The following is a 57,671-nucleotide window of genomic DNA, read 5'->3' as shown; positions in this document are numbered from 1 at the left end:
ACAAGCCCCTGCTTTTTAGCAGAGGCCTCTATCTCAAACGGTTTGTACCTTGAAAACTGAACTGGAAGTAACTATGCGTTAGGAATTCCTTAAAATTTGGGTTAAGCCCTCGACCGATTAGTATTCGTCAGCTCCATGCGTTGCCACACTTCTACCCCGAACCTATCTACCTCATCATCTATAAGGGGTCTTACCAGCTTATGCTGTGGGAAATCTCATCTTGAGGGGGGCTTCACGCTTAGATGCTTTCAGCGCTTATCCCGGCCGCACATAGCTACCCAGCGATGCTCCTGGCGGAACAACTGGTGCACCAGCGGTGCGTCCATCCCGGTCCTCTCGTACTAAGGACAGCTCCTCTCAAATTTCCTGCGCCCACGACAGATAGGGACCGAACTGTCTCACGACGTTCTGAACCCAGCTCGCGTACCGCTTTAATGGGCGAACAGCCCAACCCTTGGGACCTACTTCAGCCCCAGGATGCGATGAGCCGACATCGAGGTGCCAAACCTCCCCGTCGATGTGGACTCTTGGGGGAGATAAGCCTGTTATCCCCAGGGTAGCTTTTATCCGTTGAGCGATGGCCCTTCCATGCGGAACCACCGGATCACTAAGCCCGACTTTCGTCCCTGCTCGACTTGTAGGTCTCGCAGTCAAGCTCCCTTGTGCCTTTACACTCTGCGAATGATTTCCAACCATTCTGAGGGAACCTTTGGGCGCCTCCGTTACACTTTAGGAGGCGACCGCCCCAGTCAAACTGCCCACCTGACACGGTCCTCCATCCCGATAAGGGATGCGAGTGAGAAGGCCGGCATAATCAGGGTGGTATCCCAAGGATGCCTCCACCGAACCTGGCGGTCCGGGTTCAAAGGCTCCCACCTATCCTGTACAAATCATACCAGCATTCAATATCAAGCTGCAGTAAAGCTCCATGGGGTCTTTCCGTCTTGTCGCGGGTAACCTGCATCTTCACAGGTAGTATGATTTCACCGAGTCTCTTGCCGAGACAGTGCCCAAGTCGTTACGCCTTTCGTGCGGGTCGGAACTTACCCGACAAGGAATTTCGCTACCTTAGGACCGTTATAGTTACGGCCGCCGTTTACTGGGGCTTCGGTTCACAGCTTCGCGCTTGCGCGCTAACCGCTCCCCTTAACCTTCCAGCACCGGGCAGGCGTCAGCCCCTATACTTCGCCTTGCGGCTTCGCAGAGACCTGTGTTTTTGCTAAACAGTCGCTTGGGCCTTTTCACTGCGGCCCCCTCACGCTTATCACGCTAGCGGGGCACCCCTTCTCCCGAAGTTACGGGGTCATTTTGCCGAGTTCCTTAGCAAGAGTTTTCTCGCGCGCCTTAGGATTCTCTCCTCGCCTACCTGTGTCGGTTTGCGGTACGGGTACCTTACTTCTCGCTAGAAGCTTTTCTTGGCAGTGTGAGATCAGGAACTTCGGTACTTAAATTTCCCTCGCCATCACAACCCGGCGTTACAGTGTACGGATTTGCCTATACACACGCCTCATTGCTTGGACAGACATAACCAGCAGTCTGCTTGCCTTACCCTCCTGCGTCCCTCCGTTGCTCAAACGAAGTAGAGGTAGTACAGGAATTTCCACCTGTTGTCCATCGCCTACGCCTTTCGGCCTCGGCTTAGGTCCCGACTAACCCTGAGAGGACGAGCCTTCCTCAGGAACCCTTAGGCTTTCGGCGGAAGGGATTCTCACCCTTCTTTTCGCTACTTACACCGGCATTCTCACTTCCTGCCGCTCCACCCGTCCTTCCGGTCGAGCTTCACCGCTGCAGGAACGCTCCCCTACCCCTGACACCTACGGTGTCAAGCCACAGCTTCGGTACTTCACTTAGCCCCGTTACATTTTCCGCGCAGAGTCACTCGACCAGTGAGCTATTACGCACTCTTTAAATGGTGGCTGCTTCTAAGCCAACATCCTGGTTGTCTGGGCAACTCCACATCGTTTCCCACTTAGTGAAGATTTAGGGACCTTAGCTGGTGGTCTGGGCTGTTTCCCTTTTGACTACGGATCTTAGCACTCGCAGTCTGACTCCCGGATATCTGTAGCCGGCATTCGGAGTTTGACTGAATTTGGTACCCCGCGAGGGGCCCGCATCCAATCAGTGCTCTACCTCCGGTACAGTAAATCCGAGGCTAGCCCTAAAGCTATTTCGGGGAGAACCAGCTATCTCCGAGTTCGATTGGAATTTCTCCGCTACCCACACCTCATCCCCGCACTTTTCAACGTGCGTGGGTTCGGGCCTCCAGTGCGTGTTACCGCACCTTCACCCTGGACATGGGTAGATCACACGGTTTCGGGTCTACGGCTGCGTACTGAATCGCCCTGTTCAGACTCGCTTTCGCTGCGGCTCCGGCTTCTCACCTTAACCTCGCACGCAACCGTAACTCGCCGGTTCATTCTACAAAAGGCACGCCGTCACACAGTTAATTTGCTCCGACTAGTTGTAGGCACACGGTTTCAGGTTCTCTTTCACTCCCCTCCCGGGGTGCTTTTCACCTTTCCCTCACGGTACTGGTTCACTATCGGTCGCCAGGTAGTATTTAGCCTTGGGAGATGGTCCTCCCAGCTTCCCACGAGGTTTCACGTGTCTCGCGGTACTCAGGGTACGTCTCGGAGAGACGGCCATTTCGATTACAGGGTTGTTACCTTCTGTGACGGGCCTTTCCAGGCCGCTTCATCTATGACCGTCTTTTGTAACTCCATGTGAGACGCCCTACAACCCCGGAAGGCGAACCTTCCGGTTTGGGCTTCTCCGCGTTCGCTCGCCGCTACTTACGGAATCACTATTGTTTTCTGTTCCTCAGGGTACTTAGATGTTTCAGTTCCCCTGGTCTGCCTCTACCTGCCCTATGGATTCAGGCAGGAGTACGATCCCATTACGAATCGTGGGTTTCCCCATTCGGACATCTCCGGATTAACGCTTGCTTACAGCTCCCCGGAGCATTTCGCAGTTCGCCACGTCCTTCTTCGGCTCCTGGCGCCTAGGCATCCACCGTGTGCCCTTTATAGCTTAACCTCTGGTTTCCAATCAAGCGTCCTGATCAACGTCGATCTTCTGCGTTGCGTTGTCCCTGCGCTGCTCACGTATCAAAATCATACGCTCCGCTGCTCGGTCCTGCCTGAATCTCTCGTTTCTCATGCCGCTTTCTTTCATGGAAATCCGGTTTCACCTAAAAGGTTTTTACAATTGGATTTTCCTATTGCGCATTGTTTCTTCCATGATTCAGTTTTCAAAGTGCAATGTGACAGCAACCGTTAGGTTGCCGGCCTGGCAATGTCCTACTCTCCCAGGGCGTTGCCGCCCAAGTACCATCGGCGCTGAAGGACTTAACTTCTGTGTTCGGGATGGGAACAGGTGTGACCCCTTCGCCATAACTGCCAGACCTACAGGATGTAGGTCGTTCTGCGTTAGCCACAGGACGTGGCTGCATTTAGCAGAACTTCCACCCTAAAACCTCGCGGTTTATTTAGTTTTCCCAGTGTTCCTGGAAAACTGAACAGTGAAAGTGCCAGTGTGCCGATTCTCCATAGAAAGGAGGTGATCCATCCGCACCTTCCGGTACGGATACCTTGTTACGACTTCACCCCAATCATCTGCCCCACCTTCGGCGGCTGGCTCCTTACGGTTACCTCACCGACTTCGGGTGTTGCAAACTCTCGTGGTGTGACGGGCGGTGTGTACAAGACCCGGGAACGTATTCACCGCGGCATGCTGATCCGCGATTACTAGCGATTCCGGCTTCATGCAGGCGAGTTGCAGCCTGCAATCCGAACTGAGAATGGTTTTTAGGGATTGGCATACTCTCGCGAGTTAGCAGCCCGTTGTACCATCCATTGTAGCACGTGTGTAGCCCAGGACATAAGGGGCATGATGATTTGACGTCATCCCCACCTTCCTCCGTCTTGTCGACGGCAGTCTCCCTAGAGTGCCCAACTGAATGCTGGCAACTAAGGACAAGGGTTGCGCTCGTTGCGGGACTTAACCCAACATCTCACGACACGAGCTGACGACAACCATGCACCACCTGTCACCGCTGTCCCGAAGGAAGCCTCTGTCTCCAGAGGGGTCAGCGGGATGTCAAGCCCTGGTAAGGTTCTTCGCGTTGCTTCGAATTAAACCACATGCTCCACCGCTTGTGCGGGTCCCCGTCAATTCCTTTGAGTTTCAGCCTTGCGGCCGTACTCCCCAGGCGGAGTGCTTATTGCGTTAGCTGCGGCACTGAGGATTGGAGTCCCCAACACCTAGCACTCATCGTTTACGGCGTGGACTACCAGGGTATCTAATCCTGTTTGCTCCCCACGCTTTCGCGCCTCAGCGTCAGTTACAGACCAGAGAGTCGCCTTCGCCACTGGTGTTCCTCCACATCTCTACGCATTTCACCGCTACACGTGGAATTCCACTCTCCTCTTCTGCACTCAAGCCTCCCAGTTTCAGGTGGCCCTCCACGGTTGAGCCGTGGGCTTTCACACCTGACTTAAGAAACCGCCTGCGCGCGCTTTACGCCCAATAATTCCGGACAACGCTTGCCCCCTACGTATTACCGCGGCTGCTGGCACGTAGTTAGCCGGGGCTTTCTCGTCAGGTACCGTCAGACCGGGAGGTCTTCCCGGCGGTTCTTCCCTGACAACAGAGCTTTACGATCCGAAAACCTTCATCGCTCACGCGGCGTTGCTCCGTCAGACTTTCGTCCATTGCGGAAGATTCCCTACTGCTGCCTCCCGTAGGAGTCTGGGCCGTGTCTCAGTCCCAGTGTGGCCGATCACCCTCTCAGGTCGGCTACGCATCGTCGCCTTGGTAGGCCACTACCCCACCAACTAGCTAATGCGCCGCGGGCCCATCTGTAAGTGTCCGAAAACTTTCCATCCAGAACCATGCGGTTCTGCATCCTATCCGGTATTAGCTTCGGTTTCCCGAAGTTATCCCAGGCTTACAGGCAGGTTGCCCACGTGTTACTCACCCGTCCGCCGCTAACTTTGAAAAGCAAGCTTCTCAAAGTCCGCTCGACTTGCATGTATTAGGCACGCCGCCAGCGTTCGTCCTGAGCCAGGATCAAACTCTCCAAAAAGGTTCGATGCTGTTCGCTCATACGAGCTGGTCTTACTTTAAAATCCAGAATTGAATTCTGGGTCAATCGCACATTTGGCATTTCACTGTTCAGTTTTCAAGGAACTCTATCAGTCAGCCACTCTATCAATCAGTTATCAGCGGCGACTTAACTATCTTATAACAATTTACTTTATCAATCAACAACTTATTTTTTCCAGTAAAAGTGGTTTTTATAAAAGAGCAAATCGATCTTTAAAAGATAGATTTATATCATATCACGTTTTAGAAGTAATTACAATTGAATTATTCCGTTTAAATCGGTTGTTTATCACCGTACAAATCCATCGCAATTGCACTTCTAAAAAGATAGTAGTTGTAAAAGCAACCCATTTATAATTGGATACACATCTCTGCACCATTCATATATAGAAAGATTAAAAGGCGTGAATGGTAAACCTTGATTACAGGGATAAGTACAATTTGGCAAATATAACGAGAAGTTTAATGGAGAAAATACATGATATAGACCGTAAATAAAGCATGATAAAACCAAGTAAATGACTGTTTATCGATACACTTAGTGACTTGCATAAACTGAAGCCCTCATTTCTTGATGAGAGCTTCAGTTGAGACTTTTAAAAATCAATAATAGGGATATCCATATCCGCCGTCTGGGTAACCATATCCATATCCGTACGGATAACCGTAACCGCCATATGCACCTAAAAGTAACGGAGTAGCTAATAGAAAGGGAAGGGCAACGGTAGCCGCAAACCCAAGACCCCCATGAAACCCGTGTCCATGAAACGGTCGATGTCCAAATCCAAATACACGTTCTCCGGAGCTGTGGGCGACAGGTACAATACTATCTGTCCATGCAAATGGTGGGCTTTGGTTATAAGACTCCTGTGTATCCATGTTTTTCATCCTCGCATTCTAAATTTACTTTGATAACAACATAATACGAAATGAATAGGTAAATGCCTTTGCCTGCACTTAAAATGTGCTTTTGCCTATTTGCTGCTTTTAGGAATCCTTCTTTTTTGCCCTTTATTAAATACCCACAGTCGGCTTCCTATATAATTCACAGCTACACCGCCTACACAGGCTGCGATCTTACTAAACAAAATATTGATTTGGCCAATATCACGTGTGATAAAAAGTATACTGGAAGAGACAACTAGCGAAACCCCGTTTACGAATATAAACTTGAAAATCTCCAATCGATCCGGCTTTTGTTTTACTTGGAACGTCCATCGCCGATTTAGGAAATAACTATTAATAACGCCAGCCGAATAGGAAACTGGTTGCGCTAACAGATACGGTATCATAGCCAAAGACAACACAAAAAATACGGCAAAATCAACTGCCGTATTTAAGAGACCTACAACACAAAAACGCAGCGGCGCATTCGTCTTAGGTTCGAAGTTTAACATTAGCGTTCACCCTCAGATACCTGTGGTTGATGAACATTTTTTTGGCTCCGCAGGATATATAATGGCCGATTTTTCGTTTCATCGTAAATTCGCCCAACATACTCCCCTAGAATTCCTAAAATAGTCAGAGTGATACCATTTAACAGTAGCAAGCAGTCCATTATAGATGTCCAACCGGGGATGGTATTCGCCGTAAATAGCTTTAGATACAAAGTAACAACCAGCGCTACAAAACTCGCAAAAGAAATAAGAAAGCCTAAATACATAGCTAGTTTTAATGGCTTATAGGAAAAGGATAGAATGCCATTCATAGAGAGGCGAATCATTTTCTTTAGCGGATATTTCGTTTCTCCAGCAAACCGTTCATCTCTAACATATTCGATAGCCGTTTGGCGGAATCCTACCCAGCTGACAAGTCCCCGGACAAAGCGGTTTTTTTCCCGAATGCTTCTCATCGCTTCACAAACTTTACGATCCATCAACCGAAAGTCTCCCGTATCAACAGGAATATTAACCTCTGTCGACGCACGAAGTGTACGGTAGAATAGAGCAGCGGACCACTTTTTAAATAACGACTCCCCTTTTCTCTTGATTCGCTTGGCATAAATAACTTCGTAACCTTCTTTCCATTTCTCTACCATTTGCGGTATTAGCTCAGGGGGGTCCTGTAAATCAGCATCAATGATAATAATTGTGTCACCTAGAGCATAATCCATTCCGGCAGTTATCGCGATCTGATGTCCGAAATTACGCGAAAAATTTAGCAGTTTAACATGATTATCTTCCACAGTGATTGTTTCAATAATTTCGGCTGTTCGATCCCGGCTCCCATCGTTAATAAATAGCAGCTCGTAAGGTTCTCCTATTGATTCCATAACCTTTGTTAACCGACGATAGGTTTCGTTTACAACAGCTTCCTCATTAAAGACTGGAATAATAACGGAATGGCGAATGGCTGTTTCCATGTGAATTCTCCTTCTGTTTTTTTACATATTCATAAAGCACCCATGAAGATTGCATATCTCTCATACTTGAATCTTGATCGCTCCACTTAGTAGATGGAATTACACAACAATTATCTCTTATCCAATTGAGTACAGCTGTTTGTTGATAGGCAGGGGGATTTGCCGGAATTAAAAAATAACGAATCTCATCCTTGCTGGCCATAGTCCGCAACTTCCGAACACTGAGAGCTGGATCACTCCCCATAAATCCTCCCATCGCCATAACAGGCAAATGGGTATGCAGAAAAATTGGGGCAGCCGACTTGGCATTCATAGTTGCAACCAGGTAACTTCCTTCTCGATAATTTGCCCTTAGGTAATTCTCAAGTTTAGCGTTAATAGCCATAAATTCGTGTTCTTGATTGTATTGGAGCTCTGGACCCGCAAATGGATAGGAAACGGCCCCTCTATATTCAATAGGTGTATAACACCAAATGGCTGGCGCCGTTAATACAGTGATAACAGCGGATAATAGGGCCAGAATAGGCGGCCTGCGCTCACCTGTTGCGTTTATAGCCAAACCTATTAAAGCCAGCAAACTTAAAATACCAACGATAATGGTAACCGGTATTCTCAGTGAGGGATACTTCCAAACCACTGAGATTTCGAAGGCTGTGTTGCACACCAGCGCAAGAGGCAGAAGCAAAGCCCTTGCAGTTCCTGCACACCATTGACGCCACATTTCAATAAAGCCAGCACCGGCAAGCGCAGCTATACCCGGTGCCAACATGACCATGTAATAACTGCTAAAGTTACTTGCAACACTGAAGAAAATTACCATAGTAAAAACCCAAACCGACCAAAAAATTACCGCCTGTCTTTTTTGATCAAGAATACCAGCTAAACGTGTTCCCCATAGTAATGCGGCAACACCAAATAAGAGCCCAGGTAAAAACCAGCTAAGTTGTCCATTTAACTGCGGAGTGATAAACAGCCTTAAGATCCCGGGTTTACCTATTTCGCCCCTTGTTAAAGAGCTAGGAGTTGTAGAGGACATCCCAGGAAAATGTGGAGAGGTGCTATATGATGTGCTGAAAGCTGACGTATAACTTGTATCGCTATTGCCGTTGCGTCCATTACCTTCTGTTTGACTCCATTGTTGTTGATCCTGTGAGAACCCTAAATGGGACCACAAATTCAATCTTCCCCATTGCCGATGCTGGCCTACCAGACGATTTATCCCGTTATATCCGATTGCGAGCTCCATCATCGAATTAGTATGCGTACTTCCAATATAAGGTCGTTGATTTGGAGGAACGGTATCAACGAGAAACGACCAGGAAAAAGAAACAACTGCAAGTACTACTGTAGCGCATAATAAGTGAGCAAGCTTTTTCGGCCAAGATGAAGTAACGGATTTTACATAGAACAAATAAAAAGCCGGTAGTATGAGGAAAGCCTCCATCATTTTAATGTTGAATCCCACTCCAACCAGAAAGAATGCGAATAAAAGCCACTTTATACTGTCCCGCTCTACTGCTTTATTAATTGCCCAGGTCGCAATGAGCGTGAGAAACATGAGTAGACTGTCAACTTCGTTGGTCCGATCCGTCGCCACAACTATAGGGGTAAACGCTAAGAAAAGAGCCGCTAGAAGTCCCGCCCCACGGCCAAACACATTGGTTACAAGGCGGTAAAGCACAGCTACTGATAATAAACCGGTCAGAGCTTGAGGCATGAACAAACTCCATCCTTTAAACCCAAAAATATAGGCACTTATTGTTTGAATCCAAAAACCAACTGGCGGCTTATCTATCGTAATAAACCCCTTTGGATCAAATGAATTAAAGAAACAGTTATGCCAGTTTTCCAGCATACTTTTTACAGCGGCTGCATAATAATCATTTCCATATCCCTCTTGTCCCAATCTATAAAAATTAAGAATAAAAGAAGACAACAGAATTACCGCCAAAACAAAATGATGCCATTTCAGTCTTCGTTTTATTTGGTCCATTGAATCGCTCCTAAATTAACCAGTCTACATAGTGCAGCTGTATAGTCGTGGATTTAAAAAATTTTGCCCTTTACTCTATCCACAAATCAAAACGGGTTGCGACATAACGTTCCCAAGCGAATTAGAAGGAGGGAAAACAATCATAATAGAGTTCCATACTGTGGCCACCATCAAGATTATCCTTTAGCTTTATTAAAAATCTATAAGAAGCTTTATCATTACAGTTAATGGATAAGCTACCTTTCCATTACAGGATGTATATTTAATAAAATGTTAAAAAATATTTAACTAAGAGTTTAGGGTTACTAGATAATATTAAGCGTAGGGTTTAAACTCGGCATTTTATTTGGAGGATCCATACATGAAAATTATCATTGCTGGTGGAGATGGCTTTTGCGGTTGGCCAACCGCCCTTTACTTATCCAAACAAGGACATGATGTTTCAATTTTGGATAATGGTTTAAGGCGTGAATGGGATAAAGAACTGGGGTCAAACTCCCTGACCCCTATTGCATCGTTAGAAGAACGTGTAGCATGCTGGCGGAACTTAACAGGGGAAACTTTACACACTTTTATTGGGGATTTGACGGATTATACGTTTTTAAATCACACATTAAATCAGGTGCGGCCGGACGTTTTTGTCCACTTTGGCGAGCAACGCTCTGCTCCCTATTCGATGATTGACCGGGAACACGCTGTATTTACACAAACCAACAATGTAGTAGGCACGTTAAATGTTATTTACGCCATCAAAGAAATTGTTCCTGACTGCCACATCATCAAACTGGGGACGATGGGTGAGTATGGCACACCAAATATCGACATTGAAGAAGGGTATATAAAAATCCAGCATAAAGGAAGGGAAGATGTATTACCGTTTCCAAAACAGCCAGGATCTATGTACCACTTATCCAAAGTGCATGACAGCCATAACCTCATGTTTGCTGCACGAGCCTGGGGTTTACGGGTAACCGACCTTAATCAAGGTATCGTTTACGGTTTGCATACGGATGAAACGAAATTAGACCCAATTTTAGTGAACCGCCTGGATTATGATGGAGTATTTGGCACCGCACTGAATCGTTTTCTTATCCAGGCTGCGATTGGCCATGATCTTACAGTATATGGAGAAGGCGGCCAGACACGTGGGTTTCTGAATATCGCGGACACAGTGCGATGCATAGAGATTGCTGCATTACACCCTGCAGATCCTGGTGAATTTCGAGTATTCAACCAATTTACGCAAGAATTCTCAGTCCTTGATTTAGCCAAAAAGGTACAAAAAATTTCAAAAGAGGAAGGCTATCAAATAGACATCGCACATATTGAAAATCCGCGGTTCGAAAAAGAAACCCATTACTATAAAGCGTCCCATACAAAATTGATAGAGTTAGGCCTTTCACCCCATTTGTTAACGGACGAAATATTACGCGGCATCTTCCGGACAGTAATTCAATATAAAGACCGTGTATTGCGTGACAATATGCTGCCAAAAATCAAGTGGTAGATAAGGAGCACGGTCGGCATTATGAAGATTGCAATTGTTACTGAAACTTTTCTGCCTTCAACGGATGGTATTGTTACGAGAATTTGTGAAACAATTAAATGGTGCATAAAAGAAGGCCATGAGATTTTAGTTATTGCCCCTGATCTGGGCGTAACAGAATTTGCAGGCGCCAAGATCAAGGGTATTCCTGCCCACAACTTCTTTGTTTACCCAGAAAAAAAATTCTCTTTTCCATCCCGTAAAGTAAAACGGTACCTGGATGAGTTTCAGCCGGATTTAATACATGTTCTAAACCCGGCGCTTTTAGGGGCGGCGGGAATATTCTATGGCAGTCGCGGCGGGTGGCCGCTTGTGGCATCGTATCACACACGATTACCGGAATATGCTGATTATTATCACCTGCCTTTTTTAAAACCTCTTCTTTGGTGGTATCTGCGAAACTTACACAATCAAGCGGATTTGAATTTGTGTACATCAAAAACCATGCAAACGGAACTTCAGAAACGGGGTTTTCAAAATGTACAGGTTTGGGACCGAGGTGTTGATACAAAACGTTTTGGACCGCACCATCGGAATGAGAGCATGAGACAACGGCTAACCAAAGGAAGGACAGACAAAACTTTACTGATGTATGTAGGCAGACTGGCGGCGGAAAAGGAAATTGCTAAAATACGCAATGTATTAGAGGCTTCAAAAGATTTTTGCCTGGCAATAGTCGGGGATGGGCCCTATCGCTCTGCATTAGAGGAACATTTCAGGGGGACCCAAACAATATTTACCGGGTTTTTACATGGCTTAGAATTAGCAGAGGCATATGCTTCTTCAGATATATTTATATTTCCATCCACGACCGAAACATTAGGCTTAGTTCTGCTTGAATCGATGGCCTCCGGATTGCCGGTCGTTGCCGCACGCAGCGGCCCAAGTTGTGAACAAATTCAGCATGAAAAGACGGGTATCTTATTTGAACCAGACAATCCTGATTCTTTAGTAAAATCAGTTTTGAAACTACAAAATAAAGAGCTGCGGGCTGCTATTTCTGTATGGGCCCTCAATTCGATTAATGAAATGAGTTGGGAGAAGCCATCTTATCAGCTTCTTAATTACTACACGCAAGAGTTAAATAAATTTAAGTCAATAAGTTCAAACACTAGATGGAATGTGTAATGGATGAGGGCTGGTAAATGAAGAATAAAAGCAACTACAACTGTTTTCAAAGGATTGTTCGTGTATTTAAATTAAATTTTCTTAAACTGCTTCGTTCTCCAGGAGGAGCTAAGAAAGTATCGTTGGGTTTTGCAATTGGATTTGGACTGGAAATGCTCGTAATATCTACCGCTTCTTTGATATATATTCTGTTCATCCCTCTAGTAAAGCTATCAAGAGGGTCTCTCCCTTCTGCCATTATCGGAAATGTTATAGGTAAGCTATCATTTCTCCCTTTACTTCTGCTTCCCTTTGCCAGGAGAATCGGAAAATGGATTTATCCAATGAAGGTGAAGCACGTGGGAAGACTTCATATCTCTTTTTCCGAGCTGCTCCATTTAGACTTTCATGGCATAATTAGCGTGTTGCAGGGTGGCATTCATATTCTTATTGGCATGTCCATTTTCGGATTGATTTTAGGATTCATTTCTTATTTCGTGGTGTATTACTTTTACGAGAAACAAAAGAACTACCGTTTAAAGCAAAGAGTATCTTCTGACAAACACATATAATTTTCCGTGACGATGGATCAATGCAGAAAGGGCATTCAACTCCGTCGAGTGATTCGCCAACAGAGGGGTTGCTCTTTTTGAACAGCTCTATATTTAAATTTAAATTGTTAACGTGTCTTTTTAATGATATTATTCAATTAATTGTTAACCTTTTATTTTTATTGGTTAACAATTAAAAGGATGGACAACCAAAAGTATACCATTGTAATGGAGAAAAATCGTGATTATATCATATGAAAAAGGAACGAGGTGGTACATTTGTACGATAGAATGTATAGTATCCGAATGCGAGCAGCTGAAGGAGGTCCTCATGAACAAGGGGGTTTACACATTTCGGGTGGAGAAACACTGGTGCCAAAGGTTTTGTTAGAAGAGACTACTAAAAACATGCTTCAAAAAGCGTTGAATCACAGTCGCGGAGACGCTGATTTCATTCAGGTAATCGTTGAGAAAATATCATCTAATGAAGTAGTATCGTTAGCTCCTTTATCTGTAACGACAGAAGCAGTAAAAAGTGTAGAAGAAGGGCATCATCGTTCTGTAGAAATATTACAAAGTTTAGGTGTCTCCAACAAAGCGATTACAAATGGGATGGGACTGTTGAAAAGCACTACGAATTTCCGTGGAGCCGTGGTACTTAGTGCTTCGAGTGGAGAACGACTGGATGATAGAGGTTTACGTGGAGTACGAGCAACTCGAATGGGGTGGAGCCACGAAGGATACGCCCGATGGTCCGCCTTGTATGCAGAACTTGCCTCCCCGCGTATAGCTGAAGCAATAGTTTTGGCGACCAAGGTTGCCCATGCCCCTTTTATGATTGCTGAGCTTTGCTGGTCTGATGATCCTGAATACATCACAGGGTATATATCTTCTCAGCAGAACGGTTATGTGCGGATTACTCATTTAAAAGAAAAAGGCGATTTTAGCGGGGGCAGAGTATTTTATGTTTCAGATGATGTACAGATGGAACATTTTATCGATTTTTTAGAACAGACAGCGGTGTTGTTGGTGTGAATTCCGTTAGCAGAATATATTACTTCAATCGAACAAAATGTAAATATGTTAATACCTTGTACATTACCGAACTGGACTCGCATATCATATTATATGGGGTGGGTAAGTTAGTGCCGCCTCCTTACTTCAACTAACTTACCCTATTTTGAACTCGCAGTGATGCGAGTTTTTCTTTTTTTAAACACATCAGCATAGTATGTAGATAAGGCAGGGCAAGTGTTAGGCTATCTTCCTTTTCAGCGAATGACTACTACGTTCAAAGTAAATCATCCCGGACATCACCTGTAACCGGATGGTTCCGGTGCAGAAAAATTAGACGCATTACTTTTCTCAAAACCTGAAACGGGGCCGACCTAAAAGCAGATAACAAAATAGTCTGCAGAAAATTGTGCTGTACATTAAGTTGGGGCTAAGAACGAAAGATAAAGAAGTAGCAGCTATACCTTCTGCAATAAATATTCATCCTCTACAAAAGATAGACCGTTAATTTGCTTGGCTGCCTTTTTGACTTTAGCCGCCATCTCTGAGACCTGAAGCGGTGTATTATATCTGCCAGGTAGGCAGTTTAAACACGCAAGTGAGATGCAAAGTGTATCTTGATTGATGGACTCAACCCTTAACCCCTCTCCCCCCTTAAATTGGGAATAGAAGTGTTCCTTAATATAGTCCCCGTATTGCCTTGCATATGCCGGATCTGTAATAATGATAAAATCATCGCCGCCTATGTGCCCGACAAAACCTTGCTTATCACCTATTACCCTGTTCGCGGTGGCCAGAATCTTCGCTGTACGAAGAATAATCTCATCACCTATTTCAAATCCGTACTGATCATTAAAGAACTTGAATTTATCGAGGTCGCAATAAATAACGGAGAAGTCCTGTTTATTATTCAACCGCTTGGAGATTTCTTTTTCAATCCGAATGTTCCCAGGCAACCCTGTCAAAGGATTTGAAACCGCGGCCATTTCCAGTTGTACTTTTGCCAACATGTCCAATAAGCTTTGGACCGAAACAATCCCTAAATACTTGTCGTTCTCCGTTACAATAATCACATCATACAGATGAAACGATACTCTATCCATCGCCAGTTTGGCTACTTCATCAATTTTGGTCCGTTTGTCTACAATGAGCGGGCTTTTATTCATGATCTGGGATATGGACTTTTCATAGTAGAGTGAACTACCGTATTGGCCTCCAAGAATTTGATAGATTTGAGAGCGCATAATCAGGCCAATTGGCTGTTTATCATTCACGATTACTAGGCTGTCTATTTTATTATTTCGCTCAAAGATATAATGGACCTCCCTGACGAGTGTGTCCTTTGTTACACATATTGTAGAAGTAAGAATATCCCCTACCTTATTGGTGTACTCTTCGTCAGTGGTCTTATTATTCCAATTTAAATGCTTAATGAATTTTCCAGCCTCCTCCCTAATAGACAAAAATTCTTTGTTGGGCCGACCGAGGATAAACCCCTGTCCATAATCGACCCCAAGGTTGATGAGGGTTTCCAGCTCACTTTCCGTTTCGATCCCTTCCGCAATAATCTTGCACTTCACTTTGTTTGCAAATTTAACAAAAGTCTCCAGCAGCGCCTGCTTGATGGGATCGATATCAACGTTTCTTATGAGAGCCATATCTAACTTTATATAATCAGGGTAAATTTCCGCTATCGCTTCCAGGCTGGAATATCCGGCGCCTGCATCATCAACCGCTATCAAGTATCCTTTCTTTCTATATTCCTGAATAATTTCACGAAAGGAATCAAAGTTTTTAATCGCATGGCGTTCTGTAATCTCAAAAACAATGTTATGGGGGGTTAGCCTGTATCTTTCCATTTGTTTAAAAATCTCTCCGCGCAGCAGGAAAGGATCATCGATGCTGCGGGCATCTAGGTTAATAAACAGCTTACATGAGGACTCTATGTATTTAAAGTTATCAATGGCTTTCCGCCTGCATAGTGATTCCAACTGAAAACTCCTTCCTGTCTTTTGAGCACAGTCAAAAAGATCTGCAGGCGAATAAAAGGCTGATCCTTCGGGTCCCCGCAGCAACGATTCCCACCCTAGCAGAGCACCGGTTTTCAGTGAAACAATAGGTTGCGCCACCATGTGTATATCCTCTGTTTCAAGAATATGATTGAACAGTTCTATATTTTTAAATTCCCTAGACATAATTCCGAATTTAGCCATCTGGCTAGCATATTTGACGGATGTGTACATCTCCTTCACGAGATCGTCACCGTCTATTTTGGCATATCCAATATGGACTTCGATTGGATTTATATTGGGATAGGTTACCCTTTTGTTTACTTTGTCTTCTACTTCCCGCTTCAAGTCCAGACAAAGCTCCTTCATAATCTCGTCCTTATATGTGCCTTCCCAGCTTAAGTAGACGGCGTAATCGTCTCCCCAGAGCTTCTGAATCGCTATTAGAGCTGCTTCACCCCGAAGAACAGAGTGACTTGCATCTAAAAGCACACGTTCTAATTGAATCAAAATATGACCAGCTTCCTGAAACCCAAACTTTGCTTCAATTTCTGACATATTCTTAATGTCCAAATAGAAAAGGACAATAGTCTTAGATCGAGCAAATTGCTCTTTTAAAAGTTTTTTAACCTGATAACGCTGATCTGTATAAATAAACGGGACTTTATGTTTAAACAAGCTGTCTAAAAAGGACCGCAATCATTTCCAACTCCCTCTATCTATAATCCTATTCATTATGACATGATTCCTTTAATTAATTGTAAAAATTACGTAAATACTTTGCACATTAGTTTCTTGTAATAGGACCAACATATCAATCTAAATAAAACCCAAAGCCGATTAATTGTCTGATTGGCTTTAGGTTTAAATGTTGTTTTCGTTTATATTATTGTACTTGGGCTACCTTGTTATAAGATAAAATCTCATTCAGTATTTCTTTTAAATATTTGACAAACACTTCGTGATTTTCACTCATTGGAAAATGACCAATTCCTTTCATTTCTACAAATTTTGCCCCTGGTATTTGATCAGCTGTACGTTTTGAATCCTCAGGAGTAGAAAAATAATCAAATTCGCCTGTCATTAAGTAAACAGGACATTTATTTGTATCAATAAGGTGTAGCTTACCACGAAGGGCATGACCCACACTGTAGAAATAAAGATCCCCTTTAAATACACCTGGCGCTCCTTGGCTATAGTACCACCAGGTTAGACGGCGATCTTTTTCAGGGCTTTGTGGAGCCATCAATCCCCATACCCCAGATGCACAAACCTCACCGCCATGCTGTGAGGATGATTCCACCAATCTATGTAAAAGCCCGGTCGGCTGCCTATACAGGGATCGTCGCTCTAAAATATTCTGGGTTACGTTTGCACTCCAATGAAGAAATCCACATGGAAGCATTCTTGCATTAACTGAGGAGTCCATTCGTGTCTCTCCTTTTATGTATAATAACAACCCAATTAATGTGTTATTTTAAACATCAATAGTCAACAGAAAACTTTCGTCTTTATTCAACAAATAATGTCAAATGAGAAGAAAACACAACTAAAAGGACACAGACATTGGTCTGTGCCCAGAGAAAGAAGGTGTGTTGCACAAAGGGTACTTTTAATATAACTGAGCCGTATTAAATGGATGTGACCACTGTATTAAGAAGCGATGTCCAGTTTTTTAATTTTGCTCCGCCATCTTCCAGTAATTCCTATCACAATCAGTGCGAAAAAATCTGGCACTTTGTTCTTATTATCATTCTTATTCAACATAAAATCTTTGCTATATGTAACCAAAAAAAGGGCCAGATGTTGTCCGGGCCCAGGGAAGGTTATTTAATAGGGGGTGGTTATCATGCATTCAAATAAAACACACTGTGTTTCATTTGCGTAACAGCGATATTAAAAAAGAATGGCCGTTTGCAGCCTGATACTTATTTGCCATTAGGACCAAAGCTGAAGCCTTAAACAAATCGGGCAATAAGCTTGTAATATTTGTCCAAACATTTTGCATTAGTTTTGAATGTAATATTATATACCACGTAAAAGGGGGTGTGATTTATATGTCTCATGATAAACCACGATTGTTAATTACGGAGAGTCTCAGTACAAGATCATTAGCAAGGATACTCGATGACTTTGAAGATACAAATGTTCCTATTACTGTTGTCTTGGATGACATAACTCTCATAGGCACTGTAAAAGAGGTAGAAAGGGGGCTACTAACTTTGACGGTTATCTCTGGTGGGCCTCCCGCTGCGGCGCCAGAATATGTTCCTATTGAACCCTTAGCGTTTATTCCTATTGATAAAATTTTATTTGTTGAAAACATCGGACCAAGTCGTGCCTGCTGACGCACAAAAATAAAAAGATCCCCTTTAGAGGAGATTTTTTTGTAGAAAAATAACAAACGTGACATAAAGAGTTTTCCATTTACCGAATCCAATAATGGGTGATAGTAATGGATCAGTCCAACCCAAAATAAAGACCTACAACGACCGGTGTGATCGTTGTAGGTCTTATTCATGAAGGGTAAACTTTAGTTTTAGATCCACAACATTCCAAGAGAAGGGACTGAAGGTTTATGAACAACTTATCAGCGCCTTCAAAAGATGTAAGAAGGCTTGCGCTAAAAGGAGGATTTGATGCACTGGCGATAGGAACACACGTGAGGAATCGTTTTACTCTCGATTAGCAGTACCCGTCAACAACATTAATGAAATGCACATAAAAAATGTTCCAGAACCAGGAAGATATCGTTTTATGTAATTGAATGGTGCCGAGGACCGGAATGAACCGGTACGTAGTCACCTACCGCAGGATTTTAAGTCCTGTGCGTCTGCCAGTTCCGCCACCCCGGCAATTTTAGGGTGGAGGAGGCAACCGGATTTGAACCGATGAATAAAGGTTTTGCAGACCTTGGCCTTACCACTTGGCTATGCCTCCACCTATGAATGGTGGGCCTAGGCTGACTCGAACAGCCGACCTCACGCTTATCAGGCGTGCGCTCTAACCAACTGAGCTATAGGCCCATATGGGGCGATCGATGGGAATCGAACCCACGTATTCAGCTTGGAAGGCTGATGTTCTACCATTGAACTACACCCGCACATTTTTTGCCCTTTTCTTTTGGGCCCCATAAAAGTATTCGGACCTACATCAAAGCATATGCTTCACTTTTATGGGTATAGTGGTGAGCCATACTGGACTCCGATGCACAGGACGTGCGAGGTTCTGCGTTGCAACACGATGTTGCGCTTTTAGCAGAACTTCCTCTCTGGTGAGAGTCCCGTTCGCATTATTAAGAATTCTGCAGATGATCATACTCATCACTTTTGATTAAAATGGTGAGCCATACTGGACTCCGATGCAGAGGACGTGCGAGGTTCTGCGTTGCAACACGACGTTGCGCTTTTAGCAGAACTTCCTCTCTGGTGAGAGTCCTGTTTGCATTATTTACAAAGTCTGCAGATGATCATACTCATCACCTTTAATTGAATGTGGTGAGCCATACTGGACTCGAACCAGTGACACCCTGATTAAAAGTCAGGTGCTCTACCAACTGAGCTAATGGCTCTTACATAATAAAGCTAAAATGGCTGGGGTACCTGGATTCGAACCAGGGCATGACGGAGTCAAAGTCCGTTGCCTTACCGCTTGGCTATACCCCAATTATAATGGTGGAGGGGGACAGATTCGAACTGCCGAACCCAAGGGAGCGGATTTACAGTCCGCCGCGTTTAGCCACTTCGCTACCCCTCCAAATACATGGTGGCTCGGGACGGAATCGAACCGCCGACACGAGGATTTTCAGTCCTCTGCTCTACCGACTGAGCTACCGAGCCAAATTTGCTAACTTTTTTCTGTCGGTGAGAGGCACGTCTCTTCATTGAATGCAATGACCGGAGCCGACGGGACTCGAACCAGCGACCGATCGGTTAACAGCCGATTGCTCTACCACTGAGCTACTGCGGAACTATATGGTGGAGGATGACGGGATCGAACCGCCGACCCCCTGCTTGTAAGGCAGATGCTCTCCCAGCTGAGCTAATCCTCCAATAATGCGACCGTAGGTGATTCCAACCCCTGAATGCATGCTTGAAAGGCATGTGAGTTAAGCCGCTTCTCCAACAGGCCATGACGTAAAAAAAGCCCCGAAGGATCTTCCCGGAACAATTTTTTTTACACTTTGAAAACTGAATTGGAAGTAACCATGCGTTAGGAATTCCTTAAAATTTGGGTTAAGCCCTCGACCGATTAGTATTCGTCAGCTCCATGCGTTGCCGCACTTCTACCCCGAACCTATCTACCTCATCATCTATAAGGGGTCTTACCAGCTTATGCTGTGGGAAATCTCATCTTGAGGGGGGCTTCACGCTTAGATGCTTTCAGCGCTTATCCCGGCCGCACATAGCTACCCAGCGTTGCTCCTGGCGGAACAACTGGTGCACCAGCGGTGCGTCCATCCCGGTCCTCTCGTACTAAGGACAGCTCCTCTCAAATTTCCTGCGCCCACGACAGATAGGGACCGAACTGTCTCACGACGTTCTGAACCCAGCTCGCGTACCGCTTTAATGGGCGAACAGCCCAACCCTTGGGACCTACTTCAGCCCCAGGATGCGATGAGCCGACATCGAGGTGCCAAACCTCCCCGTCGATGTGGACTCTTGGGGGAGATAAGCCTGTTATCCCCAGGGTAGCTTTTATCCGTTGAGCGATGGCCCTTCCATGCGGAACCACCGGATCACTAAGCCCGACTTTCGTCCCTGCTCGACTTGTAGGTCTCGCAGTCAAGCTCCCTTGTGCCTTTACACTCTGCGAATGATTTCCAACCATTCTGAGGGAACCTTTGGGCGCCTCCGTTACACTTTAGGAGGCGACCGCCCCAGTCAAACTGCCCACCTGACACGGTCCTCCATCCCGATAAGGGATGCGAGTGAGAAGGCCGGCATAATCAGGGTGGTATCCCAAGGATGCCTCCACCGAACCTGGCGGTCCGGGTTCAAAGGCTCCCACCTATCCTGTACAAATCATACCAGCATTCAATATCAAGCTGCAGTAAAGCTCCATGGGGTCTTTCCGTCTTGTCGCGGGTAACCTGCATCTTCACAGGTAGTATGATTTCACCGAGTCTCTTGCCGAGACAGTGCCCAAGTCGTTACGCCTTTCGTGCGGGTCGGAACTTACCCGACAAGGAATTTCGCTACCTTAGGACCGTTATAGTTACGGCCGCCGTTTACTGGGGCTTCGGTTCACAGCTTCGCGCTTGCGCGCTAACCGCTCCCCTTAACCTTCCAGCACCGGGCAGGCGTCAGCCCCTATACTTCGCCTTGCGGCTTCGCAGAGACCTGTGTTTTTGCTAAACAGTCGCTTGGGCCTTTTCACTGCGGCCCCCTCACGCTTATCACGCTAGCGGGGCACCCCTTCTCCCGAAGTTACGGGGTCATTTTGCCGAGTTCCTTAGCAAGAGTTTTCTCGCGCGCCTTAGGATTCTCTCCTCGCCTACCTGTGTCGGTTTGCGGTACGGGTACCTTACTTCTCGCTAGAAGCTTTTCTTGGCAGTGTGAGATCAGGAACTTCGGTACTTAAATTTCCCTCGCCATCACAACCCGGCGTTACAGTGTACGGATTTGCCTATACACACGCCTCATTGCTTGGACAGACATAACCAGCAGTCTGCTTGCCTTACCCTCCTGCGTCCCTCCATCGCTCAAATGAAGTAGAGGTAGTACAGGAATTTCCACCTGTTGTCCATCGCCTACGCCTTTCGGCCTCGGCTTAGGTCCCGACTAACCCTGAGAGGACGAGCCTTCCTCAGGAACCCTTAGGCTTTCGGCGGAAGGGATTCTCACCCTTCTTTTCGCTACTTACACCGGCATTCTCACTTCCTGCCGCTCCACCCGTCCTTCCGGTCGAGCTTCACCGCTGCAGGAACGCTCCCCTACCCCTGACACCTACGGTGTCAAGCCACAGCTTCGGTACTTCACTTAGCCCCGTTACATTTTCCGCGCAGAGTCACTCGACCAGTGAGCTATTACGCACTCTTTAAATGGTGGCTGCTTCTAAGCCAACATCCTGGTTGTCTGGGCAACTCCACATCGTTTCCCACTTAGTGAAGATTTAGGGACCTTAGCTGGTGGTCTGGGCTGTTTCCCTTTTGACTACGGATCTTAGCACTCGCAGTCTGACTCCCGGATATCTGTAGCCGGCATTCGGAGTTTGACTGAATTTGGTACCCCGCGAGGGGCCCGCATCCAATCAGTGCTCTACCTCCGGTACAGTAAATCCGAGGCTAGCCCTAAAGCTATTTCGGGGAGAACCAGCTATCTCCGAGTTCGATTGGAATTTCTCCGCTACCCACACCTCATCCCCGCACTTTTCAACGTGCGTGGGTTCGGGCCTCCAGTGCGTGTTACCGCACCTTCACCCTGGACATGGGTAGATCACACGGTTTCGGGTCTACGGCTGCGTACTCACTCGCCCTGTTCAGACTCGCTTTCGCTGCGGCTCCGGCTTCTCACCTTAACCTCGCACGCAACCGTAACTCGCCGGTTCATTCTACAAAAGGCACGCCGTCACACAGTTAATGTGCTCCGACTAGTTGTAGGCACACGGTTTCAGGTTCTCTTTCACTCCCCTCCCGGGGTGCTTTTCACCTTTCCCTCACGGTACTGGTTCACTATCGGTCGCCAGGTAGTATTTAGCCTTGGGAGATGGTCCTCCCAGCTTCCCACGAGGTTTCACGTGTCTCGCGGTACTCAGGGTACGTCTCGGAGAGACGGCCATTTCGATTACAGGGTTGTTACCTTCTGTGACGGGCCTTTCCAGGCCGCTTCATCTATGACCGTCTTTTGTAACTCCATGTGAGACGCCCTACAACCCCGGAAGGCGAACCTTCCGGTTTGGGCTTCTCCGCGTTCGCTCGCCGCTACTTACGGAATCACTATTGTTTTCTGTTCCTCAGGGTACTTAGATGTTTCAGTTCCCCTGGTCTGCCTCTACCTGCCCTATGGATTCAGGCAGGAGTACGATCCCATTACGAATCGTGGGTTTCCCCATTCGGACATCTCCGGATTAACGCTTGCTTACAGCTCCCCGGAGCATTTCGCAGTTCGCCACGTCCTTCTTCGGCTCCTGGCGCCTAGGCATCCACCGTGTGCCCTTTATAGCTTAACCTCTGGTTTCCAATCAAGCGTCCTGATCAACGTCGATCTTCTGCGTTGCGTTGTCCCTGCGCTGCTCACGTATCAAAATCATACGCTCCGCTGCTCGGTCCTGCCGCGCCTTGAATCTCTCGTTTCTCATGCCGCTTTCTTTCATGGAAATCCGGTTTCACCTAAAAGGTTGTTACAATTGGATTTTCCTATTGCGCATTGTTTCTTCCATGATTCAGTTTTCAAAGTGCAATGTGACAGCAACCGTTAGGTTGCCGGCCTGGCAATGTCCTACTCTCCCAGGGCGTTGCCGCCCAAGTACCATCGGCGCTGAAGGACTTAACTTCTGTGTTCGGGATGGGAACAGGTGTGACCCCTTCGCCATAACTGCCAGACAGCAAGATACTTAGTGTATCTCATTTTGTATTCAATTCCAAGAAGAAGTTCCTGGAAAACTGAACAGTGAAAGTGCCAGTGTGCCGATTCTCCATAGAAAGGAGGTGATCCATCCGCACCTTCCGGTACGGATACCTTGTTACGACTTCACCCCAATCATCTGCCCCACCTTCGGCGGCTGGCTCCTTACGGTTACCTCACCGACTTCGGGTGTTGCAAACTCTCGTGGTGTGACGGGCGGTGTGTACAAGACCCGGGAACGTATTCACCGCGGCATGCTGATCCGCGATTACTAGCGATTCCGGCTTCATGCAGGCGAGTTGCAGCCTGCAATCCGAACTGAGAATGGTTTTTAGGGATTGGCATACTCTCGCGAGTTAGCAGCCCGTTGTACCATCCATTGTAGCACGTGTGTAGCCCAGGACATAAGGGGCATGATGATTTGACGTCATCCCCACCTTCCTCCGTCTTGTCGACGGCAGTCTCCCTAGAGTGCCCAACTGAATGCTGGCAACTAAGGACAAGGGTTGCGCTCGTTGCGGGACTTAACCCAACATCTCACGACACGAGCTGACGACAACCATGCACCACCTGTCACCGCTGTCCCGAAGGAAGCCTCTGTCTCCAGAGGGGTCAGCGGGATGTCAAGCCCTGGTAAGGTTCTTCGCGTTGCTTCGAATTAAACCACATGCTCCACCGCTTGTGCGGGTCCCCGTCAATTCCTTTGAGTTTCAGCCTTGCGGCCGTACTCCCCAGGCGGAGTGCTTATTGCGTTAGCTGCGGCACTGAGGATTGGAGTCCCCAACACCTAGCACTCATCGTTTACGGCGTGGACTACCAGGGTATCTAATCCTGTTTGCTCCCCACGCTTTCGCGCCTCAGCGTCAGTTACAGACCAGAGAGTCGCCTTCGCCACTGGTGTTCCTCCACATCTCTACGCATTTCACCGCTACACGTGGAATTCCACTCTCCTCTTCTGCACTCAAGCCTCCCAGTTTCAGGTGGCCCTCCACGGTTGAGCCGTGGGCTTTCACACCTGACTTAAGAAACCGCCTGCGCGCGCTTTACGCCCAATAATTCCGGACAACGCTTGCCCCCTACGTATTACCGCGGCTGCTGGCACGTAGTTAGCCGGGGCTTTCTCGTCAGGTACCGTCAGACCGGGAGGTCTTCCCGGCGGTTCTTCCCTGACAACAGAGCTTTACGATCCGAAAACCTTCATCGCTCACGCGGCGTTGCTCCGTCAGACTTTCGTCCATTGCGGAAGATTCCCTACTGCTGCCTCCCGTAGGAGTCTGGGCCGTGTCTCAGTCCCAGTGTGGCCGATCACCCTCTCAGGTCGGCTACGCATCGTCGCCTTGGTAGGCCACTACCCCACCAACTAGCTAATGCGCCGCGGGCCCATCTGTAAGTGTCCGAAAACTTTCCATCCAGAACCATGCGGTTCTGCATCCTATCTGGTATTAGCTTCGGTTTCCCGAAGTTATCCCAGGCTTACAGGCAGGTTGCCCACGTGTTACTCACCCGTCCGCCGCTAACTTTGAAAAGCAAGCTTCTCAAAGTCCGCTCGACTTGCATGTATTAGGCACGCCGCCAGCGTTCGTCCTGAGCCAGGATCAAACTCTCCAAAAAGGTTCGATGCTGTTCGCTCATACGAGCTGGTCTTACTTAATAAATCCAGAATTGAATTCTGGGTCAATCGCACATTTGGCATTTCACTGTTCAGTTTTCAAGGAACTTTATCAGTCAACCACTCTATCAATCAGTTATCAGCGGCGACTTAACTATCTTATAACATTTTGCTTTACCAATCAACAACTTATTTTTTCCAATTTACATTGTTTTTATGAAAAGCAAGTTATCCTTTTAACGGGCAGATTTACATAGTACCACGCTGAAAACTATTCATCAATATAAAAATTGGTTTAAGGATCCCAGGTGAGATAATGGAACGATTTGGACTTTAGTTGAAAATGAAGTTTCCAGAAGGTGAAGCACCATTAATTCTGCAAGATAATTAAAAAATCCAAATTGTAGACATTGAATTACAGGTAGATAATGTGCTTGAATCTTATGAAAGGTTAAGAACGTCTACATAATCATCATTTATCACTTTACGGCTTCATCCTGCGAATAATTGTGATCCTTTTCCAAGTAATCAACCATTTCCTTTTGACAGAAGTCGAATTGATCATAAGTGGTCTTTTGCATAATAGCTTCTTATCTAAATTATCAAACTCAGATACATAACTGCCTGTATCACCGTCTGCCATCGGTCCAGAGTAATTAATTATTTTTACAATCATATCTGATACAGCTATTAGGAGATTACGAACGTGATTGCGGGGTACCCAACTGACAAGTGAAGTCTCCTGTAATCGTGGAATCCATCCACCGCCGTAAGAATTTCTATCGATGCAGGGAGACTTTATCTTGAACCGAATGACAAACGGTTTGCACTCTTGTAAAGGCATGGAAATGTAAGTTGTGGTTAATAATAAATTTCAAGATAAACCAAGGGAGGGTGTTAGAAATGGGATTAATAAAAACCATAAAAAAAATCCTGAATCGAACTCCGCCTCATTCAAAAAATAAAAGCTCAGATCAAAAGAATCCTTTAAAAAACAGGATTCAAGAAAATTTTTTAATGGTTAAAGAAACATTAGGAAATAGTTCCGATTTGGTTTCCCGAGAGATTCGAATCGGAAAAACCAAAAAAATGAAAGCTGGGATTCTATACATAGATGGTTTGACGGATGCCAATGCCGTGAATAACTTTATCATGGAAACGCTAATGATTAATATGGGGGAAATAGAGGTAGGAGAAGCGTTTTTTTCTCATCCCAATCAATTACAACTCTTAAAAGATGCCGTTCTTACGGTGGGTGAAATCCAAGAAGTGCGGGATTTTGAAACGTTATATACATCCATGTTATCTGGAGATACAGCTATTTTATTGGATGGATATTCCCAGGGGTTTACCATCAGTTTAAAAGGAGGAAAAGACAGGGGAGTAGCGGAACCGACTACTCAAACGGTTATTCGTGGCCCGCGTGATGGATTTACTGAAAACATACGAACCAATACGGCCTTGATCCGACGCAAAATCAACAATCCAAACCTTTGGTTGGAAACTAAGAAAATAGGAACCCAAACCAAAACGAATGTATCCATCATGTATATCAAAGGGATTGTGAATGACAAGATCGTGGAAGAAGTTCATCGTAGATTAGACAGAATTGAGATAGATGGAATATTGGAAAGTGGGTATATTGAGGAACTAATTCAAGACGAGACGTTTTCTCCGTTTCCTACAATTTTTAATACGGAACGGCCGGATGTGATTGCGGCGGGCCTTTTGGAAGGGCGAGTGGCCATACTGGCGGATGGCACCCCCTTTGTGCTATTAGTTCCAACATTGTTTGTAAGCTTCTTCCAAACGGCGGAAGACTATTATCAGAGGGGGGATATCGCAACTCTGATACGGATGATACGGTTTTTAAGCCTTTTTATTGCTTTACTAGCTCCATCTCTATATATTGCCATTACCACTTTTCATCAGGAAATGATTCCAACCACGCTTCTCGTTAGTTTAGCAGCTCAACGTGAGGGAGTTCCGTTTCCTGCTTTTATTGAAGCAATCATAATGGAGGTCACCTTTGAAATTCTGAGGGAAGCAGGGATACGAATGCCAAAAGCGGTAGGACAATCGGTATCCATCGTTGGCGCACTCGTTATTGGTACTGCCGCAGTAGAGGCTGGCATTATATCGGCTGCGATGGTAATTGTGGTATCCATTACGGCAATTTCAAATTTTGTTTTTCCTGCTTTTAATATGGCCATTTCCATCCGTATACTGCGCTTTGGTATGATGTTTTTAGCTGCTTCCTTTGGTTTTTACGGGATTACTTTAGGTTTAATTGCGATGGTGCTTCATCTATGTAGTCTTCGTTCTTTTGGGGTTCCCTATATGTCACCTTTTGCACCGTTTAATATGACGGACCAAAAGGATGCGATCTTTCGTGTTCCTTGGTGGGGCATGTTTTCCCGCCCTCGGCTAATTAGTCAAAAAAATATCAGGCGAGAACAAAATCCACCCACTGCCAAGCCAGAGCCGGATCAGCGTTACAATCAGGAATAGGAGCTAAAAGATGAAACGGATTGGGCTTCTATTGATTATTTTCCTCTTGTCTTTGATTTTTCTTACAGGTTGTTGGGATCGGAGAGAATTAAATGAGCTGGCCATTGTAACGGCAGCAGGGATTGATAAAGTCGGGAATCAATATGAAGTAACCGTTCAACTTGTAAATCCTTCGGAGGTGGCACCCCAGAAAAAAGGAGGGGGAGGGGGAGGTCAAGTTGCTGTAACGACTTATCAAGCTAAGGGGGATACCCTCTTTAAGGCTATCCGTAGAATATCTACGATAGCCCCCAGACAGCTCTACTTCTCCCATCTTCAAATGCTGGTGATTGGAGAAAAAGTGGCAAAAGACGGAATCAGGAAGGTACTGGATCTGTTCTCTCGAAATTATCAAGTTCGAACCGATTTTTATATCGCGATAACCAGTGAAAAAAAGGCCAGTGACATTCTTAAAATTTTAACACCCGTCGAGAAAACCCCCTCCCAGAACATGTACACTAAACTGGAAACATCAAATAAGATATGGGCCGCAACAGGAACGAAAAAACTCGATGAGTTGATTAGTGATTTAATAGCGAAAGGAAAGGATCCAGTGTTAACCAGAATTAAAATTATAGGAAGTGAAAAACAGGGAAATATCCAGGACAATTTAAAGGCCATCGATTCTCCTGCTCGTTTGGAGTATTACGGAGTGGGAGTATTTAAAGAGGATCAATTAGTCGGGTGGTTAAACGAAGATGAAACAAAAGGATGGAATTATCTCAGAAATGGGGGAGTCAAAGGAACGGTTGTCGAGTTCCCCTGCCCGAAGAAAGAAAAGGCAAAAGCGAATGTGGAGCTTATTCGAACCAAAACGGAGACGAAGGGGAGAGTAAAAAATGGGAAGCCAATCATTGATGTTACCTTTCGCGCTGAAGGCAATGTAGGCGAAGTGCAATGCGAAGACTTAGATCTAACCCAAACAAAAACGATTCATGACTTAGAGAAGCGAACAGAGCAGGATATCCGAGGGAAAATTGAAAAGGCATTGAAGAAAGCTCGTAAACTAGAAGCAGATATCTTTGGATTCGGCGAAATCATTCATCGGGCTGACCCAAGGTCGTGGAAAAAGATGAAGAATCATTGGCGAGAGCAGAAGTTTGCCGATACAGCCGTTCATGTATACGTAAAGGTATACATCCGTCGTGTAGGATCTGTCAATAATTCCTTTTTAAAGAAGATGGAGTAGAACCAAATGGTGGCAGGTATGGGAATTCTAGTTATTGTAGGGATCATTTTTATTTTCGAATTTCCAAGACTGTGGGAGAAAAAATGGAAGAAGGAAGTAGCCGTATTTTCGATTCTTCTCCTTATAGGAACCGGTTTAAGTATCGCACAAGCGTTTCAAGTCCAACTTTCCAATCCAATAGATTGGATTTCGGCTGTTTATCGACCCATCTATCACCTTCTCGCAGGGTGGTTGAAGTAAGGAAAGGTGAAAAGATGCTGGAAAAGGGAATGATCGGAGTAAAGCAATTGTTCATATATATCATCATGTTTACAATAGGCAGCTCGATTTTAGTAGCCCCATCGGGTCTTGTCCGTGATGGGAAGCAAGACGGATGGATGGCCTCAATTCTGGATATGGGGATCGGCTTGCTATTCGTATGGTTATATTATACATTAAGCCAACGCTTTCCCAAACTGACCTTAGTGGAGTTCAGTGAAGAAATTTTTGGGAAATGGATAGGTAAGGTGGTCTCCCTTTCTTTTTTGCTCTATTTTTTCATCTTGGCCTTTTCTCTGCTTCGGGAAATTGGCGATTTTATGACTACGCAAATCTTGCCCAAAACCCCGATTGAATTTATTTTTATGACTTTCCTGGGGATTGTTATTATGGGAACAAGACTCGGACTGGAAACGCAAGCGCGAGCAGCCGAGATTTTTTTTCCTTGGATCTTCCTACTTTTTTTGATTATGGTTGTGTCTATGTTGCCGGAAATCCATGTTGAGAATATGCAGCCTATGTTGGAGGGAGGGATCAAGCCAGTGATTTGGGCCACATATCGCAATCTTGGTCTCCCTTATTTGGAGCAGGTTGTTTTTTTAATGGTTTTTCCTTATGTCCATCGTATAGAAAAGGCTAGAAAAGCGTTATGGGGAGGCACCTTGTTTGGGGGGATGATGATCACCATCGTTACATTGTTATCCATACTGGTTATTACCCCCGATTTAACGGCAATCCAGATCTATCCTAGCTATGTATTAGCCAAAAAAATCAGTATCGGTCATTTTTTTGAACGAATCGAAGCGGTTATGGCAGGAATTTGGTTTCTCACCCTCTTTTTCAAACTGACCCTTTGCTTCTATGCAACCGCTTTAGGGGTAGCGCAAACATTGAAGCTAAGAGATTATCGGTTTCTCACCTTTCCTTTAGGGATGCTGCTCCTTGTTCTATCTATTGTGGGGAGTCCGAATATTATTTATTTCCAAAGGTTTATAGCCGAAATATGGACGCCTTATTCTATGACCTATGGTTTATTTCTGCCTTTACTCTTGTTAGGCGTGGCGATGTTTCGAAAAAAATGCTCCAATTGATCGTTTCTGCATTTCCGCTTCTTTGTCCATTTTATTCGTACAGAGGAGGGTAATCGGATATCCATTAGCAATTTTGTTCTGTTTGCATCACTTTTTTTGGAAATAAAAAAACAAGGGTCACGAGAACCCTTGATTTTACTGGATTATGTATGGTGGCCCCGAGAGGAGTCGAACCTCCGACGCACGGTTTAGGAAACCGACGCTCTATCCACTGAGCTACGGAGCCATTTTAGATAAGTCACAACAAATATTATATCGAAGAACTAAATCCAATTCAACCCCTGATACTTTCCAGTTGTTTTAAGCCATTAGTATGTTCAATTCGGCATACGCATCATGTATCAAGTCTGCCTTTCCATTCAAATTCTGCTCTATTTTGCGTGCGATCTTAATACGATAGTGGTAGCTTAATTCTCGACGACAGGAGAGATTAGACATGGCACCTATAAAGCGTACCATTCGCTCACCCCGGGGAACATCCCTCCATACAAAGGGCTGGCAGCAGGAAGCCGCCCTTCGTATGCTGATGAACAACCTTGACCCGGAAGTGGCAGAGCGGCCGGAGGATTTAGTGGTGTACGGCGGCATTGGCAAGGCAGCGCGGAACTGGGAGTGCTTGGATAAAATCATATCCTGCTTAAAAGAGCTTGAAAATGATGAAACGCTGCTCATCCAATCCGGTAAGCCAGTTGCCATTTTTAAGACCCACACCCAGGCACCCCGCGTACTGCTGTCGAATTCGATGCTTGTTCCTGCCTACGCGAACTGGGATACCTTCCACTCCCTCGATAAGAAAGGTTTGATGATGTACGGGCAGATGACAGCAGGCAGCTGGATTTATATTGGCACCCAGGGCATCCTGCAGGGAACGTATGAGACGTTCGCCGAAGCAGCACGCCAGCACACCGGCGGAACCATGAAAGGCACCCTGACGCTGACCGCCGGGCTTGGCGGCATGGGAGGAGCACAGCCGCTTGCGGTGACGATGAACGAAGGCGTCATCATCGGAGTCGAGGTTGACGCTGCCCGTATTCGGCGGCGAATCGATACACGCTACTGCGATGTAATGGTGCATGACCTGGATGAAGCTTTGCGGCTTGCAGATGAAGCGCAGAAGAAAGCACAGCCGCTATCCATTGGGCTTGTCGGCAACGCAGCCGAGGTTTACCCCGAATTGGTAAAGCGCGGTATAACACCAGATTTTGTAACGGATCAGACTTCTGCCCACGACCCGTTAAACGGCTACATTCCAGCGGGGTTCACAATGGAAAAAGCGGCTGAACTGCGGGCATCGAATGCGGCGGAGTATGTGCGGCTGTCGAAGCAGTCCATGGCAGTACACGTACGGGCGATGCTGGATCTGCAAAAAGCAGGCTCCGTTGTTTTTGATTACGGAAACAACATTCGCCAGGCTGCCTATGACGAGGGCGTCATAGATGCATTTGACTTTCCCGGTTTTGTACCGGCTTATATCCGGCAGCTCTTTTGTGAAGGAAAAGGACCCTTCCGCTGGGCAGCATTGTCTGGTGATCCGGCAGATATTTATAAAACCGACGAATTAGTCCTGCAGCTTTTCCCGAATGATAAACATTTAAAGCGCTGGATTACCTTGGCGCGTGAAAAAGTAACCTTCCAGGGGCTTCCGGCCCGAATTTGCTGGCTGGGTTATGGCGAGAGGGCTAAATTTGGATTGGCCATTAACGAAAGGGTGGCTTCCGGGGAAATTAGCGCTCCGATTGTAATCGGCCGCGACCACCTGGACGCCGGGTCCGTAGCATCCCCGAACCGCGAGACGGAAGCCATGCAGGACGGAAGCGATGCCGTTGGCGATTGGCCAATTTTAAATGCGCTTGTCAATACTGCAGCAGGTGCAAGCTGGGTTTCCGTCCACCACGGCGGCGGTGTCGGAATGGGTTATTCCCTGCATGCCGGTATGGTTGTGGTGGCGGATGGAACCAAACAGGCCGCAGAACGGCTCAAGCGCGTACTTACAACGGATCCCGGGATGGGTGTGGTGCGCCATGTTGATGCCGGCTATGAAAAAGCCATTCAAGTAGCACATCAACGCGGCGTCCGGATACCGATGTTAAATACACACCAGGGGGAGAGCCAATGACAGCGGGAATCCCCCTTTTTATCCGGCATGCCAGCCAGTTGGTTACGCTGGCAAGCGGGTCACAACAACCTGTAACAGGCAGGCAAATGAGCGAACTATCCATTATAGAGGACGGGGCAGTTTGGGTAGAGGATGGCCTAATCCAGGCTGTGGGGACGGACAGCGAACTTGCCCGGCGCTATCACGAAAGACTGGGTGAAGCCGAAATACTTGATGCCTCAGGCAAGATTGTTACCCCAGGTCTGGTTGATCCGCATACGCACCTGGTGTATGCGGGAAGCAGGGAAATTGAATTTGAAATGCGGCTCAACGGCAAAACCTACATGGAAATTATGAGGGCGGGAGGCGGAATACACAGCACAACCCGTGCGACCCGTGCCGCTTCTGAAAAGGAACTCATCCAGCAGGCAACAACCCGGCTGGACTCCTTGCTTAAACACGGCGTCACAACCGTTGAGGCAAAAAGCGGCTACGGATTGACACTCGAAAGTGAACTCAAACAACTCCGCGCCGCCCATAAATTGAATGAAAAGCATCCTGTCGATATCGTTTCTACTTTTATGGGTGCCCACGCAATACCAGAAGAATATAAAACCAATCCGGATGATTTTGTCCAAATAATCGTATCAGAAATGATACCTGAGGTTGCCAGGAGCGGCCTGGCCTCCTTTAATGATGTATTCTGTGAAAAAGGGGTGTTCACCCCTGAACAGGCCAAAAAGATTCTTCGAGCCGGCCTTTCTTATGGTCTGCTCCCCAAAATACATGCGGACGAGATTGAACCGTACCAGGGAGCCGAGCTGGCAGCAGAGCTAAAGGCAGTATCGGCGGACCATCTGCTGCGCGCTTCTGATTCTGGCATTCAGCAGATGGCGGCCTCAGGAGTAGTTGCCGTGCTTTTGCCGGGAACAGCCTTCTTCTTAATGACAGAGCCGGCAAACGGGCGGAAAATGATAGAAGCTGGCTGCCCTGTCGCGCTGGCAACGGACTGCAATCCAGGCTCTTCCCCCACTGTTTCGATGCCTCTTATGATGAATTTAGCCTGCTTAACAATGGGCATGTCACTTTCTGAAGTGCTAACTGCTAGTACCATTAATGCGGCTCATGCATTAAAAATGGCGGATCGAATCGGCAGCATTGAACCGGAAAAGCAAGCTGATCTTGTAATGTTCGATGCCCCAAATTATGCTTTTCTTCAGTATCACTATGGCGTAAACCTTGTCAATACGGTGGTCAAAAATGGCCGCATTGTCATTAAAAAAGGGGTGGCTATGTATGACGTATCCCTATCCGCTTCTTAAACCACCCTCTTTTCATTGGCTTCGCGATCCCCATGTCTCTGAACCCAAGGTGCATGAGTGGATTCAAACGCTCCATCCGGATGAACCAATTGATTGGAGTAGGTACGATGTTACCATTCTGGGGGTGCCGCTATCCCGCTCCTCTATTAGTGCCTCTTGTGCAAGCGAGAATCCGGATGTGATGCGTGCAGCATGGAAATTTTTTAATCCCTATCATTTGGATTACGATGTCGATTTCACTGCGATGCAGGTTGTGGATCTCGGGGATGTCAGACAGCATGTGACAGATATTGCTCGGTCACACCAAAATATAAAAGAAGCTATGATCCAGATGCGGCTTTCTCATCCCCATGCGCTGCCGATTATGCTGGGGGGTGACCATTCGGTTACAGCCATGCTTGTTAAAGGATGGAAAGAGAGTCATCTCGGTGAGAGAATCGGCATCCTTCAATTCGACACTCATTTTGATCTGCGAAGCCTGGATGACAATGGTCCAACCAACGGGACACCCATTCGCAATTTAATAGATAGCGGCACCGTTAAAGGCTCAAATGTATGGAACATTGGGCTGCACGGGTTCTACAATGCCCGCTCGCTAAAAGAATACGCCGATCAAATGGGTGTTCATTATGTCACGCTTAACCAGGCCCGCAAACAGGGAATAGCCTCAACTGTCGGTACCGCTCTGGCAAATCTCAGCCGTGAAGTGGATACCATTTACCTTACAGTAGATATGGATGTGCTGGATATAGGCTGTGCACCGGGTGCTCCCGCTTCCACACCCGGCGGGATGCAAACGTATGAGCTGTTTGACGCTGTATACGAGACCTCTTTGCATAAAAAGGTCAAGGCAATGGATATCGTTTGCTTGGACCCCATGAAAGATGTTGCAGGGTCAACCATAAAAGCTGGTGTCCATACGATGCTTACATTTTTAACCGGATACTATATGCGCATCCATTCCTCGTCTGCTTCATTGTAATAACAACCAGGCCAGAATCGCGGCATTATTTGATTAATATCATGCCATAAATCATGGAAGCGGCGATTACAATGGCCGGGTTGATCCGGATCCTTTCCAGCAGGATGTAGGACGCCACGCTAAGAATGATGGTATGAATCCACCCTGCACCCATTACCGCATGCTGGAAAAATTGATAAGCCAGTACCCCAAGCAATACCGCGATAATAGGGCGGATCGATTGCGTCATGGACTTAACCTGAGGCGCATCCTTAAACAGGTTCATCGATTTAAGCAGAATAATCATCGCAATAGCCGTGGGGGCCACTGTAGCGATAAAAGCGATAATGGCTCCAGATACACCGGCCACCTGATAGCCAATGTAGCCGCCTAGCTTCGTGTTAATCGGGCTTGGCAATGCGTTTGCAAGTGCGAGCGTTTCCCCGAACTGCTGGACCGTCATCCAATGATAGTGGCTTACCACCTCATTTTGAATCAATGGGATGCTTGAGGGGCCTCCCCCATAACCCAGGATATTTGCAATAAAGAAGGCCCAGAAAATTTGTAAATAAATCATGGGATTAAACTCCTTTATTTAAGGAATCTTTTCGCTTAGCGCGCTGAATCCTGGTGGAATATACGAAAGCCCCAACCAGTGCAAGGCCAACGAGAATACCAGGATGTATGTTGAAGAATACGAGTGCAATAAGAGAGATAACTATAATCGACACGATCCCAATTTTGTTGCCAGCGCCTTTCCACCCCTTCATTATAAACTCGTACGCAAGAACAGCCATCATAACGCCTATTACAGGCTGGATGGCCTGGATCATTCCATTAACGTAGCTGGAACCCTTCAGCTTATTTACGAAGCTGAGCAGGAATATCATGGCGATTAAAACCGGGAAAGAAACCGCGATGATCGCAATGAAAGCGCCAAGCCAGCCTTTTACACGATAACCAATGTAGCTGGCCATTTTAGTTGCGATTGGCCCGGGCAACGCATTACCAAGCGCTAAATAATCAGCAAATTCCTCAGCTGTTACCCACTTATAATTTTTTACACACTCTGCATGAAACAAAGGAATCATCGAGGGGCCGCCCCCATATCCGAAAATCCCGATTCGAAAAAAAGCAAGAAAGAGCTTCCAATATTCCATTTGGTTCTCCTTTCAATACAATCATATTATTCATGGAACATTCTAATAATTATGCGGTCGGCTGAGGTAAAACCCATTCATTCCATTAAAGATTAAGGCATCCAACCGTGTCAGGTTGAATGCCTCTTTTTGCAGATAAGACGATTGTGCCAGCACCAACGAATGGTGCAAGCCAAAGCTTTCTCCTACGCCTTCTTCTCAATTTTCGCGACGCCACCCATATACGGGCGCAGTGCTTCTGGAATCACTACGCTTCCATCGGCTTGCTGGTAATTCTCAAGGATAGCTGCCATGGTGCGTCCGATTGCCAGGCCTGAGCCATTTAATGTGTGTACAAATTCTGGCTTGGCTTTCGGATCGCGGCGGAAACGGATGCCGGCGCGGCGGGCCTGGAAGTCTTCGAAATTACTGCATGATGAAATTTCCCGGTAGGTGTTATAGCTTGGAATCCATACTTCGATGTCATACTTCTTGGCGGCGGTAAAACCAAGATCCCCTGCACACATATTCAGTACTTGATAAGGAAGGTTCAACAGTTGGAGCACTTTCTCTGCATTACCTACCAGACTTTCGAGCTCATCATACGAGGTTTCTGGTTTAACGAATTTAACGAGTTCTACCTTATTGAATTGATGTTGGCGGATAAGTCCGCGTGTGTCCCGGCCTGCAGAACCCGCTTCTGATCGGAAGCAGGCACTGAACGCTGCATAGCGAATCGGCAATTTATCTCCGGAAAGGATCTCATCCCGGTGATAGTTGGTAACCGGCACTTCCGCTGTCGGAATTAAGAAGTAATCCGTGTCAGCGACTTTAAAGGCATCCTCCTCAAACTTGGGCAGCTGGCCGGTACCTGTCATGCTCTCCCGATTCACGATATAAGGCGGAAGAATTTCTTCATATCCATGCTGCATGGTATGCAAATCCAGCATATAGTTAATGAGCGCCCGCTCCATTTTCGCACCGAGCCCTTTGTAAAACACAAAGCGGCTGCCCGTTACTTTAGCGGCTGCTTCAAAGTCCAGAATGCCAAGTTCGGTTGCAATTTCCCAATGCGGTTTCGGTTCAAAATCAAACTTGGTGGGCTCTCCCCACTGGCGAATCGGCACATTGTCATCTTCTGTCAATCCTGCCGGCACACTCTCATGAGGCACGTTTGGAATCGACAGCATAATTTGCGAAATCTCTTCTTCCAGAACGCGGATTTCTTCGTCAAAATCTTTAATTTTAGTGGAGACTTCCTTCATTTCTGCAATTAAATCAGCTGCATCTTTCTTCTCTTTTTTCAGTACAGCGATTTGCTCAGATACAGTGTTGCGCTTATTTTTCAGCTGTTCACTCTCTGTTAAGAGCGCGCGGCGTTTTGTATCAAATTCAGCGAATTTATCGATTTCGTTTAGTTTCTCACCGCGGTTTTGCAATGCTTTCTTCACGGATTCAAAATCGTTGCGCAGTCGTTTTACATCTAACATAACTGGAATTCCTCCCACTTCATATTCTCAAGTAAAGTAAGATACTTATCTTTTTTAAACATAAAAAAAATCCCCTCCCCAATCAGGGACGAGATTACCCGTGCTGCCACCCTACTTCAGCATACGTATGTATGCCCTCAAGCCCAAATAACGGATGGGATCCGTCCCGGCTTATCGCCGTCAGCTCAGAGATGGATTCTGCAGCACGCCCGATCGGTTCTCACCATCCACCGACTCTCTGGACGAACGTTAACTGCCTACTGGTTCTCGTCAAAGCCTTTACTATCTGTCAAACGTTTGCTATTTCCTACTTTACTATAGATACAACGAATATGCAAAAAATAAAAGAGGTACTTTTCAAAATCGAAGTACCCCTTTATTTGTATAATTATTTAATAGAAACGCCACGATACTGCTCAACCATACTTAAGAAATATTTGTGCATGCGGGCGTCTTCTGTTAGCTCAGGATGGAAGGAAGCGCAGAGCAGATGATCCTGGCGGGCCGCTACAATCTCATCCTTATAGCGGGAGATCACTTCTACCTTATCGCCAACATTTAAAATGAGCGGTGCACGAATGAATACCGCGCGAAAATCGTCCGCTACACCTTCCATCACCAAATCCGTCTCAAAGCTTTCACGCTGGCGGCCAAACGCATTGCGCTCAACTTTAATATCCATAAGCCCAAGATGTACCCAATCCTGGCCGGCAATTTCCCTCGCCAGAATAATGAGGCCCGCACACGTTCCGAAAATTGGCTTCTTCTGAGCGGAAAATTCAAGAAGAGCGGTATCAAAACCGTATTCTTTCATCAGTTTACCGATAGCTGTACTTTCCCCGCCTGGGAGTACCAATCCATCGATATCAACCAGCTGAGAAACCTTCTTAACCGGAATCGCTTCTGCACCAGCCTTTTCAAGCATGCGGATATGTTCAGCTACAGCACCCTGTAAAGCTAAAACTCCAACTTTCATGGCTATTACCAGCCGCGAACAGCCATGCGTTCATTCTCAAGCAGGGATGCAACATCTATGCCTTTCATAGCTGTACCGAGATTTTTGGAAAGCTCGCTGATTAGTTTGTAATCTTCATAATGAGTGGTGGCCTGAACAATCGCACGGGCGAATTTCTCAGGATTGTCCGATTTGAAAATACCAGAACCTACAAAAACTCCATCCGAACCCAGATGCATCATAAGCGCCGCATCAGCAGGAGTAGCTACTCCGCCAGCTGCAAAATTAACAACCGGAAGTTTGCCATTCTCATGCACATATTTAAGCAGTTCAATCGGTGCACCGATGTTTTTTGCTTCAGCCATTAACTCATCCTCAGACATGCTGGCAACTTTGCGAATTTGGCTCTGCATCATGCGCTGATGACGGACAGCTTCTACGATATTACCCGTTCCCGGTTCGCCTTTTGTACGGATCATGGAAGCTCCTTCACCAATACGGCGAAGCGCCTCTCCAAGATCACGTGCACCACATACAAATGGCACAGTAAAATCAGCTTTGTTTATATGGAACACTTCATCAGCAGGTGTAAGCACTTCTGATTCGTCGATGTAATCAACACCCATTGCTTCCAGTACTTTTGCTTCTACAAAATGTCCGATACGGGCTTTAGCCATAACCGGAACAGACACAGCCGCCATCACTTCTTCTATGATTGTCGGATCCGCCATACGGGCAACGCCGCCAGCTGCACGAATATCAGCAGGAACACGTTCAAGTGCCATAACAGCTACCGCACCGGCAGCCTCGGCAATCTTTGCTTGCTCAGCGTTGATTACGTCCATAATAACGCCGCCTTTTTGCATTTCAGCCATGCCGCGTTTAACGCGTGTAGTACCTTGATCTGCCATTTTTAAATCCCCCTACCGCCTTATAATTCTGAAAAACTAAAAATCAATACATCAATTTTACATAAAATGACGGAAAAAGACAACAAACAAGGTTCTTTATTCGCCGTTTATGTAAAATCTTTCGTCTTATTTGGAGAACAAATGCCCAATCATATGGCCAAGACTTCCAAACAGGCTTCCGATGCCATGGAAGAGCGAACGGAAAGCAAGCCGAATCCAGCTTCCTTTGTCGACATCGTTTTGCGCAACAAGTGTGCCTCCTGCCTTTTGCTGATCCGCTGGCGTCAGGAAATCTTCCGCTTGGCCATTAGGGCCGACAACCATTACGGAACCAATGGCCTGTCCTTTTTTAACTGGAGCTTGCAGTGTCTGCAGGCTGCCCTTCAGCTGGTATTTATTCTCTTCGCCAATTTGTATAGGATAGAGCACATTTTGGCTCGTTACTGCCGGTACTGTTGTATCTTTACCGCTCTGAACAGGAGCATTCTCGCTTCCTTTTATAGAGGTCCCTTTGTTCGCGAGGGGCTGCATCTTGTAATTGCTAAACCCATAATCGAACAGCTTCTTTGTTTCGCCAAAGCGGGACAGCATTGAGTCAGCACCCATGACAACAGCAATTAGGCGAACACCATTGCGCTGTGCTGTTCCTGTAAAACAAAACTTTGCCTCATCAGTATGCCCTGTTTTAAGTCCGTCAACTCCCGGATAAGCCTGCACAAGTCCTGGAAGCATCCAGTTCCAGTTATCCATGCGGAATGGGCGTGCACCGGTGCGGAACATTTTTTTCGGAATCGAAGTTGTTTTTAAAACATCCGGATAAGTGGTAATAAGTTTTTTAGCGAGTATTGCAGCGTCCCGGGCAGACATCATATTGTCGCCATTAGGAGCAGGCGGGGCGAATTTGCCAAGCTCTTTTACAGGAAATCCACTTGCCGTCGCAAAGTGTGTCTGTGTCATGCCAAATTCCTTGGCCTTTTTATTCATTTCTTTCACAAAGTTTTCTTCTGTGCCAGCAATTGTTTCAGCAATTAAAACCGTTGCATCGTTGGCTGAATAGATTGCCATTCCTTCGTACAATTCCCGCAGCGTATGTTTTTCTCCGGAAGCAAGAAGTACAGCTGAAGAGGATCCCCCAGCCTTAGCTATGTATGCGGCATAATCATCTGCCGTAATGACCTGATCCCAGCTTACTTTATGATTTTGGATAGCCTGCCACAGCAAATACTCGGTCATCATTTTGGTCATACTTGCCGGTGGAAAAGCTTGGTTTTCATTGTACTTATAAAGTATTTTCCCTGTCGAGGCCTCGACCAAAATCGCAGATTTCACCTTAAGATTCAGCGCAGGTGCCGCAGCCTCTGCTTTTCCCGATTGAATGGACATCAATGGAATTGTCATGAGCAGGCAGGCCATAAAAACGGCTAACATTTTCTTCAATTTTGTTAAGGGTATGGACAACTCCCGCACCTCCATGCTTATTTTACACCAATAATGATTCTACCATAAACACATGAAAAAGACAGGGAGTTTCTTCCCTGTCTTTTTCATGTGTTTATGTCAAATTTTTGCATGATCACCATTAAGAAAGCGAATAATTTGGCGCTTCCTTCGTAATCTGAATGTCATGAGGATGGCTCTCTTTCAGGCCGGCATTGGTAATGCGGATAAATTGAGTCTTGGTTTGAAGATCATCAATCGTTGGAGTACCGCAGTATCCCATACCTGCCCGGAGTCCGCCTATAAGTTGATACACAGTATCGACTAAAGGCCCTTTATAAGGAACACGTCCTTCAATTCCTTCGGGTACCAATTTCTTCTCGCTCTCGTTTTCCTGGAAGTAACGATCTTTACTGCCTTCCTTCATGGCGCCAAGTGATCCCATGCCCCGGTATACTTTGAAACGGCGACCCTGGTAAATTTCTGATTCCCCTGGGCTTTCCTCACACCCGGCAAACAGGCTGCCAATCATCACAGCTGTTGCTCCGGCTGCAATAGCCTTTGGAATATCACCAGAATACTTGATGCCTCCATCCGCAATAACCGGTACATTGTACTGGCGGGCAACGGACGCACAGTCGTATATGGCAGTAATTTGTGGTACGCCGATACCTGCCACAACACGGGTTGTACAAATAGAGCCCGGTCCAATTCCCACTTTAATGATGCTGGCACCGGCTTCAATAAGATCCTTTGTTGCTTCTCCTGTTGCCACATTCCCTGCCACAATGGTAAGGGTTGGGTATTTTAAACGAATTTGCTTTACCGTATCAAGCACACCCTGCGAGTGTCCATGTGCTGTATCAATAACAAGCACATCCACGCCAGCATTTACAAGTGCTTCTGCCCGCTGAAATGTATCCTTCGAAACACCTACCGCTGCCCCGCAAAGTAAACGACCGTGTTTATCCTTCGCCGCATTCGGAAACTGAATGGCTTTTTCAATGTCTTTGATTGTGATAAGCCCTTTGAGCTCATTATGATCATCCACTAGCGGAAGCTTTTCGATTTTATGGCGCTCTAGAATAAGCTCGGCTTCCTGAAGCGTCGTCCCTACTGGGGCTGTCACAAGGTGATCTTTCGTCATCACCTGTTCAATAGCCACAGCGTAATCATGGACAAATCGCATATCGCGGTTCGTGATGATCCCAACTAACTGATTGTTTTCATCCACAATTGGAACCCCGGAGATTCGGAACTTAGCCATTAATTTCTCCGCTTCAGAAACAGGCTGGTTCGGGTGCAAGGAGAACGGATTTGTTATAACGCCTGATTCTGAACGTTTTACCCGGTCAACTTCCTCTGCCTGCTGCTCAATCGTCATGTTCTTGTGGATAATACCGACTCCACCTTGCCGGGCCATGGCAATTGCCAGGGCAGATTCGGTAACAGTATCCATTCCTGCACTCATTAGCGGGATATTCAGCTTCACATCGTGGCTTAAGCGAACTGAAACATTTACATCGCGTGGCAATACTTCTGATTTTCCCGGAACTAACAATACGTCGTCAAATGTTAAGCCTTCTTTATTGAACTTATTTTCCCACACAAGTATTACCATCCTTTATATGATAATTAGACCAAACGCCATTCGTCTATATGATGTTAACGAACAGTTTAACAAAACCACTATTTTACTGTCAAGAATTACTGAAAATAGTTCGGGAATTTACGTATAGAATACATAATAATTAGAATAATAACACCCAAATATATCTATTTACGAAAATTATGCGAAAGGAGGGAGGGGATGCTGGACTCTGTTCATACTATAAGATGTGAAAATCCTTTGGAAAAAATGTGGGACAGTTTTCTTTTTTTTGAGAGTGAATCTACAACTAAATCCTTCCTTGGATCTGTCTATGAACGTTCTCATCCGGAAAAAGCTGCTGTACATGCGTTTCAGAATACATCCAAATTCATTTATTACATTAAGCAGGCCCGCCAATACTACCGTTCAGCTCAAACAAGTGACATTCTTGTCAGGCCGCTTCTTTTGTATTACGGCATGGTCAGCTTAATTAAGGCATTTCTTGTTACCCGTGATCCGGACTATCCTTCATCCTCTAAAGTACTCCAGCATGGCCTTACAAATCGAAAAATAAAAAAAAGCTTCTATTCCTTTGCAGAGGAAGAAGTCAAGGTTCAAAAGGATGGTCTGCTGCCGCACCTATGCAAATTTATCAATCAAACACCACTGGGCGACAAATACAAAGTCCAAGACTTGTTAGCAATCATTCCTGAGCTTCAGACTGCTTATCGCCAACTTTATAAAACGCCTACTTTGGTGGAAGTTATCGTAACTCCTGAGTCTGGCACTTCTAAAGGCTGTACTCCCTTTTATCTGCCTGAAAGTGTGCTGGATTCCCTTCACCTTACATTAAATGGCTTTATTCACTATATAAACCGTTGGAATAAGGGTATGGGTTCTTTTAAAACCACAGGAACAGAGATTTATAGCCGGCTTGTTAAGTGTGAATGGCACCATCCCAATGGGATAGACCCCTCGCTTAATGGACAAGGCTTTGAAAACCCGCTATTTATTGCAGACTTTAAAGGCAATTTTTACTTCCGGTTAAACAACGAAATTCAAATAGATGAAATCATCAACCATTACATGGTCATGTATGTTCTGGGAATGATGTGCCGGTATGAAACCGAGCGGTGGGGAGAAATCATTTTTTCTTTTGCGTCTGAGGACATGTATATGATTCACGAATTTTTATCTGCTTCGGCCCGGAAATTTCCCAACATGATTTATGATTTGTTGTTAAACCAGCGGCATATTTTCCTGGTAAATTAAGAACAAACCGTAAATTAGCAAAAAGCCCCTGCTTTTTAGCAGAGGCCTCTATCTCAAACGGTTTGTACCTTGAAAACTGAACTGGAAGTAACTATGCGTTAGGAATTCCTTAAAATTTGGGTTAAGCCCTCGACCGATTAGTATTCGTCAGCTCCATGCGTTGCCACACTTCTACCCCGAACCTATCTACCTCATCATCTATAAGGGGTCTTACCAGCTTATGCTGTGGGAAATCTCATCTTGAGGGGGGCTTCACGCTTAGATGCTTTCAGCGCTTATCCCGGCCGCACATAGCTACCCAGCGATGCTCCTGGCGGAACAACTGGTGCACCAGCGGTGCGTCCATCCCGGTCCTCTCGTACTAAGGACAGCTCCTCTCAAATTTCCTGCGCCCACGACAGATAGGGACCGAACTGTCTCACGACGTTCTGAACCCAGCTCGCGTACCGCTTTAATGGGCGAACAGCCCAACCCTTGGGACCTACTTCAGCCCCAGGATGCGATGAGCCGACATCGAGGTGCCAAACCTCCCCGTCGATGTGGACTCTTGGGGGAGATAAGCCTGTTATCCCCAGGGTAGCTTTTATCCGTTGAGCGATGGCCCTTCCATGCGGAACCACCGGATCACTAAGCCCGACTTTCGTCCCTGCTCGACTTGTAGGTCTCGCAGTCAAGCTCCCTTGTGCCTTTACACTCTGCGAATGATTTCCAACCATTCTGAGGGAACCTTTGGGCGCCTCCGTTACACTTTAGGAGGCGACCGCCCCAGTCAAACTGCCCACCTGACACGGTCCTCCATCCCGATAAGGGATGCGAGTGAGAAGGCCGGCATAATCAGGGTGGTATCCCAAGGATGCCTCCACCGAACCTGGCGGTCCGGGTTCAAAGGCTCCCACCTATCCTGTACAAATCATACCAGCATTCAATATCAAGCTGCAGTAAAGCTCCATGGGGTCTTTCCGTCTTGTCGCGGGTAACCTGCATCTTCACAGGTAGTATGATTTCACCGAGTCTCTTGCCGAGACAGTGCCCAAGTCGTTACGCCTTTCGTGCGGGTCGGAACTTACCCGACAAGGAATTTCGCTACCTTAGGACCGTTATAGTTACGGCCGCCGTTTACTGGGGCTTCGGTTCACAGCTTCGCGCTTGCGCGCTAACCGCTCCCCTTAACCTTCCAGCACCGGGCAGGCGTCAGCCCCTATACTTCGCCTTGCGGCTTCGCAGAGACCTGTGTTTTTGCTAAACAGTCGCTTGGGCCTTTTCACTGCGGCCCCCTCACGCTTATCACGCTAGCGGGGCACCCCTTCTCCCGAAGTTACGGGGTCATTTTGCCGAGTTCCTTAGCAAGAGTTTTCTCGCGCGCCTTAGGATTCTCTCCTCGCCTACCTGTGTCGGTTTGCGGTACGGGTACCTTACTTCTCGCTAGAAGCTTTTCTTGGCAGTGTGAGATCAGGAACTTCGGTACTTAAATTTCCCTCGCCATCACAACCCGGCGTTACAGTGTACGGATTTGCCTATACACACGCCTCATTGCTTGGACAGACATAACCAGCAGTCTGCTTGCCTTACCCTCCTGCGTCCCTCCATCGCTCAAATGAAGTAGAGGTAGTACAGGAATTTCCACCTGTTGTCCATCGCCTACGCCTTTCGGCCTCGGCTTAGGTCCCGACTAACCCTGAGAGGACGAGCCTTCCTCAGGAACCCTTAGGCTTTCGGCGGAAGGGATTCTCACCCTTCTTTTCGCTACTTACACCGGCATTCTCACTTCCTGCCGCTCCACCCGTCCTTCCGGTCGAGCTTCACCGCTGCAGGAACGCTCCCCTACCCCTGACACCTACGGTGTCAAGCCACAGCTTCGGTACTTCACTTAGCCCCGTTACATTTTCCGCGCAGAGTCACTCGACCAGTGAGCTATTACGCACTCTTTAAATGGTGGCTGCTTCTAAGCCAACATCCTGGTTGTCTGGGCAACTCCACATCGTTTCCCACTTAGTGAAGATTTAGGGACCTTAGCTGGTGGTCTGGGCTGTTTCCCTTTTGACTACGGATCTTAGCACTCGCAGTCTGACTCCCGGATATCTGTAGCCGGCATTCGGAGTTTGACTGAATTTGGTACCCCGCGAGGGGCCCGCATCCAATCAGTGCTCTACCTCCGGTACAGTAAATCCGAGGCTAGCCCTAAAGCTATTTCGGGGAGAACCAGCTATCTCCGAGTTCGATTGGAATTTCTCCGCTACCCACACCTCATCCCCGCACTTTTCAACGTGCGTGGGTTCGGGCCTCCAGTGCGTGTTACCGCACCTTCACCCTGGACATGGGTAGATCACACGGTTTCGGGTCTACGGCTGCGTACTCACTCGCCCTGTTCAGACTCGCTTTCGCTGCGGCTCCGGCTTCTCACCTTAACCTCGCACGCAACCGTAACTCGCCGGTTCATTCTACAAAAGGCACGCCGTCACACAGTTAATGTGCTCCGACTAGTTGTAGGCACACGGTTTCAGGTTCTCTTTCACTCCCCTCCCGGGGTGCTTTTCACCTTTCCCTCACGGTACTGGTTCACTATCGGTCGCCAGGTAGTATTTAGCCTTGGGAGATGGTCCTCCCAGCTTCCCACGAGGTTTCACGTGTCTCGCGGTACTCAGGGTACGTCTCGGAGAGACGGCCATTTCGATTACAGGGTTATTACCTTCTGTGACGGGCCTTTCCAGGCCACTTCATCTATGACCGTCTTTTATAACTCCATGTGAGACGCCCTACAACCCCGGAAGGCGAACCTTCCGGTTTGGGCTTCTCCGCGTTCGCTCGCCGCTACTTACGGAATCACTATTGTTTTCTGTTCCTCAGGGTACTTAGATGTTTCAGTTCCCCTGGTCTGCCTCTACCCGCCCTATGGATTCAGGCAGGAGTACGATCCCATTACGAATCGTGGGTTTCCCCATTCGGACATCTCCGGATTAACGCTTGCTTACAGCTCCCCGGAGCATTTCGCAGTTCGCCACGTCCTTCTTCGGCTCCTGGCGCCTAGGCATCCACCGTGTGCCCTTCATAGCTTAACCTCTATCGCCTTGCCTTAAGCTTCGAATCTCTTCGTCTGCTTGTCACTGCGCTGCTCACGTATTAAAATACGCTCCGCTGCTCGTTCCCACGCATCCTCGATCTTCTCGCTTCTGACAACGCTCTAATATGGTATCACCTAAAAGTTATTACAATTGGATTTTCCTATTGCGCATTGTTTCTTCCATGATTCAGTTTTCAAAGTGCAATGTGACAGCAACCGTTAGGTTGCCGGCCTGGCAATGTCCTACTCTCCCAGGGCGTTGCCGCCCAAGTACCATCGGCGCTGAAGGACTTAACTTCTGTGTTCGGGATGGGAACAGGTGTGACCCCTTCGCCATAATTGCCAGACACTCAGGATGAGTGTCGTTCTACGTTGCTCACAGGACGTGAGCGGTTTTAGTAGAACTTCCATTTAACAGACACGCATAACATTATATAATCTGCAACGCGTTATGTCAACATAATTCTTAAAAAAAAGGGGTAAATCACAATAAAAAAAACCTTGAAGCTCAAGGGTTTTTTAAATAGATATGGTGGAGCCAATCGGGATCGAACCGACGACCTCTACACTGCCAGTGTAGCGCTCTCCCAGCTGAGCTATGGCCCCAAGTTCCTGGAAAACTGAACAGTGAAAGTGCCAGTGTGCCGATTCTCCATAGAAAGGAGGTGATCCATCCGCACCTTCCGGTACGGATACCTTGTTACGACTTCACCCCAATCATCTGCCCCACCTTCGGCGGCTGGCTCCTTACGGTTACCTCACCGACTTCGGGTGTTGCAAACTCTCGTGGTGTGACGGGCGGTGTGTACAAGACCCGGGAACGTATTCACCGCGGCATGCTGATCCGCGATTACTAGCGATTCCGGCTTCATGCAGGCGAGTTGCAGCCTGCAATCCGAACTGAGAATGGTTTTTAGGGATTGGCATACTCTCGCGAGTTAGCAGCCCGTTGTACCATCCATTGTAGCACGTGTGTAGCCCAGGACATAAGGGGCATGATGATTTGACGTCATCCCCACCTTCCTCCGTCTTGTCGACGGCAGTCTCCCTAGAGTGCCCAACTGAATGCTGGCAACTAAGGACAAGGGTTGCGCTCGTTGCGGGACTTAACCCAACATCTCACGACACGAGCTGACGACAACCATGCACCACCTGTCACCGCTGTCCCGAAGGAAGCCTCTGTCTCCAGAGGGGTCAGCGGGATGTCAAGCCCTGGTAAGGTTCTTCGCGTTGCTTCGAATTAAACCACATGCTCCACCGCTTGTGCGGGTCCCCGTCAATTCCTTTGAGTTTCAGCCTTGCGGCCGTACTCCCCAGGCGGAGTGCTTATTGCGTTAGCTGCGGCACTGAGGATTGGAGTCCCCAACACCTAGCACTCATCGTTTACGGCGTGGACTACCAGGGTATCTAATCCTGTTTGCTCCCCACGCTTTCGCGCCTCAGCGTCAGTTACAGACCAGAGAGTCGCCTTCGCCACTGGTGTTCCTCCACATCTCTACGCATTTCACCGCTACACGTGGAATTCCACTCTCCTCTTCTGCACTCAAGCCTCCCAGTTTCAGGTGGCCCTCCACGGTTGAGCCGTGGGCTTTCACACCTGACTTAAGAAACCGCCTGCGCGCGCTTTACGCCCAATAATTCCGGACAACGCTTGCCCCCTACGTATTACCGCGGCTGCTGGCACGTAGTTAGCCGGGGCTTTCTCGTCAGGTACCGTCAGACCGGGAGGTCTTCCCGGCGGTTCTTCCCTGACAACAGAGCTTTACGATCCGAAAACCTTCATCGCTCACGCGGCGTTGCTCCGTCAGACTTTCGTCCATTGCGGAAGATTCCCTACTGCTGCCTCCCGTAGGAGTCTGGGCCGTGTCTCAGTCCCAGTGTGGCCGATCACCCTCTCAGGTCGGCTACGCATCGTCGCCTTGGTAGGCCACTACCCCACCAACTAGCTAATGCGCCGCGGGCCCATCTGTAAGTGTCCGAAAACTTTCCATCCAGAACCATGCGGTTCTGAATCCTATCCGGTATTAGCTTCGGTTTCCCGAAGTTATCCCAGGCTTACAGGCAGGTTGCCCACGTGTTACTCACCCGTCCGCCGCTAACTTTAAAAAGCAAGCTTCTCAAAGTCCGCTCGACTTGCATGTATTAGGCACGCCGCCAGCGTTCGTCCTGAGCCAGGATCAAACTCTCCAAAAAGGTTCGATGCTGTTCGCTCATACGAGCTGGTCTTACTTAATAAATCCAGAATTGAATTCTGGGTCAATCGCACATTTGGCATTTCACTGTTCAGTTTTCAAGGAACTTCATCGTGCAATTGTTCGTTGACGACTAATAAAATATATCATATTCGTAAATAACGTGTCAACCTTTTGTTTTAAATTTTTCTCATGAGTGTCAGCCCCCTGAAACACTCCCTGACTTTAAGCCAATCAGACTTTCTTTCATACAACAGTCCATTTACTCATATACAAAAAAAAATAAGCAGATTTCTCCGCTTACTTTACTTTATTCATCGTCTTCATTTGTCTCTTCTGTCTCAATTTCGTCGGTTTCTTCATCCATTTCAGGATCCTGGGTTTCTTCTTCCAAATGTCCTTCCTCTTTATAAGCAGGCTGCATAACTATTTCGTCCTCCGACTCTTCGGAAACATCAATCTTCGCTACTGTTGCTACCTCTTCATTGGTTCCAAGCCGGATTAGTTTAACCCCTTGTGTATTGCGTCCCATGGAAGAGATGTCGCGTATGCCCAAGCGGATAATAATGCCGGATGAAGTAATTAGCATTAAATCGTTCAATTCGTTTACAACCTTAAGCCCAACAACACCACCGTTGCGTTCGGTTAGATGCATTGTTTTAATACCTTTCCCGCCTCTTGTTTGAATGCGATAGGAAGAGATCGGCGTCCGTTTTCCATAGCCGCTTGACGTAACGATTAACACGTCATCTTTTTCATCCGCTATATCCATATCAATGACCCTGTCGTCACCTGATAATTGAATGCCTTTTACCCCTGTAGCCGTGCGTCCCATTGCGCGTACATCCTGTTCAGGAAAACGAATAGACATACCCTTGTGGGTGCCCATAATGATATCCGACGTGCCATCAGTCAGGCGTACACCTATTAACTCATCATCTTCCCGAAGATTAATCGCAAACAGGCCACCTCGTCGGATATTGTTAAAGGAAGTCAAATCAGAACGTTTTACAATCCCCTGTTTCGTCGCAAAGAAAAGGAAGTGGTTATCCGTAAATTCTTTTATCGGAATGACCGTTTGAATATATTCGTTCTGTTCAATTTGAAGCAGATTAATAATTGGCGTTCCCTTTGCAGTTCTGCTCAAATCAGGAATTTCATACGCCTTTAAGCGATATACTTTCCCTTTATTAGTAAAGAAAAGAAGATAATTATGGGAATTGGTTGAAATAAGATGCTGAACGAAGTCATCTTCCACAGTTCCCATGCCTTGAATTCCCCGTCCGCCGCGTTTTTGAGCGCGATAGGTATCAACTGGCAGGCGTTTAATGTAACCTTTATGTGTCAGTGTGATAACAACCTCTTCTTGTGGAATCAGATCTTCATCTTCAATATTTTCCATATCAATGGAGATATCTGTTCGGCGCTCATCAGAAAATTTACTGCGGATTTCCTCCAGCTCTTCCTTGATAATCGTAAGAACCTTGCCTTCATCTTCCAGAATAGCCCGCAGTTCAGTGATCAATTCTTTTAATTCATTGTATTCACCTGTCAGGCGCTCAATGGATAGGCCTGTTAAAGTCTGAAGACGCATATCCAGTATCGCGTTTGCCTGATCTTCTGAAAATCCAAGTGGCACTTCGCGTCCGCGCAAAGGATATGTTTCAGCCATTAAATATCCGCGTGCCTGCTCTCTATCATTCGCTGAGCGAATAGGCCCTTCCCGATCAACTAAGTCATCGACAATATCAATGGCTTTTAGCAGGCCCTCAACAATATGAATGCGCGCCTCCGCTTTACGCAAATCAAATTCCGTTCTCCGGCGGATAACTTCCTTCTGATGTTCAAGATAATAATACAGCATATGCTTGAGATCCAGGACATGAGGCTGACCGTTTACCAAGGCAAGCATATTGATACCAAAGCTAGTCTGCATAGCGGTATGCTTGTAGAGATTATTAAGCACCACCTGTGGATTTACATCACGACGAAGCTCAATTACGATCCGCATGCCAGTCCTGTCAGACTCATCGCGCAGATCGGTGATACCATCCATCTTCTTATCCCGAACAAGCTCTGCAATTTTTTCAATCATGCGCGCTTTGTTCACTTGGTAAGGAATTTCAGTCACAATAATTCGGTGTTTACCCTTGTATTCCTCAATTTCTGATTTCGCCCGGATAATAACGGACCCGCGTCCTGTTTCATACGCCCGGCGAATTCCTGAGCTCCCCATAATGGTGGCTCCGGTCGGAAAGTCAGGTCCAGTAATGTGCTGCATCAAATCGCGGTTTGTGCATTCAGGATTTTCAATTAAGGTAAACACGCCATCAATGACTTCACCAAGATTGTGCGGCGGAATATTTGTCGCCATTCCCACGGCAATTCCTGCTGAACCGTTTACAAGCAGATGGGGGAAACGCGCTGGAAGAACGAGAGGCTCCCGTTCATTTTCGTCATAGTTCGGCCCAAAATCCACAGTGTCTTTGCCGATGTCCCGCAGAAGCTCCAGGGTGATTTTGGACATACGGGCTTCCGTATAACGCATGGCAGCTGCAGAATCTCCATCCACTGATCCAAAGTTCCCGTGTCCGTCCACCAATTGGTAGCGATAAGAGAAATCCTGTGCCATTCTAACCATTGTCTCGTATACCGCTGAATCTCCGTGGGGATGATATTTACCAATAACGTCCCCAACAATACGGGCAGATTTCTTGTGAGGCTTATCAGGTGTAACGCCCATTTCATTCATCGCATGCAGAATACGCCGATGAACAGGCTTTAAGCCATCCCGCACATCTGGAAGTGCACGAGAGACAATAACGCTCATCGCATAATCAAGAAAGGAGTTGCGCATTTCTTGATTTATGTTTATATCAATGACATTCGATCGTTGTTCGGCCATTGAGTGTACCTCCGTCTTTCATTTCTGCTTCTATCAAGCTAAAAATAGTAAGGATAGCAATACGATTTATTATACCATTTATCCCCCGATACACACAAAAATAAGCCCTCCCTTTAGCAGGAAGGCTTATTTTTTATATATCTAAATTACGAACATTTTTTGCGTGTTCTTGTATAAAGTCGCGCCTTGGCTCAACTTTATCACCCATTAATGTTTCAAACAGTTCGTCGGCTGCCATAGCGTCCTCAAGGGCTACCCTCAGAAGTGTCCGGCTCTCCGGGTCCATGGTGGTTTCCCACAGCTGTTCCGGATTCATTTCCCCAAGTCCTTTATACCGCTGAATGTTTGGTTCCGGTTTCGCATTCATTCCCTGACGGACCTCCGCAAGCTGACGATCATTATAGGCATATCGTATCACTTTACCCTGCTGAATCTTGTAAAGAGGCGGCTGGGCAATATACACGTACCCTGTCTCAATCAACGGGCGCATGTAACGATACAGAAAGGTCAGCAATAGCGTACGAATGTGGGCACCGTCCACATCGGCATCTGTCATGATGATCAGTTTATGGTAGCGGGCCTTTGAAATATCAAAATCTTCTCCGATGCCGGTACCCAGTGCTGTAATGATGGCTCGGATCTCCGCGTTCGAAAGAATTTTATCCAGGCGGGCTTTTTCGACATTGATAACCTTTCCACGCAGGGGAAGGATGGCCTGAAAATTCCGGTCGCGCCCTTGCTTAGCGGAACCGCCGGCGCTGTCTCCCTCAACCACATACAACTCACTGATGGAAGCATCTCTTGAAGAGCAATCTGCAAGTTTGCCCGGCAATGAACTGAATTCCAGTGCGTTTTTGCGGCGTGTAAGCTCTCTTGCCTTCCGGGCAGCTTCCCTCGCACGAGCGGCCATCATGGATTTCTCCATGACTTTCTTCGCCTCCTGGGGATGTTCATTCAAATAGCGGGTAAATCCTTCGCCAAACAAGGACTCTGTAATACTGCGGGCTTCGCTGTTGCCGAGCTTAGTCTTTGTTTGGCCTTCAAACTGAGGATCCGGTATTTTAACGCTGATAATAGCCGTTAACCCTTCACGGACATCATCGCCTGTTAGGTTGCCATCCTTTTCCTTTAGAAAATTATTCCGGCGTGCGTAGTCGTTGATTACGCGTGTGAGGGCGCTTTTAAAGCCTGATTCATGCGTACCACCCTCGTGGGTATGAATATTGTTGGCATACGAATAAATATTGCTTAAGAAAGAATCATTATACTGCAAGGCAATTTCCACAGTGAGGCCGTCTTTTTCCCCCTCAAGGTAAATGGGAGGCTCATGCAGCTTTTCTTTGTTCTTATTTAAATATTCTACGAAGGATTGGATACCGCCTTCATAGTGAAATTCCTCAACCTTGCCGGTCCGCTCATCATGCAGTGAAATCCGCACGCCACGGTTTAGGAAAGAAAGTTCCCGCAGGCGTTTTTGAAGAATCTCATATTCAAACACAGTGGTTTCCGTGAAAATCTCCGGATCCGGACTAAACGTGACTTTTGTACCGGTCGATTCAGCCGTTCCCACCACTTTTAGTTCATCTATCGGGCCGCCCTGTACAAAATTCTGCACATACCGCTGGCCGTTGCGTTTGACTTCAATAGAAAGCGAGCGGGAAAGGGCATTAACGACGGAAACGCCAACCCCGTGAAGGCCCCCGGACACCTTATAACCTTCACCGCCGAATTTCCCGCCGGCATGGAGTACGGTCAGAACGGTTTCAACTGTAGATTTACCTGTTTTCTCATGAACTTCGGTAGGAATGCCCCGCCCGTTATCCGTTACGGTCACACTATTATCTTCGTGAATGTAAACATGAATATCATCGCAGTAGCCGGCCAGTGCTTCATCAATGCTGTTATCGACAACTTCCCATACAAGATGGTGCAGCCCTCTGGCACTTGTGGATCCAATATACATACCAGGGCGTTTCCGAACGGCTTCAAGCCCTTCCAGCACCTGTATTTGACTGGCACCGTAGTTACTTTCTTGCTTCGTATCCATCTAGCTTCACCTGCTTTCCAAACTACTGACAAAATTAGCGCGTCTTTTTAACGTAAGCGAAGAAATGGGGGACATATACACGTTATCTTTTGTTATTACATAGGACTTGCACTCTTCGTTTCCGAAAGTCACCAGACGCCCCTCTGCATCAGCTGTCTCAATAAACTGACGGGTAATCTTGGATGACTTCGCATGGGAATCAAGAATTGTAATAACATCTGCGGAACGTACAACAATATCACCGCCTAAGTGGATAAACATCCCTTTCCTCCTTACGCCTCCTGCATGACCGTCCCGCCGCTTACCCGGTACAGGGCTGCCTGCTTGAGCGTTTGATGGTAAAGACCCTCTACTCCTGTGGTTGTCACAAAGGTCTGCACACGGTCTTTTATATTATTTAAAAGATGGGACTGCCGGTTTGCATCCAATTCCGACAATACATCATCCAGCAATAACAGGGGGTATTCACCAACTTCCTGGTGAATCAATTCAATCTCAGCAAGCTTTAAAGACAATGCCGTGGTACGTTGCTGTCCCTGCGATCCATACTGCTGGGCGCTCGTACCATTAATGTGAAAGTGCAAATCATCCCGATGCGGGCCGGCAAGGCTTATGCCCCGTGCAACTTCCCTGCTGCGCAGCCCGGTCAGATGCTCGTAAATAGCTGTTTCCGCTTCCTCATTCGACATCGAAACCTCATAGGGCAGGGAATTCTCATAGGAAATAGAGAGGCTTTCCCTCCCTTGCGTAATCTGGCCGTGAATTTCCCGCGCCCACTCTTCAACTCTGGCCATAAACTGAAATCTTTTTTGCAAAATCTTCGCAGACAGCTCAGCTAACTGTCTATTGTATATATCCAGCAAATCAGCCAGCTTAGGCTTTTGCTGCATTTCTTTAAGCGTCTGATTGCGCTGCTGTATCACTTTTTGATACTGGGATACATGATAAAGATAGGCCGGAGACACCTGACCAATTTCCATATCAAGAAAACGACGCCTGGCGTTCGGGCTTCCCTTTACAATGCCCAGATCCTCTGGAGCAAACATGACCACATTCATCGCACCGATATAATCGCTGAGTTTGCGCTGCTCCAGACTATTAATTTTCGCCTTTTTTCCTCGCGCAGTCAACTGAATTTGCAGGGAAAGGGGACCGTGCTTTTTTTCAACAAGGCATCCCAGGTTGGAGTAAGGCGCATCCCATCCGATCAATTCCTTATCTTTACTTGTCCGGTGTGACTTAGCCATCGCAAGCACATAGATGGATTCAAGTAAATTGGTTTTCCCCTGGGCATTCTGCCCGATAAAAAGGACGATTGGGTCGGTAAAGGAGAGCGAGGTGCTCTCAATGTTGCGGTAATGCTCCAGCTTTAGTGTTTTTAAAAACAAACCGTATCTCCTCTCCGGTTACTCGGCTGTCCGCACTACTACGAACGAGCCGAACCCCTCAACATCCACACTATCTCCATTATACAGTTTTTTGCCCCGCCTGTTTTCGTTTTCTCCGTTTACTTTTATCGGGACTTCTGCGAGAAAGGGTTTGGCCTGGCCGCCTGTATCGATGATACCTGCCAGTTTCAGAAATTGACCAAGCTGAATGTATTCGGTTGTTATTGCAACACTGCTTCTCTCCATGCTTTCCTCCTATTGATTGGTTCTAACAGGGAGGATGAGGTGAAGAATCCATTCATGATCCGTTGGCCGAATAATAAACGGGCTCATGGCGCCTGTAAAACCAATTTTAATATCGGGGCTGTCAGAAGCCCGAAGCGCATCCAGCATATATTTTGCGTTAAATGAAATCTTCACTTCTTCTCCTTCAGTGGAAGAGGGGCTCACTTCTTCTGTTACCTTACCGACTTCGGGTGTATTGGATGAGATTTCAACCGTTCCGTCTTGTTGGGTGAATAGGCGGACTACATTATTTTTTCCATCCTTTGCTAACAAGCTTGCCCGTTCAATGGCCCCAAGAAACTCTTTTGTCGATAAAACTATCTCAGTTTTAGTATTCTGGGGAATGATCCGCGCTGTATCAGGGTAAGTGCCATCTAAAATACGGGAATAAAATAGAATATTTCCTATTTTAACTAAGATCTGGTTATCTGTAATAACGATGTCTACAGGTTTATCGTCATCCGGTAAAATTCTGCTTAATTCGGTTAGGCTCTTCCCTGGAATGACGATGTTGTCAAAGGATAAACCTGCGGATGATTCAACAGAAGCTTTACGGGTGGTAAGGCGGTGGCTATCTGTCGCAATAAAGGTCAGCTGGCTATCTTCAAGCTTCCACATAACACCTGTTAAGATCGGTCTCGTTTCATTTGTAGCCACGGAAAAGACGGTTTGTCGAATCATGGTTTTTAGTAAATCAGCTGGCAGGCTTAACACCTGATCTTCTTCAATTTGGGGCAGCCGAGGATAATCTTCCGCGTTCATTCCATTCAAGTTAAATTCAGAACGGCCTGAAGCAACGGTAATAACAAAGCGTTCATTGGTCGAGATTTTTACCTGGTCTCCTGGAAGTTTTCTTACGATCTCGCCAAATACACGTGAAGGAAGAATAATGCTTCCAGTTTTAATGATCTCAATAAGCTGCTCGTCCCCAGACTCAGCCTGAACAAATTGCTCTATAGAGATATCCGAATCACTGCCTGTTAGTGTAATGCCATCTTCATGTGCCACAACTTTAATACCTGTTAAGACTGGAATTGTGGTTCTGGATGTTACGGCTTTGCTTACCGTGCTTATAGCATGAGTTAACAGGTCTCTTTGAATGATAAATTCCATATTGTCCCCCTTAGGTATAACTCTCGTATTTTTACATATACTTATATATTTTATTCTTTATTTTAAACCTAGTAATAGTAATAGGGAATGTGAATATGTGTATAAGTTTCAGGAGACAAAGAAATAAAGCCTATACACATGTGGATAAGTTTGTGTACAGGCTATTCGTTTATCATGAACTATTCACAAGTGGATAAGGGCTGTTTATTTACCTTTTTTAATAGAATCAATTAAATCCTGGATGGTTATTTGAAGCTGGCGATCATTTTGCAGCGCCTGTGTGATTTTCTCATGTGCGTGAATAACGGTTGTATGATCCCGGCCGCCGAACTCTTCCCCGATTTTAGGAAGAGAAAAGTCAGTTAGCTCCCTGGATAAATACATGGCGATCTGACGCGGAAAAGCAACGGACTTTGTTCGTTTTTTAGCCTTGAATTCTTCCATTTTTAAGCCGTATTTTTCACCAACCGCCTGCTGGATACCCGCAATAGTCACGACGCGCGGTTTATTGGATGGAATAATATCCTTCAATGCTTCTGCAGCCAGCTCACTGTCAATATCGCGATTGATTAAGGACGAATAGGCGACAACACGAATAAGCGCGCCCTCAAGTTCGCGAATGTTTGTATCGATCTGGTTCGCAATGTACACCATTACTTCATTTGGTATATCAAGATTATCGGCCTTAGCTTTCTTGCGGAGAATGGCAATTCGTGTCTCCAGATCCGGCGGTTGAATGTCCGTAATGAGTCCCCATTCAAAACGGGAGCGCAGGCGGTCTTCCAGCGTAGGAATTTCCTTCGGAGGCCGGTCGCTTGAGATAATGATTTGCTTGCTTTCTTCATGCAGCGCGTTGAATGTATGGAAGAATTCCTCCTGGGTTTGCTCTTTGCCGGCAAGAAATTGAATGTCGTCAATTAATAAAATATCGACGTTCCGGTATTTATTGCGAAAGCTAACCGTCTGATTATCACGAATGGAATTAATGAATTCATTGGTAAACTTCTCGGAGGAAAGATAGACAACCCTGGCGTTCGGGTTGTGTTCGAGAACATAATGGCCTATTCCATGCATCAGGTGCGTTTTCCCCAGCCCTACACCCCCATAAATAAAAAGAGGATTGTAAGCCTTTGCAGGCGCTTCCGCTACCGCGAGGGAAGCTGCATGTGCGAAACGGTTGCCTGTTCCAATGACAAATGTATCAAACGTGTATTTTGGATTAAGGACGGTCTTGGGAAAGTCATCACTGCCTCTTTTTTCTTTCCCTTTCTGTGCCATATCACGCTCTGTAACATCTTCCTCTGTTCCCATTGTCGGTATAACGAATTTAATGGTCATATGTTTACCGGTTACTTCATAAAGTGTTTCTGTAATGAGATCCGAATAGCGCGACTCGAGCCAATCGCGAGTGAATTCATTAGGTGCGGTGATGAGAAGGGTGTTGTCATCTAGCGCGGTAGCCTTAGTTGATTTCAGCCAGGTTTCAAAGCTGGGTTTGCTTAGTTTGGTTTGTATGTTCGCTAGCGCGGTGTCCCAAAGTTCTTTCACATTGGTGACCAT

33 protein-coding genes, 12 tRNA genes, 9 rRNA genes and 1 other annotated feature are annotated in these 57,671 nt (G+C 46.6%); of the genes, 13 read left to right on the top strand and 41 right to left on the bottom strand.

Annotation, left to right across the window (positions count from 1 at the left end; all coding sequences use genetic code 11):
- Nucleotides 1–97 precede the first annotated feature (97 nt).
- From PP175_RS00270 to PP175_RS00240, 7 genes are all read right to left on the bottom strand, one after another.
- Nucleotides 98–3,036 (bottom strand): 23S ribosomal RNA (locus tag PP175_RS00270).
- A gap of 250 nt (nucleotides 3,037–3,286) precedes the next feature.
- Nucleotides 3,287–3,403: ribosomal RNA gene (gene rrf, locus PP175_RS00265) — 5S ribosomal RNA — on the bottom strand.
- A gap of 148 nt (nucleotides 3,404–3,551) precedes the next feature.
- Nucleotides 3,552–5,086: ribosomal RNA gene (locus PP175_RS00260) — 16S ribosomal RNA — on the bottom strand.
- Together the 16S, 23S and 5S rRNA genes form the textbook arrangement of a ribosomal RNA operon.
- Nucleotides 5,087–5,709: 623 nt before the next feature.
- Complete coding sequence (locus PP175_RS00255) at nucleotides 5,710–5,985, bottom strand: spore coat protein (protein ID WP_272440952.1); 276 nt, start codon at nucleotides 5,983–5,985, stop codon at nucleotides 5,710–5,712.
- Between the two features lie 95 nt (nucleotides 5,986–6,080).
- Nucleotides 6,081–6,503: a GtrA family protein gene (locus tag PP175_RS00250; protein ID WP_272440951.1), complete on the bottom strand. Its 423-nt coding sequence runs from the start codon at nucleotides 6,501–6,503 to the stop codon at nucleotides 6,081–6,083.
- Entirely contained in the window at nucleotides 6,503–7,468 is a 966-nt protein-coding gene (locus tag PP175_RS00245) for a glycosyltransferase family 2 protein (RefSeq protein ID WP_272440950.1), read from the bottom strand. The genes PP175_RS00250 and PP175_RS00245 overlap by 1 nt, the downstream gene beginning before the upstream one ends.
- Complete coding sequence (locus PP175_RS00240) at nucleotides 7,425–9,461, bottom strand: ArnT family glycosyltransferase (protein ID WP_272440949.1); 2,037 nt, start codon at nucleotides 9,459–9,461, stop codon at nucleotides 7,425–7,427. Before PP175_RS00240 ends, PP175_RS00245 begins: the two co-directional genes overlap by 44 nt.
- A gap of 361 nt (nucleotides 9,462–9,822) precedes the next feature.
- Here PP175_RS00240 and PP175_RS00235 point away from each other — a divergent pair, with 361 nt between their 5' ends.
- The 4 genes from PP175_RS00235 (at nucleotide 9,823) to bioW (ending at nucleotide 13,700) form a co-directional block, all read left to right on the top strand.
- Nucleotides 9,823–10,968 (top strand): NAD-dependent epimerase/dehydratase family protein, encoded by a 1,146-nt coding sequence (locus PP175_RS00235; protein WP_272440948.1) that lies wholly within the window; start codon nucleotides 9,823–9,825, stop codon nucleotides 10,966–10,968.
- 21 nt (nucleotides 10,969–10,989) lie between these two features.
- Complete coding sequence (locus PP175_RS00230; RefSeq protein WP_272440946.1) at nucleotides 10,990–12,135, top strand: glycosyltransferase family 4 protein; 1,146 nt, start codon at nucleotides 10,990–10,992, stop codon at nucleotides 12,133–12,135.
- Nucleotides 12,136–12,152: 17 nt separating this feature from the next.
- Nucleotides 12,153–12,686 carry a DUF2062 domain-containing protein gene (locus tag PP175_RS00225; RefSeq protein WP_272440945.1) on the top strand — a complete coding sequence of 178 codons (534 nt, stop codon included), beginning with the start codon at nucleotides 12,153–12,155 and terminating at the stop codon, nucleotides 12,684–12,686.
- 258 nt (nucleotides 12,687–12,944) lie between these two features.
- The gene (bioW, locus tag PP175_RS00220; RefSeq protein ID WP_272440944.1) at nucleotides 12,945–13,700 is read left to right on the top strand and encodes a 6-carboxyhexanoate--CoA ligase; all 756 of its coding nucleotides are present in this window, start codon (nucleotides 12,945–12,947) and stop codon (nucleotides 13,698–13,700) included.
- A 437-nt stretch (nucleotides 13,701–14,137) separates the two neighbouring features.
- On the opposite strand, the gene PP175_RS00215 is transcribed toward bioW, so the two are convergent.
- The gene (locus PP175_RS00215; RefSeq protein WP_272440943.1) at nucleotides 14,138–16,387 is read right to left on the bottom strand and encodes a GGDEF domain-containing protein; all 2,250 of its coding nucleotides are present in this window, start codon (nucleotides 16,385–16,387) and stop codon (nucleotides 14,138–14,140) included.
- A 187-nt stretch (nucleotides 16,388–16,574) separates the two neighbouring features.
- A complete protein-coding gene (locus PP175_RS00210; RefSeq protein ID WP_272440942.1) occupies nucleotides 16,575–17,117 on the bottom strand; it encodes an alpha/beta fold hydrolase in 543 nt (180 codons plus the stop codon).
- A 628-nt stretch (nucleotides 17,118–17,745) separates the two neighbouring features.
- Here PP175_RS00210 and PP175_RS00205 point away from each other — a divergent pair.
- Entirely contained in the window at nucleotides 17,746–18,036 is a 291-nt protein-coding gene (locus tag PP175_RS00205; RefSeq protein ID WP_272440941.1) for a hypothetical protein, read from the top strand.
- Between the two features lie 420 nt (nucleotides 18,037–18,456).
- Here PP175_RS00205 and PP175_RS00200 read toward each other — a convergent pair.
- The 13 genes from PP175_RS00200 to PP175_RS00140 all read right to left on the bottom strand — a co-directional run bounded on the left by PP175_RS00200 (nucleotide 18,457) and on the right by PP175_RS00140 (nucleotide 24,864).
- Nucleotides 18,457–18,543: transfer RNA gene (locus PP175_RS00200), tRNA-Leu, on the bottom strand.
- Between the two features lie 10 nt (nucleotides 18,544–18,553).
- Nucleotides 18,554–18,628 (bottom strand) — tRNA-Cys (locus PP175_RS00195).
- Between the two features lie 9 nt (nucleotides 18,629–18,637).
- Nucleotides 18,638–18,714 (bottom strand) — tRNA-Ile (locus PP175_RS00190).
- 3 nt (nucleotides 18,715–18,717) lie between these two features.
- Nucleotides 18,718–18,791, bottom strand: a tRNA-Gly gene (locus tag PP175_RS00185).
- Nucleotides 18,792–19,183: 392 nt separating this feature from the next.
- Nucleotides 19,184–19,259: transfer RNA gene (locus PP175_RS00180), tRNA-Lys, on the bottom strand.
- Between the two features lie 19 nt (nucleotides 19,260–19,278).
- Nucleotides 19,279–19,353, bottom strand: a tRNA-Gln gene (locus tag PP175_RS00175).
- Between the two features lie 7 nt (nucleotides 19,354–19,360).
- Nucleotides 19,361–19,444: transfer RNA gene (locus tag PP175_RS00170), tRNA-Tyr, on the bottom strand.
- 7 nt (nucleotides 19,445–19,451) lie between these two features.
- A tRNA-Phe gene (locus PP175_RS00165) sits at nucleotides 19,452–19,527 on the bottom strand.
- Between the two features lie 136 nt (nucleotides 19,528–19,663).
- Nucleotides 19,664–19,739: transfer RNA gene (locus tag PP175_RS00160), tRNA-Val, on the bottom strand.
- Nucleotides 19,740–19,746: 7 nt separating this feature from the next.
- Nucleotides 19,747–19,819 (bottom strand) — tRNA-Glu (locus PP175_RS00155).
- 100 nt (nucleotides 19,820–19,919) lie between these two features.
- A 23S ribosomal RNA gene (locus tag PP175_RS00150) occupies nucleotides 19,920–22,858 on the bottom strand.
- A 256-nt stretch (nucleotides 22,859–23,114) separates the two neighbouring features.
- A 5S ribosomal RNA gene (gene rrf / locus PP175_RS00145) occupies nucleotides 23,115–23,231 on the bottom strand.
- Between the two features lie 98 nt (nucleotides 23,232–23,329).
- Nucleotides 23,330–24,864 (bottom strand): 16S ribosomal RNA (locus tag PP175_RS00140).
- 901 nt (nucleotides 24,865–25,765) lie between these two features.
- Between PP175_RS00140 and PP175_RS00135 the strand changes: the two genes are divergently transcribed.
- From PP175_RS00135 to PP175_RS00120, 4 genes are read left to right on the top strand one after another with little or no spacing between them, the layout of a single operon-like run.
- Nucleotides 25,766–27,373, top strand: a complete 1,608-nt coding sequence (locus PP175_RS00135; RefSeq protein WP_272440940.1) for a spore germination protein — start codon at nucleotides 25,766–25,768, stop codon at nucleotides 27,371–27,373.
- 10 nt (nucleotides 27,374–27,383) lie between these two features.
- Nucleotides 27,384–28,601 (top strand): Ger(x)C family spore germination protein, encoded by a 1,218-nt coding sequence (locus PP175_RS00130; RefSeq protein WP_272440939.1) that lies wholly within the window; start codon nucleotides 27,384–27,386, stop codon nucleotides 28,599–28,601.
- Between the two features lie 6 nt (nucleotides 28,602–28,607).
- On the top strand, nucleotides 28,608–28,841 hold the full coding sequence (locus tag PP175_RS00125; RefSeq protein ID WP_272440938.1) for a hypothetical protein: 234 nt from the start codon (nucleotides 28,608–28,610) through the stop codon (nucleotides 28,839–28,841).
- 14 nt (nucleotides 28,842–28,855) lie between these two features.
- Entirely contained in the window at nucleotides 28,856–29,950 is a 1,095-nt protein-coding gene (locus PP175_RS00120) for a GerAB/ArcD/ProY family transporter (RefSeq protein WP_272440937.1), read from the top strand.
- 150 nt (nucleotides 29,951–30,100) lie between these two features.
- On the opposite strand, the gene PP175_RS00115 is transcribed toward PP175_RS00120, so the two are convergent.
- A tRNA-Arg gene (locus PP175_RS00115) sits at nucleotides 30,101–30,176 on the bottom strand.
- A gap of 210 nt (nucleotides 30,177–30,386) precedes the next feature.
- Here PP175_RS00115 and hutU point away from each other — a divergent pair.
- Genes hutU through PP175_RS00100 form a run of 3 tightly spaced genes read left to right on the top strand, consistent with a single transcriptional unit; the run spans nucleotide 30,387 to nucleotide 34,349 of the window.
- Nucleotides 30,387–32,066: a urocanate hydratase gene (gene hutU / locus PP175_RS00110; protein ID WP_272440936.1), complete on the top strand. Its 1,680-nt coding sequence runs from the start codon at nucleotides 30,387–30,389 to the stop codon at nucleotides 32,064–32,066.
- Complete coding sequence (gene hutI / locus PP175_RS00105; protein WP_272440935.1) at nucleotides 32,063–33,367, top strand: imidazolonepropionase; 1,305 nt, start codon at nucleotides 32,063–32,065, stop codon at nucleotides 33,365–33,367. The genes hutU and hutI overlap by 4 nt, the downstream gene beginning before the upstream one ends.
- Entirely contained in the window at nucleotides 33,342–34,349 is a 1,008-nt protein-coding gene (locus tag PP175_RS00100; RefSeq protein ID WP_272440934.1) for an agmatinase family protein, read from the top strand. Before hutI ends, PP175_RS00100 begins: the two co-directional genes overlap by 26 nt.
- A gap of 25 nt (nucleotides 34,350–34,374) precedes the next feature.
- Here the strand turns inward: PP175_RS00100 and PP175_RS00095 are convergent, their stop codons facing one another.
- The 7 genes from PP175_RS00095 to guaB form a co-directional block, all read right to left on the bottom strand.
- Nucleotides 34,375–34,905 (bottom strand): chromate transporter, encoded by a 531-nt coding sequence (locus PP175_RS00095; protein WP_272440933.1) that lies wholly within the window; start codon nucleotides 34,903–34,905, stop codon nucleotides 34,375–34,377.
- Between the two features lie 4 nt (nucleotides 34,906–34,909).
- Complete coding sequence (locus tag PP175_RS00090; RefSeq protein ID WP_272440932.1) at nucleotides 34,910–35,488, bottom strand: chromate transporter; 579 nt, start codon at nucleotides 35,486–35,488, stop codon at nucleotides 34,910–34,912.
- A 185-nt stretch (nucleotides 35,489–35,673) separates the two neighbouring features.
- Entirely contained in the window at nucleotides 35,674–36,957 is a 1,284-nt protein-coding gene (gene serS, locus PP175_RS00085) for a serine--tRNA ligase (protein WP_272440931.1), read from the bottom strand.
- 81 nt (nucleotides 36,958–37,038) lie between these two features.
- Nucleotides 37,039–37,240, bottom strand: a binding site (T-box leader).
- Nucleotides 37,241–37,345: 105 nt separating this feature from the next.
- Nucleotides 37,346–37,933: a pyridoxal 5'-phosphate synthase glutaminase subunit PdxT gene (pdxT, locus tag PP175_RS00080; protein WP_272440930.1), complete on the bottom strand. Its 588-nt coding sequence runs from the start codon at nucleotides 37,931–37,933 to the stop codon at nucleotides 37,346–37,348.
- A gap of 5 nt (nucleotides 37,934–37,938) precedes the next feature.
- Complete coding sequence (gene pdxS, locus PP175_RS00075; RefSeq protein ID WP_272440929.1) at nucleotides 37,939–38,823, bottom strand: pyridoxal 5'-phosphate synthase lyase subunit PdxS; 885 nt, start codon at nucleotides 38,821–38,823, stop codon at nucleotides 37,939–37,941.
- A 126-nt stretch (nucleotides 38,824–38,949) separates the two neighbouring features.
- Nucleotides 38,950–40,281, bottom strand: a complete 1,332-nt coding sequence (locus PP175_RS00070) for a D-alanyl-D-alanine carboxypeptidase family protein (RefSeq protein ID WP_272440928.1) — start codon at nucleotides 40,279–40,281, stop codon at nucleotides 38,950–38,952.
- A 121-nt stretch (nucleotides 40,282–40,402) separates the two neighbouring features.
- The gene (guaB, locus tag PP175_RS00065; protein ID WP_272440927.1) at nucleotides 40,403–41,869 is read right to left on the bottom strand and encodes an IMP dehydrogenase; all 1,467 of its coding nucleotides are present in this window, start codon (nucleotides 41,867–41,869) and stop codon (nucleotides 40,403–40,405) included.
- A gap of 201 nt (nucleotides 41,870–42,070) precedes the next feature.
- Here guaB and PP175_RS00060 point away from each other — a divergent pair, with 201 nt between their 5' ends.
- Nucleotides 42,071–43,123, top strand: coding sequence for a YaaC family protein (locus PP175_RS00060; RefSeq protein WP_272440926.1), 1,053 nt, complete (start codon nucleotides 42,071–42,073; stop codon nucleotides 43,121–43,123).
- A gap of 117 nt (nucleotides 43,124–43,240) precedes the next feature.
- Here PP175_RS00060 and PP175_RS00055 read toward each other — a convergent pair.
- The 11 genes from PP175_RS00055 to dnaA all read right to left on the bottom strand — a co-directional run bounded on the left by PP175_RS00055 (nucleotide 43,241) and on the right by dnaA (nucleotide 57,671).
- Nucleotides 43,241–46,179, bottom strand: a 23S ribosomal RNA gene (locus PP175_RS00055).
- A gap of 232 nt (nucleotides 46,180–46,411) precedes the next feature.
- Nucleotides 46,412–46,528 (bottom strand): 5S ribosomal RNA (rrf, locus tag PP175_RS00050).
- A gap of 183 nt (nucleotides 46,529–46,711) precedes the next feature.
- Nucleotides 46,712–46,787: transfer RNA gene (locus tag PP175_RS00045), tRNA-Ala, on the bottom strand.
- Nucleotides 46,788–46,839: 52 nt separating this feature from the next.
- Nucleotides 46,840–48,374 (bottom strand): 16S ribosomal RNA (locus PP175_RS00040).
- A 309-nt stretch (nucleotides 48,375–48,683) separates the two neighbouring features.
- Complete coding sequence (gyrA, locus tag PP175_RS00035) at nucleotides 48,684–51,278, bottom strand: DNA gyrase subunit A (protein WP_272440925.1); 2,595 nt, start codon at nucleotides 51,276–51,278, stop codon at nucleotides 48,684–48,686.
- A 133-nt stretch (nucleotides 51,279–51,411) separates the two neighbouring features.
- Complete coding sequence (gene gyrB, locus PP175_RS00030; protein WP_272440924.1) at nucleotides 51,412–53,325, bottom strand: DNA topoisomerase (ATP-hydrolyzing) subunit B; 1,914 nt, start codon at nucleotides 53,323–53,325, stop codon at nucleotides 51,412–51,414.
- 6 nt (nucleotides 53,326–53,331) lie between these two features.
- Nucleotides 53,332–53,586, bottom strand: a complete 255-nt coding sequence (gene remB, locus PP175_RS00025; protein WP_272440923.1) for an extracellular matrix regulator RemB — start codon at nucleotides 53,584–53,586, stop codon at nucleotides 53,332–53,334.
- A gap of 11 nt (nucleotides 53,587–53,597) precedes the next feature.
- Nucleotides 53,598–54,713, bottom strand: a complete 1,116-nt coding sequence (gene recF / locus PP175_RS00020) for a DNA replication/repair protein RecF (RefSeq protein ID WP_272440922.1) — start codon at nucleotides 54,711–54,713, stop codon at nucleotides 53,598–53,600.
- Nucleotides 54,714–54,731: 18 nt separating this feature from the next.
- Nucleotides 54,732–54,959, bottom strand: coding sequence for a S4 domain-containing protein YaaA (yaaA, locus tag PP175_RS00015; protein ID WP_272440921.1), 228 nt, complete (start codon nucleotides 54,957–54,959; stop codon nucleotides 54,732–54,734).
- A gap of 9 nt (nucleotides 54,960–54,968) precedes the next feature.
- The gene (gene dnaN, locus PP175_RS00010; protein ID WP_272440920.1) at nucleotides 54,969–56,111 is read right to left on the bottom strand and encodes a DNA polymerase III subunit beta; all 1,143 of its coding nucleotides are present in this window, start codon (nucleotides 56,109–56,111) and stop codon (nucleotides 54,969–54,971) included.
- Between the two features lie 204 nt (nucleotides 56,112–56,315).
- Nucleotides 56,316–57,671 (bottom strand): chromosomal replication initiator protein DnaA, encoded by a 1,356-nt coding sequence (dnaA, locus tag PP175_RS00005; RefSeq protein ID WP_272440919.1) that lies wholly within the window; start codon nucleotides 57,669–57,671, stop codon nucleotides 56,316–56,318.

The organism is Aneurinibacillus sp. Ricciae_BoGa-3, assembly GCF_028421645.1.
Lineage (GTDB): Bacteria > Bacillota > Bacilli > Aneurinibacillales > Aneurinibacillaceae > Aneurinibacillus_B.
The sequence above is the reverse complement of the archived record's forward strand: the minus strand, read 5'-3'. Positions and strand labels throughout refer to the sequence as shown.

What these genes read in the sequence shown, in the direction of transcription:
- PP175_RS00250 (WP_272440951.1), bottom strand. Translation starts at nt 6,503, where the DNA reads ATGTTAAACTTCGAACCTAAGACGAATGCGCCGCTGCGTTTTTGTGTT.
- PP175_RS00090 (WP_272440932.1), bottom strand. Translation starts at nt 35,488, where the DNA reads ATGGAATATTGGAAGCTCTTTCTTGCTTTTTTTCGAATCGGGATTTTC.
- gyrB (WP_272440924.1), bottom strand. Translation starts at nt 53,325, where the DNA reads ATGGATACGAAGCAAGAAAGTAACTACGGTGCCAGTCAAATACAGGTG.
- PP175_RS00095 (WP_272440933.1), bottom strand. Translation starts at nt 34,905, where the DNA reads ATGATTTATTTACAAATTTTCTGGGCCTTCTTTATTGCAAATATCCTG.
- hutU (WP_272440936.1), top strand. Translation starts at nt 30,387, where the DNA reads ATGGCACCTATAAAGCGTACCATTCGCTCACCCCGGGGAACATCCCTC.
- PP175_RS00135 (WP_272440940.1), top strand. Translation starts at nt 25,766, where the DNA reads ATGGGATTAATAAAAACCATAAAAAAAATCCTGAATCGAACTCCGCCT.
- PP175_RS00205 (WP_272440941.1), top strand. Translation starts at nt 17,746, where the DNA reads ATGTCTCATGATAAACCACGATTGTTAATTACGGAGAGTCTCAGTACA.
- PP175_RS00130 (WP_272440939.1), top strand. Translation starts at nt 27,384, where the DNA reads ATGAAACGGATTGGGCTTCTATTGATTATTTTCCTCTTGTCTTTGATT.
- hutI (WP_272440935.1), top strand. Translation starts at nt 32,063, where the DNA reads ATGACAGCGGGAATCCCCCTTTTTATCCGGCATGCCAGCCAGTTGGTT.
- remB (WP_272440923.1), bottom strand. Translation starts at nt 53,586, where the DNA reads ATGTTTATCCACTTAGGCGGTGATATTGTTGTACGTTCCGCAGATGTT.
- PP175_RS00230 (WP_272440946.1), top strand. Translation starts at nt 10,990, where the DNA reads ATGAAGATTGCAATTGTTACTGAAACTTTTCTGCCTTCAACGGATGGT.
- PP175_RS00245 (WP_272440950.1), bottom strand. Translation starts at nt 7,468, where the DNA reads ATGGAAACAGCCATTCGCCATTCCGTTATTATTCCAGTCTTTAATGAG.
- PP175_RS00060 (WP_272440926.1), top strand. Translation starts at nt 42,071, where the DNA reads ATGCTGGACTCTGTTCATACTATAAGATGTGAAAATCCTTTGGAAAAA.
- pdxT (WP_272440930.1), bottom strand. Translation starts at nt 37,933, where the DNA reads ATGAAAGTTGGAGTTTTAGCTTTACAGGGTGCTGTAGCTGAACATATC.
- pdxS (WP_272440929.1), bottom strand. Translation starts at nt 38,823, where the DNA reads ATGGCAGATCAAGGTACTACACGCGTTAAACGCGGCATGGCTGAAATG.
- PP175_RS00100 (WP_272440934.1), top strand. Translation starts at nt 33,342, where the DNA reads ATGACGTATCCCTATCCGCTTCTTAAACCACCCTCTTTTCATTGGCTT.
- PP175_RS00235 (WP_272440948.1), top strand. Translation starts at nt 9,823, where the DNA reads ATGAAAATTATCATTGCTGGTGGAGATGGCTTTTGCGGTTGGCCAACC.
- PP175_RS00120 (WP_272440937.1), top strand. Translation starts at nt 28,856, where the DNA reads ATGCTGGAAAAGGGAATGATCGGAGTAAAGCAATTGTTCATATATATC.
- yaaA (WP_272440921.1), bottom strand. Translation starts at nt 54,959, where the DNA reads ATGGAGAGAAGCAGTGTTGCAATAACAACCGAATACATTCAGCTTGGT.
- PP175_RS00125 (WP_272440938.1), top strand. Translation starts at nt 28,608, where the DNA reads ATGGTGGCAGGTATGGGAATTCTAGTTATTGTAGGGATCATTTTTATT.
- PP175_RS00255 (WP_272440952.1), bottom strand. Translation starts at nt 5,985, where the DNA reads ATGGATACACAGGAGTCTTATAACCAAAGCCCACCATTTGCATGGACA.
- serS (WP_272440931.1), bottom strand. Translation starts at nt 36,957, where the DNA reads ATGTTAGATGTAAAACGACTGCGCAACGATTTTGAATCCGTGAAGAAA.
- PP175_RS00210 (WP_272440942.1), bottom strand. Translation starts at nt 17,117, where the DNA reads ATGGACTCCTCAGTTAATGCAAGAATGCTTCCATGTGGATTTCTTCAT.
- dnaN (WP_272440920.1), bottom strand. Translation starts at nt 56,111, where the DNA reads ATGGAATTTATCATTCAAAGAGACCTGTTAACTCATGCTATAAGCACG.
- dnaA (WP_272440919.1), bottom strand. Translation starts at nt 57,671, where the DNA reads ATGGTCACCAATGTGAAAGAACTTTGGGACACCGCGCTAGCGAACATA.
- PP175_RS00225 (WP_272440945.1), top strand. Translation starts at nt 12,153, where the DNA reads ATGAAGAATAAAAGCAACTACAACTGTTTTCAAAGGATTGTTCGTGTA.
- gyrA (WP_272440925.1), bottom strand. Translation starts at nt 51,278, where the DNA reads ATGGCCGAACAACGATCGAATGTCATTGATATAAACATAAATCAAGAA.
- PP175_RS00240 (WP_272440949.1), bottom strand. Translation starts at nt 9,461, where the DNA reads ATGGACCAAATAAAACGAAGACTGAAATGGCATCATTTTGTTTTGGCG.